This window comes from Vibrio sp. 11-4(1), from assembly GCF_013048625.1.
Lineage (GTDB): Bacteria > Pseudomonadota > Gammaproteobacteria > Enterobacterales > Vibrionaceae > Vibrio > Vibrio diabolicus.
In genome coordinates this window covers 56,134-103,193 of record NZ_VHSY01000011.1, presented here as the reverse complement: position 1 = coordinate 103,193, position 47,060 = coordinate 56,134, and the positions used below count along the sequence as shown (strand labels likewise).

The following is a 47,060-nucleotide window of genomic DNA, read 5'->3' as shown; positions in this document are numbered from 1 at the left end:
TGCTGTTGCTGTTGCTGTTGCTGTTGCTGTTGCTGTTGCTGTTGCTGTTGCTGTTGCTGTTGCTGTTGCTGTTGCTGTTGCTGTTGCTGTTGCTGTTGCTGTTGCTGTTGCTGTTGCTGTTGCTGTTTCAGCTTCTGTTCCACAACCGACAAGTTTTTCTTTGCAGCTTCAAAGTTGGGCTTTTCTTCAAGCAGTTTTTTATAAAGCTCTGCTGCTTCTTCTAATTGACCATTTTGCGCCAGAGAGTTGGCAAGGTTATAGCGGCCGTTAGGAGAGGAGTCATGAGAAAATGCTTCGATAGCGGCTTCGTAGTCACCTTTTTGGTAACTGGCGGCTCCTTTCCAGCTTGGGTTTGTAAATAGGTTTTGCGCCTGTTCATACTCACCTTGCTTGTAGAGTTCCGCTCCTCGTTGGTCGGCATTTAAGAACGGATTTGCTTCGGCGTGTTGTGTCCAAGTCATCGGTATTATTGTTGCCACAAACATCCAAATCAGGCCGCGTCGGAACAGTAAAGCTGCAGGCAGAAGTAACAGCGGCAGCAACCAAAAGCCACCGTTTAAGCGAGAGTCAGTGCTCACTTCTTCACTCTGCTTGGCCGAAAGTTGACTGCCAACGTTGTTCGTAAAGGCTGAAATGTTCTCAACATCGCGATTGGTGTGCTGAATAGGAACAAAAATTCCACCTGTTTTCTTTGCTAGTATTTGTAAATTCTTCAGATTTGTTTTCGCTACGACTGTTGTGCCTTGTGCAGTTTTTAAAAGAGAACCATCGGGTAGGGCGATGGGAGCGCCATTAGCGGTTCCTACTGCGAGAACTGAGATGCGAATGTTTTTACCTTCGACCAAATTCAACGCGCGAGACAGTTCTGACTCATCAAGGTCATCAGCTAACACGATGATGTCGCCTTGTTGCACACCTGCTTGAGAGAACTGGTTGAGCGCTAATTCAATTGCGGAAGGCAGGTTTGCCCCTTGAAAAGGCATTAGCTCTGGTGACAAATTCTCGATAATGCCGGCAAGCGTACTGGAATCAGTCGTCAGTGGACTTAAGTTATAGGCATCGCCAGCGTAAGCAATAAGACCCGTAGCCCCTTCTTTCCATTTAGGAAGTAAGTCCAGCGCCTTATAACGTGTTTGCGCGAGTCGATTAGGCTTGATGTCCGTAGCGAACATCGAGCGAGACATATCAAGTACTAAAATGCGGTTTTGGTTTAATTCAAAGCTTGGGCGAGCGTTGGATTGCCAGCTTGGTCCCGCTAGCGCAATACAGGCAATGGCCCAAGCTACGCCCCAGAGAATAAAATAGTGTTTGGACTGCGTGTTTTGTCCGAGCACTTTAGCTAGGTGAGGGGCAATCAGTGTCGATTTTTTTGCTCTAAATTTGTGATTGAGCAAGAGCGCAATAGGGATTGCGATAAGCCCCAAAAGCCAAGAAGGGTTAAGAAAAATAAACTCAGCCATGTTTTCTCCTCAGTAGGAATAACAATACCGACAGTACGAATGCAGCGCTTAATGGGTATGGGAACCATTCTGACTGCGGACGCCAAGTTTGCGTGTCGCTTGACACGGGCTCGAGCTGGTTGATCGTGTCGTAGATCTTTTCGAGCTGATCAGTATCTCGTGCTCGAAAATATTGTCCACCAGTCATCTCTGCCACTTTAGTTAGTGTTTGCTCATCCAAGTCGGCTGCGGTGTTAACCTTGCGAGTCATGAAAAACTCTTTCACCATCATTTCACCAGCACCTATGCCTACGGTGTAAATGGTCGCATTGTATTTTTTTGCGATTTCCGCTGCTTCGAGCGGTTCGAGCACACCGGCAGTATTGCTGCCGTCACTAAGCAAAATCATGACTCGTTGCGGAGCATCACTGTCTACAAAGGTTTTCGTGCCTAGACCAATGCCATCACCAATGGCGGTTCGTTGACCAACCAAGCCGATGACGGTTTGATTAATCTGCTGCATGACGGTTTTACGGTCTGCAGTGAGTGGCGTCTGCAAATACGCGTGATCGCCAAACAAAACAACCCCGAGACGGTCACCTTTTCTTTTTGCCACGAAATCCGATAGAACTTTTTTGACAGCGGTGAGGCGGTCGATGTATTCGCCGTTGAGCTCCATGTCTTCTTGCTGCATCGAGCCAGATAGGTCGACGACTAACATCAAGTCCCGATATTTGGGTTGGAACTCAACTGGATCACCAAACCAAACTGGACGCGCACAAGCAATGATAAGAAGAACCCAGATCGCCATTGATAGTGATTTTTGCAGGGCTTGCCTAGGCTTGCTGCCATTCTCATTAGTTGGTAAGTACGCCAATTTGATCTCGGCTTGTTGAGATTCTTGTGGCAGAAGCTTGTATACCAGCCAGGGGACAGGCAGCAAAAATAGTGCCCACCACCAGACAAATTCAATGTTTAGCCATTGGGCAAGATCGGTTATGAGTGTTTGCTCAGTCACGGTTATTTGCCTTTTTCTTTGGTGGCAAAGCGTGAGTTATCCAAAAGACACAATCATCGACCAAGCTTTGATGATTTTCTTGAGAGGATTTCTGATACAGCGCTTCTTGCCACTGATGTTGTTTGTCTACGAATCGAGTTTCTTTTGTATGACTATCGAGAAACTCATACCAAGCGATTCCAGTTAATGGCGCGATTTCTTCACGCGGAAAGTAACTCAATGCCGCCTGACGCAATATTTCTAGAGCTGAGGAAGGGGTATGAGGTGTGACAGATTGAGTTAAAAGTTTTAAGGCTGCCTTTTGCGCGCGTAGGCGTTTTTTACGCCATTTCGTATAAAGATAAATGCTGAAAACGAAAAGTACGGTGGCCGCAAGCACTGCCCACCATCCCCAAGCGAGCGGAAACCAATCCGGAACGTTTGGTAAAATCAGAGGTTCAAGGTCTAGGCTTTGGTTGTTTGTTGTCATTATTATTACTGCTTAATAAATGCTGCTTGTACAGTTTGTTAGCTTAATTGTGAAATCAAGGGCCAACCACTTGATAGCGTGTTAAATGGAATCGCCATCGAATGGCATTGCTGTTTAATGGTTTCTTGGTGTTGAGTAAAGTGTGTTTCGAGTTCCTTTCTTTGGCCCTTGGAGCCAAAGTTGAACCATTGACTACGTTGTCCATCCGAGGCTTTTACTTGACCTCTAAAGTTTGTTTCACCTCTTTCTAAAGGATCATAAAACTGAATAGCCCTCACACTGTTGTGCTGTTTTAGTCGACGTAACTGCGTCAACTCTGCTGCGCTTATGTGGGCAAAGTCGCTGAGCATAATCAGTTCGCTGCCCTTAGGTGTCAGTGTATGAAGTGTTTCTAACACCTGAGTATACGGCAGTGTACGAGCCTCGTTGTTGGCAGTACGAGCCACCTGCGCGTTATGTGTATCGACGATAGCATTAAGAATCCGCAGCCCCTGTTTTTGTAGAGAGGAAGGGCGAAACTCAAAACATTGATGTCCATCGTCAATCACCGCACCGATGCGATCCTTTTTAGCCAAAGTGAGCCAAATCAACACGCTGGCAAAGTGAGCCAATTGAACCGACTTAAGCATATACTTAGACCCAAAATGCAGGCTAGAACTCAGGTCAAGGTAAAGAATCACAGCTTGCTCTTTGTCTTCTGCAAATAACTTTGTGTGCGCTTTCCCTGTACGAGCAGTTACCCGCCAATCAATACTGCGGATATCATCGCCAGGTTGGTATTGGCGTACTTCCATAAAATCCATGCCTCGCCCTTTTTGGCGGCTGGTATGGTTACCGCTCATTTGCGACCAGATACTTTGTGCTGGTGGCAACCAACGTACAGATTGAGTGCGGTATTGCAGCAGCTCTTCAAGGGTTAATGTCACTCCATTCGCATGAGGTGGCAGTGGATGCGTTGTGGACATATCACTCCCTCGTCTTATGCACTGCCAACGAGGTTTAGCAGCTTATCAATGACTTGGTTTGCCGTAATGCCTTCCGCTTGAGCGTGGTAACTCAGTAATAAACGGTGGCGCAAAACCGGATAAGCCATGGTTTGAACATCTTCTGGGGACACAAAATCACGACCTGCAAGCCAAGCGTGCGCACGGGCACAACGATCCAGAGCGATGGTGGCACGTGGACTAACGCCCATTGACAACCACTTATCCAGCTCAGTGTCATATTCGCTGGCTCGACGTGTTGCCATAACTAAACGGACGATGTACTGCTCTATCGTTTCTGCCATATGAATATCCAACACTTCTTTACGCGCAGTGAAGATATCTTGTTGGCTTAACATTGGGCGCTCGACGGTAGTTTCGCCTTTTGCTTCACCGCGGTTAATACGCAAGATAGATAGCTCATGTTCCGCATCTGGGTATTCCACTTCTAAATGTAATAAAAAGCGATCTAGCTGCGCTTCAGGTAGTGGATAAGTCCCTTCTTGTTCAATCGGGTTTTGAGTCGCCATGACCAAAAACAACTCTGGCAGTGGGTAGGTATGACGACCTGCTGTGACTTGTTTTTCTGCCATTGCTTCAAGCATCGCCGCTTGTACTTTGGCTGGTGCACGGTTTATCTCATCCGCAAGGATAAGAGAATTGAAGATAGGACCAGATTGGAAAGTGAACTCTCCGGTTTCGGGGCGGAAGATATCAGTGCCGGTTAAATCGGCTGGTAGCAAGTCAGGGGTAAACTGAATTCGGTGGAAGTCGCCTTCAACACAATCTGAGAGTGATTTTACTGCACGGGTTTTTGCCAGCCCAGGAGGGCCCTCAACCAAAATATGTCCATCTGCCAAAAGGGCAACAAGCAGTTGTTTGACTAGATCTTGCTGACCAATGATCTGCGACTCTAGGTATTGCTGAAGAGTTTCGAAGTTAGATTTATGCATGCTTTGGACTCTCGATATCCATTTGATTTTTGTGTTGAGTATTGGTCATTTTCCAGATGGAAAAAGTTCCAATGCGCTTTCGCAATTTATCTTTTCAATATTGGGACGCTGCAGAGAATTGCAAGTACTTGCTATCACTGAAAGTTCTTATCTGACAGAGCGTTACATTTATTTTTCATAATATAGTGAGAAATGCCTCTAGTTTTGTATATGTGAGCCGATAAAGTTTCTGTGATGTGCGTGTCATGAGATATGCACCAGATTCCCCTTATGGGGCCAATAACAAGTGATTCTTTTAAAAGGTCCGAATATGTTGAAACTTCATTCCTTGAGCATCAAACAGAAGGTTGTACTTGGTATTACGTTTGCTGTTTTAGCATCAACAATAATCGTTGGTGTTATGGCTCAGCGTCATGCAAGAGATGTGTTGAGCCACCGTCTTATTGATATCGAACTACCTGCGATGCTGCAGCAAATCAATACAGAAATTGACCGCGAAGTTGTAGAGATGCAACAAGCCGCAAAACAGCTCGCAACAAACGAGTTTATTGTCGAAGCCCTATCTAATACAGACCGCGACCCGTCGGTAGAAGTTCAGTTAGTTCAGCAGCTCAATAACGTTAAATCCCAGTACGGACTTAATGATGCTTCGGTAGCCAATCGTCAAACGGCATATTACTGGAATCAAAACGGGTTCTTGCGTCAGCTTAATCGAACTCAAGATGCTTGGTTCTTTGGCTTTACGTCTTCTGGTCAAGAAACGTCAGTGAGCGTTTTCCAAGAGGCAAACGGCGAAGTAAAAATGTTTGCCAACTACCAAGACTTAAATGGCACATCAATGTCAGGTCTTTCAAAGTCGATGGACGACATGGTTGCGCTGCTCAATGGGTTTAAAATTGAAGATACGGGTTATGTGTTCCTCACTAACGAACAGGGTGAGATTCAAATACATCGTCAACAAGGTAAAAACCAAACTTCTATCACCAAGCTATTTGGTAGTGATGCGAGTGCACTGCTGAATAAAAACAGCTTCAATTTGATTAATGTGGACTTTGAAGGGCAGGACACGTTTGTTTCCAGTTTGTATGTTCCTTCAATGAATTGGTTTGTCATTGGTGTAGTTCCTGTCGATGAAGTCTTCGCGGACCTAAATGCTACTGCGCAAAAAATGCTGTTTACGACCATCATTGTCGCCGTTGTATTCATTCTGATGGGCGTATGGTTGGCAAATAGTATTACTAAACCAATTCGACTGATTGCCGATCGTTTTACCGACCTTGGGCAAGGTGAAGGCGACTTGGCGCAGCGCATTGAAATTCAGGGTAATGATGAAATTGCTCAGCTTTCAAAAGGCTTCAACGGATTTATTGAGAAGATCCACGCCACAATGAAAGAAGTTGCTTTGACCAGTGGCTCATTAAGTCAAGCGGCAGAAAGTGTTTCGACGAAAGCAACATCCACACATGACAACAGCCAAGAGCAACGTGATCAAACCATTCAAGTTGTTGCGGCGATTAACCAGATGGGTGCGACCATCAGCGAAATTGCATCGAACGCGGCTACTGCTGCCGATACGGCAAATCAGGCTTCTGATAATACTCAAACGGGTCGTGAAGTGGTTATGAAAGCCAAAGAGGTGATTAGCCGCCTAGCTGATGACGTAGAAACGACCAATATTGTCGTCACGCAGCTGGCATCGACAACTAAAGATATTGGCTCGATTCTGGGCGTAATTCGTGACATATCAGAACAAACCAACTTGCTTGCGTTGAACGCCGCGATTGAGGCTGCACGTGCTGGAGAGCAAGGTCGTGGTTTTGCGGTGGTTGCTGACGAGGTAAGAAACCTAGCGTCACGCACGGCTGATTCAACAGAAGAGATCCAACGGATGATCAACCAACTTCAAAGTGACGCACAAGACGCAGTAAGTGCGATGGAAGCGGGTAAAGCGGTCACTATTGAAGGGGTCGCTTCAACCGATGAAGCAGTGGAAGTGTTAGTCAATATTTCTGAGCGAATTACAGACATCTCTGATCGTAATACGCAAGTTGCGACGGCGACGGAAGAGCAATCCACTGTGGTGCATACCATTAACCAAAACATTGAAGAAATCAACGCTATCAATGAAATGACAACGGCAACGGCAGAAGAGCTGGCGGATGCAAGTCGTGATCTTCAAGCGCTCTCTTCACGTCTGGACAAGATGGTTGGTAGCTTCAAGCTATAGAGTTGGATAGAATAGCCGAAGTTTAAAAGTTCACTAACTAAATTTAGGTAAGTACTATGAATGACTTCGAAAAAGAACTAGAGCAGATTTCTCAGGAAGCCGCTCAGGAGCCAGAAGTAAAACTGCCGTCGCTAGAAGAGCAAAAAGCGATCGTCGCTGAGCTAAAAAAGCTGGAAGCAGAAGGTAAGTTGACGCCAGAAGTGTTAGAGCAACACTTTGGTAAATTTAACCAAAAAAACTCTGTTCCAGTTCACTAAGCTAGGGTGAGGTTTCGGCTCTAACGGGCGCGACAAAATCACCAACTCAAATACAAAAAAGGGAGTGTATGCTCCCTTTTTTAATGCCTGAAAAATGCTAATACCTCTTACAGACTTGCCACTTAAAAATTATTGACACTTCAATGAGTTATTAATTAGTACTAGTTATTTTCATACTTGACAATACTACTGCTCTATCTAAATCTATTGCGTATTTCAATAAAAGCGACCAAGGGAATGCGATCAGGATGGAGCAACAAAAAACAAGAAATGTCATTTTAATCACGGAGGGCAGTCTGCAGTCATCTCTGCTGAAAGATGTATTGGAGACCAAACTCGGTATTAGTGTTGCTCTAATCACACCAGACTCTCTTATTCACGGAGCGTTAGATTCGCCTTTAGCGTCAGCCATTATTGTTGATTGCAGCGTGATCACTGATGAAATCTTTCGGCGTTATTCGGAATTTAAAGAGTCGCAACAGAAAGATACGCTCGAAATCTTAATTAATTGTGATCAATCCATTTCGACTGAAGATCTTTTTGCTTGGCGTACTCTAGCAGGTATTTTCTATACCTCTGATGATATAAAAACGCTGCAAGTTGGGATTGGTAAGGTACTTCAGGGGGATATGTGGTTCAGCCGTAAGTTTTCTCAGCAATACATTACTCACCTTCGTCGCCACTGCAAACCTATAAATAAGAATGTTCCCGCTATTTTGACCAAACGAGAGCAACAAATAATTACCTTTCTCTCTATGGGGGCTTCCAATCAACAAATTGCCGAACAACTATTTGTGAGCGAGAATACGGTAAAGACTCATTTACACAATATTTTCAAGAAGATTGAAGTAAAAAATAGAGTCCAAGCACTTATTTGGGCGAAAGAAAATATTTCGGATAACTCGTTAACAGTGTAATGTTCTTGAAATATTACGTTATTTAATTTAGTGAATTCTTAATCATTGCTGTGACCTAAATGTGTTAAAAGTGTTTCTTTTATGAGAAACACTTTTTTTGATTCTCTTTTTAATAACTTTGGAATTTAAAAAAGTAGCAAATAACTTTACTCTGTGGACTAGCACTTACATATCACACTAAGTGCGGACGATTAACGACTAATTTAAGAATGTTAAGTCACTGAAAGTATGAGAAACATTATGGAACAGTATATGGAAAAGCCTGAAGTCCTAATGCTCACTCAACAAAGTTTACAGAGTGAAAACTTTAAGGAAATGCTTTCTAAAAATATAGAAACTAAAATAACGATCATAGATACTAAAAACCCTAGTTATCACGAACTCATTCCGGAACGCTACTTTTTGCTTGTTGATTTTTCAGTTGAGATTCCATCCGAAACTTTAGTTTATTTAAAAGATAGTAATAAAGTGCTAGGAACCATAATGCTTAATTTAGGTTATGACTTAGACACAGAAGAACTCGCCTCATGGCCGAATGTCAAGGGTATATTCGGTCCGGGAGACTCCATGGACAAGGTGTGTCAGGGGTTAAAAGCAATAATAAAAGGAGATAATTGGCTGTCTCGAAGATTACTGGATCAGCTGGTTAATTATTATCGAGGAAAAGAAGCGAATAGCATTATTGAGCCTGCTATCGAGGTAGAGCTTACTCGGCGTGAAATTCAAGTTTTAAAAATGTTGAAAGAAGGAGGCTCAAATATGGAAATTGCTGATTCTTTATTTATCAGTGAGCATACTATTAAATCACATCTATACAATATTTTTAGAAAGTTAGAAGTAAAGAACCGTACGCAAGCAACAAGTTGGGCTAGGCGAAATCTGTAGTACTAGTATTAACTTACTGTAATAAAAAGAAAATACTCTATAAAGTACTAAGTTTTATATTTATTATTAAAATGTCAGTCTGAAATATCATCCCATATTCAAACTTATTCCTATTCGGTTGACTATTAGACTTCTCATGTCTGTTACAAATCTACTCAGACATAGAATAAAAGGTCTATTCAATTATTAAGACAAGAGGGAATAAAAATGAGCACAAGTGACAATGACACGTATCTAGGCGATGCAGGTGTAAATAACCAATTTGCTGATTTCGATGGCGGCGATGACTTGTTTATTGGTTTTGGTGGTAATGATTCGTTTGTTGGCGGTGGCGGTAACGATTATGTGATCGGCGGCGACGGTGATGATCGCCTAACTGGTGGTGCTGGTGATGACATCTTAAGGGCTGGTACAGGAAACGATTACCTCGGCGGTGGTACAGGTAATGATTTGCTTTTGGGTTTGTTGGGTGACAACAAACTAAATGGCGGCGTCGGTGAAGATATTCTTGTAGCTGGTTCTGGTGATAATGTTCTAGTTGGCGGCAGCAATGGCGATAAGTTTGTGTTCACGGATAAGTTTGGTGGCCATGGCGAAGCAAAAGTTGTGGATTTCACCATTGGTGAAGATTCGTTGCACATTATTAGCGACTCGGTCACAGACTTCGGTGATTTAAGCTTTAGCTATGATGCTGTAGGTAATGCCGTGTTTACCGATGGTGCTGATCTAACCGTGAAACTCATTGGCGTTACCGAAACTGACATCAATACTTACGGTGCGGATTTATTTGCAATCTAAATGGCTTAAATCACTCTAAATGGGATTAGTTTGTGTGGCTCTGTCACGCTGAGGTGAACTAACTCGGTCATTCTAGAGTGTATTTGAGGCTGTCTTAAGTTAGGTGCTAGCTTTTGCTGGCGCCTACATTTCAATTTAAACGGAAATAGTCGTGCAAAAAACGGTTTTCAAAGAAGTGAGACAAAAACTATGCACGCTTGCGGGCTTGCTAATCGCTTTTAGCCTTTTTATCAACATACTAGTCCTCTCGATTCCCTTGTACATGCTTCAAGTGTACAACCGAGTGATTTCCTCCTATTCAACCGATACGCTACTCTTGCTCACTATTATCGTGATTGTCGCGTTACTAACTATGTCGATTATTGATATCGCTCGCGCGCAAATGAGTAAATCATTTGGTTATTGGATGGACACCAAACTGTCCACTTTTATGCTTAAGCGCAGCATTCAATACCAATCGCACACAGGGAAGAGTTACACCTCGCAAACGCTGCGAGACATTCAGAACATCAAAAGCTTTTTGAGCAGCCAAGCACCCTATCCACTATTGGATGCGCCTTGGACACCGCTGTTTATTTTGTTCGTATATTTATTGCACCCAGTATTGGGTCACATCGCGTTACTCGGGTCTATCGTATTGTTTAGTCTCGGGCTACTCAATGAGCTAATGACGCGTAAAACCATGCAAGAAAGTGAAGTTAGGGCGATCTCTCATATCAACAACGCCGAGTTAGCCACGCAAAATGCCAATTCAATTCTTGCTATGGGGATGATGAACGCGTTCTTAGAGAAATGGCAGTCGCGCGTGAATGAAGTCAATATGCTCGAAGAGCGAGTGGCGGGTAAGTCCATTTACATGGCTAACTTTTCTAAGTTTGTACGTGGTTCACTACAGATCTTTTTGCTGGGAGGCGGAGCATGGTTAGTGATCCAACATGAGATTACTGCGGGAGTGATGATCGCGAGTTCCATTTTAATGAGTCGGGCACTCTCACCGATGGAGCAGGCGATTGGTACATGGCGAAGTGCTATGTCTGCTAAAGGCGCGTATAAACGGCTAAAAGAAATCGACGCAATCGTGCGTCAAGATGAATCGAATATGCCACTGCCAAAGCCAAAAGGACACTATGAACTTACTGGACTTGCTTATCGCCATCCTGGCAGAACAGAGCCTGTACTCTCATCGATCAGCTTATCTATTCCTCCCGGAGTCGCTGTCGGAGTTATTGGCCCTTCTGGTACTGGTAAATCGACGTTTGCTCGGTTGTTATTAGGTACGATCAAGCCATTAGCAGGTAAGGTTACGCTTGATGGTATGGAAGTGTCTACTTGGGCATCGGAAGATCGCGGCGCCCATTTTGGTTATCTCGCTCAAGAAGTAGAGTTGTTTCCTGGCACAATTCGGGAGAACATCGCGCGCTTCAAAGAAGAAGACCCCGCTAAAGTCATCAAGGCGGCGCAACTAGCAGGATGTCATGAATTAATACTCAAGAAAAACAAAGGCTATGATTTCGTTATTGGCGAAAATGGCCGTGGTTTATCTGGAGGAGAAAGGCAGAGAATCGCACTTGCAAGAGCCGTTTATGGCGATCCATCTATTGTGATTTTCGATGAAGCTAATGCCAACCTTGATGGTGAAGGAGAGGCTGCATATCAACGTTTGATTGCCCATTTAAAGGCGCAAGGCTCAACGATTATCGTCATTGCCCATAATCCGAGTACATTACGACAAATGGATAGATTGCTGTATTTGGCTGAAGGTCGAGTCAAATTATACGGTGCTAAAGATGAAGTATTAAAACGCTTGATGGGCGAAGAAAGAACAGATATTCCAAGGGTAAGAAATGAGCAATCAACTGCCAGCCGTTAATCAGCATCCGTCTGAAACCGTTTATCGTTTTAGTCCGCAAGCGAAACTAAGCTTTCGAAAGCCAATTTTACTTGGTGTGGTGACGCTAAGTATTTTTCTTGGTGGCCTAGGCTACTGGGCTGCGACAGCGAAATTAGAGAGTGCTGCAATTGCTTATGGCGATTTGTCTGTTCTCACTAAGCGACAAGAAATTCAACATCTAGAAGGCGGCATTATTGAAAAGCTGTACGTGCAGGAGGGAGACTTGGTTGAAAAAGGTCAATTATTAATTCAACTCTCTAAGCGACAAGCTATGGCGAAGTTGGATTCATTAAGTGGTCAGTTTATTCATACTCTAGCGAAGGAAAACCGTCTAAGTGCTGAGCTAGATGAATTGCCAACGATCGTATGGTCTGATGATCTTGAAAGTATTCCTCGCGTCGATATCGTCCAAGAAGCTCAACTGGTTCAAAACAAGATCTTTGAAGCGAGAAAGCGATTCTTTGATAGTAAGCTGAGCATCATTGAGCAGAGTATTTCTGGGGCAAATTTGGAGCTGGAAAACCTCCAGCAAACCAAAGTAATTGAGAGAGAAAGACTCAATTTTATCGCCGAAGAAATAGACAGTAACCAAGCTCTAGTTCAAAAAGGCTTTTCGGGTAAATCCACCTTACTTCAACTCAAACGTCTTGCGGCGGAAGTGCGGAGTACCTTAAGTCAGTTAGACAGACAATCACTCACAGTAAGCAAAAGGTTGGATGAAAACCAAGCGCAAATTGAAGAGTTGAAGCTTGAAAGACTAAATGAGATTGTCGAGGAGCTACGAAACACCAAAAAGGAAATCGTCGCCATTCGTGAAGAGTATCGCTCAGCACAAGATATTGTAGCGAGAACAACCATCAATGCACCTATTGCAGGCCGTGTGGTCAACATGCAGGTGTTTACTGAAAAAGGTGTGATTGGTTCGGGTGAAACGCTATTGGAGTTGGTTCCTCAAGACGATAAGTTGTTAGTCGAGGCTCGCGTGAATCCCCAGGATATCGATTTAGTTAACCCAGGTCAGCAGGCGCATGTTCGTCTGACCGCTCTGAATGCTAGAACGTTGGCACCATTAGACGGCACGGTGTTAACGATTTCTGCGGATAAGCTTTCACAAGAAAACCAAGAGGATTTTTACCTCGCTAGAATTGCAATTTCGCAAGAAGATGTAGCCAAACACCGCTTAACTTCAGGAATGAACGCGGAAGTGCTTATTTTATCTGAACCGCGAACGCCTTTAAGTTATTTAATAAAGCCAATCACTGAAAGCATGAATCGCGCTTTTAGAGAGGAGTAATCTCAAAAGTACTTGAGTGAACACGGACAACTGACAAAATAATTTGTTATGGTTACCCGTTACTAGGCCGTATTTTAATTCTAAGGGAGCCGTGGAATGGAGAAAGTGCAGTTAGTCGTCGATTTTCTTCTCACTCATAAACTGATTTTTACCGCACTGATCTTTGTGATTATGTGGTTAATTCGTCGTACCATTTTATCGATGATTCGTGGTGACCATGCCTTTCTTTCTGAAGATCAGCGCAGCTGGATGTCCAGAACTAAGAACGGCACCTTTGCCGTTACATTACTGATTTTATTTATTTTATGGCAATCAGAAATAAACGAGTTTGCTCTAAGTGTCACGGCGATAGCGGTTGCCATTGTTGTGGCATCCAAAGAGATAATTTTGTGTTTTACAGGCTCGATTCAAAGAGCAAGCTCACGTTCTTTTCGTGTCGGTGACTGGATTGAGGTCGGTAAACTGTGCGGCGAAGTGATCGAGCACAATATGATGGCGACGGTGATTCAAGAGATCGACCTGCACCATGGGCAATATCACTACACCGGAAAAACCGCGACCTTACCCAATAGTATGTTTTTTACTTACCCAGTAAAGAACCTCAATTTTATGAAGCGCTACGTCTACCACAATTTTTCTATCGTGGTGAAAGACTTCGTTAATTTGTATCCTCTGTTACCAATCTTGACCGACAAGATTGAAGAGCATTGTAGCTACTTCAGTGATGTTGCGCATCGCTACAACGCGATGATTGAAAAACACGCTGGGGTCGATCTTCCCGGTGCAGAGCCACATATGCATATTTCTAGTAATATCAATGGTGAGCAGATTTTGCATGTTATGATTTTCTGCCCGACCGATAAAGCTAACCACTTGGAGCATTTGATTCGTAAAGACTTTATGGAACTTTATGAGCAGCGCTTTCCTGTGGTGAGTGAAAAATAGAGAAGTGTCGTACGCCAGTTAAAACAAACCCCGCTATCAAACATAGCGGGGTTTGTTTTTCTAACGGTATTTCCAGCTCTAACTATATTCCCTGAATACTTAGCTGAATTTACTTTTCAGCATTAAAAACAGAAAGTAAGTACTGCCTAAAATAGCGACCAATGTGCCAGCTGCGACCTGACTTGGATAAATAGCGATTTGTCCCAGCCAATCTGCCCACAACATTAGGGTTGCACCAATTAAGGCTCCGACACTTAGTTGCTCTTTCACTTTTCTTGCTCCTAACATCATCGCCATATGGGGAGCGACCAAGCCAACAAAAGATATCGGACCAACTGTAGCGGTAGAAAAGGCGCATAATAAAGCCACGATGGTGAGCATTAGCGTATTGGCTACGGTGGGGTTAAGTCCTCGTGCATTTGAGAATTGTCGTCCGATGGAAATTAATGTTAGCCAGCGAGAAATCGCGAATACAGCGGTAAGCAGAACCATTATTGCCAAACATAGCATCAGTGCGGTGTCGGCTGTGACTCGATAAATTGAACCAGTTAGCCACAATAAAATTTTGTAACTGTCACCAGAACCTTGAGCTAGCGAAAATTGAACGAGGGCTTCCAATAGTGCCGTTAGTGCGATGCCGGACAACACGAAGTTAGATGGATTAAAATGGCTTCGTTTACCGATAATCAGCAATAACATCAATACGGACATACTTCCGAAAAAAGCGATACCCCAGTTAAATGCGGAGAGAAGTGACCCAGCGATGACTCCAGTCGTAATAATGGCAAACGTGGCTCCGGAAGACACACCGAGAATATCGGGACTTGCCAGAGGGTTGTAAACAATGCGTTGCAAAATGATTCCGGCAACGGATAGAGCAATACCGACAGAAAGTGCGGTTAACATTCGCGGCCAGCGCAATTGCCATTGAAACTCCCCTGGCACGGACCATTGGATCCCGTTTATACCATGGGTAACGAATGAGTAAGCTAGAATCCCAACCAGACTGAATAGCGCAATGCTGCATACCGCGCGTTTAGAAAGCGCCGTTTTTCCTTGGCTCATTGAAAGGTTAAGTTGATCGGTTGCCGTCAGCTTTTTACGAGTAAACCAAATTAAAGCGGGAGCGCCAATAGCTGCAGCCGCTACGCCGCTAGGAATGGTTTCCTCTAACCATAAGCTTAGCGAGATGGCGGCAGAGTCGGTGATGATTAATAGCATTGCGCCCATTAGCATGCTGCTGATCAATTCGTCGCGTGGCGTTCTCGCTCCCATTGCACGGGCGATGTTTGGTGTTAACAAGCCGATAAAACTGATGATACCAACCGCAGTGATTGAGGCTGATACCAGCCAAATACCCATCACCATTAACGTGCTAAAAGCAGGTAATACCGCTAAGCCTCGGGCTGCTGCGCCTTCTTGCCCTAGTTTCATTAGAGTCAGAATACGTGGTGCGACGATCAAAATGACGATTGCGATAGCGCAGCGAGGCAATAACCACTCAAACCAATCCCAGCTGTATTGTGAAAGGTCGCCCGCTCCCCACATAAAAATATTCTGTGCAAACTGGGCGTTTAAAATAATAATGGCTGTGGCGATAGAACCGAGCAAGATATTGATCACCATCCCCGAAACGACCAACGGCAAACCTGTCATATTACGCACACCGGCAATAGATACGATCAGGCCAAACGCCACTAAGGCGCCTACCATTGCGGCTAATGCAGAGTAGTCGGCTACCCAATCAACAAACCAAATGTTTACCACGACTAATGCAAGCCAAGCCCCAGAAGAGGTGCCAAGAGTCAACGGCGAGGTGAGGTTGTTCTGCGTTAATTGCTGCATTAAGCTGCCGGTGAGACCAAGCATGGCACCAACAAGCAGGGTAACACTTAACCTAGGAAGCTGAGCTTGCGTAAAAAATACGTCACGAAATTCGCTCGCTACCTCTGGTTTTGTTAATAATTGCCACTGTTCGAAGAGTGATAAATTAGTGTCAATTTGTAGACTAAAGACGCTAAGTAACGTAATCAGCGCCAGATAACCAATATAATGTTTCGTTCTCATTGCTTTGGTGCCAACTCTATTAGACTGTCGGTAATCGCTTCAGCGGTGTATTGCAAAGACATAGCACCGCCATACGCCCACACTGCTCTGACTGAATTTACCCGCTGCTTCTTTACAAACGGCATCGCTTGCCAAAGTGGCGAATCTTTCAGTTTGCGTTCTTCTGGGAAAGGTTGTACGTAGAGAACATAGCTGTTGTGAAGGTTTTGAAGTCGATTAATCCGATCTTGCTTTACCCCCCACGCACGCGGAGCCTCTTTAATTGGAGTCTGTAATCCCAGCTTTCTGACCACGTAGTCAGTGGTGGAATTTTCGGTTGCAAGAAACACCGTATTCGGCGTTGAAAAACGCATCACCAGAACACTGAGTGGTTCAGAGTAATAGTGGCGAATTCGCTGGCGCATCTGCGCAAATGAAGCATCTAATTCTGCCAGTTTCTGTTCAGCAAGTGCCTCTTTATTGAATAGCTTGCCGAGCGTACGAAAATGACGAATGGCCGTTTCAGCTGCGGCCTCACTTTCAGAAAAATTAGGTAAATAGATTACCGGAGCAATTTGTTTGAGTAACGGAATCAAGTCTTGCTGTGGAGACGCAGTAAGGATGACATCTGGCTTCAAGCTGGCGATTTTTTCTAAGTTGGGCTCGGCTCGGGTTCCAATATCTTCGATTGACTCTGGCGCATACGGATTAACCACCCATTGGCGGTAGCCTGGTAAATTGGGGGCGGCAATTGGTTCCACGTCTAGCGCCAAAACTTGTTCTAGGATGTCCCAATTTAAGGCGATAACGCGCTGCGGCGCTTGCTCAAAACTATGCTCACCATATTCATCGGTAACGGTGATGACTGCATTTGCATTAGTCATAAAAAATGCTAACAGAAAAGCAGATTGTGTAACCACAGTAAGTAAACGAGCTATTATGCGCATACAACAGCCACCTTTTGGCTCGCCAATGTGTTGGCTGGAGTTGGATGATCAATGAGCTTAATTGGTGATTCGTAAAGTGCAGACAAACGCGCTTCATCAAGCAGCATTTCGGCGTTGCCTTCAAAGGCAATTTGACCTTTTTTGAGCGCAACTATGTGGGTTGCGTAGCGCAATGCTAAGTTCAAATCATGCAGGATCACGATAATGCCTACGTTCTCGGTTCGATTCAGCTCTGCCAGTAGCGCCATCAGCTGAAATTGATGGTGAACATCGAGCGCGGAGGTCGGTTCATCTAGGATCAAAATCGGTGATTGTTGAGCCAACAGCATCGACACCCAAGCGCGTTGGCGCTCGCCGCCCGATAAGTCATCCGCCAAAGCTTGAGCAAAAGGTGTAACTCCTGTTCGTTCCATAGCCTGCGTGATGATCTGTTTGTCTTCAGCTTTCCAACGACCAAGTGCGCCACGCCACGGAAAGCGGCCTAAGCGCACTAGCTCTTCTACCGTTAAACCAGCCGAGGAGGGCAGCTTTTGTGGCAAATAGGCTATCTGCTTTGCCAGCTCTTTGGTTTTGAGTGATGAAAGGGAAGTGTCGTTTAATGCTACTGTGCCTTTATCTGGTGACATTTGACCAGAAAGCAGGTTCACCAGTGTCGATTTGCCTGAACCGTTATGGCCTAAAACGACAGTCAGTTCATTCGTTGGGATGTTAAGTTGGTCGATGCCGAGGATCTGACGTCCACCTCGAACGATCTCAATATTAGACAGTTGAAACATGGATGGCTCTCAGGAGAAAACTCCCCTCAAGAGAGGGGAGTCGAAAGTTCAATTACCAGCGGTAGTTTGCGTTTAGCATGACAGAGCGAGACTGGCCGTAGTAACACCAGTAATCGCAACCTGATACAAATTCTTTATCCAGAATGTTGTTCACGTTTAGCTGTGCTTGCCACTGTGAAGTGATGTCGTAAGTGACCGACGCATCCCAAAGAGTCACTGAAGGAACAGTTAGGTTCGAGCTCTTAGGGTTATCTTTAGATTCGCCCACATAACGAACACCAGTACCGATGTTTAGGCCTGGAATTAGGCTGTATGCGCTGTAGTCTACCCATGCCGAAGCTTGGTGTTCAGGAATAAGCGCGGCTTGTTTTTTGCCTTTGCCAAAGCTTTCGTCTGTTTTCGCTTTGGTGTAGGTGTAGCTTGCCATCAGTTTTAGATCGTCGGTTAGCTGCGCCGTGCTTTCAAGCTCAATACCTTGAGAAGTCACTTCACCCGTTTGTGTCGCGATCCATGTTGATGGGTTGGTCACCAACGCGTTCTTTTGCGTAATGTCGAACCATGCTAGGTTGATAAAGCCATCCATAAAGCTTGGCTCATACTTCACACCCACTTCTACTTGCTCGCCTTCTAGCGGTTTGTAAAGCTCATTGGTTGCCGCATCAATGGTGCTGATCACTTCAAACGACTGAGAGTAGTTTGCGTAAGGTGACAAACCATTGTTTGCAAGGAACATCACACCCGCGCTGAGAGACAACTGACCATCATCACGAGATTCGTTTTGATCAACGCCTGCGCCTTTGCCAGAGTTTTCTGTTTTCACCCAGTCGTAACGAGCACCCACGTTACCAATCCATTGCTCATGCAGTTTCAATTGGTATTGTGAGTAGACACTTGCTTGAGATTTCTCAATCTCACGTTTCACGTTCTTTGAAGGATCAAGTGGATTGAAGTTACCGTAAACTGGGTTCCACGGGTTGATGGTGCCAAACGCGTAGTTGTCCTGTTCGTCGCCATCGGTTTTGTGGAACTGCAGATCCATACCGACGAGCACTGTGTGTTCTGCGTTGTCTGTCATCCAGTTGCCGACAGCATTGTTATCGAACGTGATGCTCTGGTTTTTGCCGTCACGGAATACGATGCCTTGCGTTAATTCTTCTTTCGCCGGATCGTTGTTTGAGAATGCGTAAGAGCTGCGCAAGTACAACTCATTCGAACCGTAGTTGAGGTTTTGCGAGAATGACCACGTGTCATTGATGTCGTGCTCTAGCAAGTAACCTAGAGAGAACTGCGTGCGTTCGTATTTATCGTAGTTTGGCTGACCAAGGTTAGTCGAAGGATCGATTTTGCCAAAGTTAGAACCAATCAGAGTGCCTGCCGCTGGGAAAAATGGGTTGGTTGGCACACCGTCATCACGAAGGTAAGTGGCCAAAACGGTCAGCATTGTGCGGTCAGAAATGTCGAACTCGACGCTTGGCGCTAGATATAAACGCTCGTTGTTGGTGCCGTCCAGTTCGCCATCTTGGCTTGTCATCAGGCCAACCAAACGGTAGCGGATTGTGCCATCGTCGTTTGCTTCATCAGCAATGTCAAAACCAACAGACTGGTGTTGGTTGTTGCCCACTTCCACTTTTACTTCGCCTTGAGGCGTAAACGTTGGTTTTTTCTGTACTGCATTCACGATACCGCCTGGTGCCGATTCACCAAACAGAATAGCTGATGGGCCTTTAACCACTTCCACACTTTCTAGACCGTAAGGTTCGACCAACCATGTGTAGTAACCGTCGCGGAATAGGCGGTTGCCGTTTAGGTAAGTCGCAGCATCAAAACCGCGCACTTTGAACCAATCGGTGTCGTTGTCGGCGCCATAAGGCTGAGCGGTTACGCCAGATGTGTAGCGTAATGCTTCGTCCAATTTTTGCGGTGCACGAACGCGAAGCTCGTCTTCAGAGATAATAGAAACGCTGCGTGGTGTTTCTGTCGCAGGGGTTTCTACTTTAAGTGCTTGCGCGGTGACCGTAATGGTCTCCATTGCAATAATGTCATCTTGTACAACGTCTTCTTGAGCTTGTGCTGTGAATGCAACCACTGCTGCTGTTGGTGCCAAAGCACAGACCAACGCGTTACGGATCGCGATGGTCAGTAAGTTATTCTTTGTCATAAATATATTCCCGACAATTATGATTAACGCTAAGCTTAATTGTAATTATTATCATTTGAGCTTTTGTTTCGGTATTTTACTGACTTTTGTATCAAAAGATAGTAAAACGTTCGCAAATTCATTCGCGGTACTTAAAGTCGTTGTTATGTTCAATTGGTTTGAAAAACTGACCCAACCCTTTCCCCAGATGGAAACCGAAAAGCCACCGAAGACACTTTTTGGCTTCTGTCGCTTTTACACTCGTGGCTTTGAAGCCCCTTTACTTGTCATGGCTGTGTTCAGTGCGCTTATTGCCATTACTGAGGTGACGCTGTTGCGTTATATGGGTGAGCTCGTCGATATTCTCTCTAATCAAGATCGCGCAACATTCTGGCAAGATCAGGGTGAACGCATGCTAATGATGCTGTTCTTAGTGGTGGTTGTGATGCCAGCTCTCGGTTTTGTCCACTCAATGGTGATGCACCAAACGTTATTGGGTAACTACCCGATGTCTATCCGTTGGTTGATTCACCGTTACTTGCTAAAACAAGCGGTTGGATTTTTCCAACGTGACTTTGCAGGCCGAGTTGCGACCAAAGTGATGCAAAGTGCGTTAGCGGTACGAGAAACGGTCATGAAGTTGGTGGATGTACTGGTTTATATCAGCGTTTATTTTCTTTCGATGCTTTGGATGATGGGCGAGGCCGATGGTTTGCTGATGTTGCCTATTGTGATTTGGATAGGAATGTACGCGGTTATCCAGTTCTACTTTATCCCTAAAATGAAACAAGTAGCGACAGAGCAAGCGGATGCTCGTTCTGTAATGACTGGGCGCATTGTCGATTCTTACACCAACATTTCTACCGTAAAACTATTCGCGCACTCGCAACGAGAGTTGGAATACGCAGAAAGCAGCATGAAGCAATTTTTGGTGACGGTTTACCGCCAAATGCGCATGGTGACTTGTTTGTTGTTTAGTGTTGATGCCATCAACTATTTACTGCTGATGTCTATCAGTGCCATTTCGGTTTATTTATGGCTAGATCACGCTGTAACAATTGGTGCTATTGCGATTGCCATCAGTATTGCGTTGCGCGTACAAGGTATGTCGAAGTGGATCATGTGGGAAGTTAGCGCACTGTTTGAAAACATCGGTACAGTAGTAGACGGTATAAATACGATTTCAAACGATGTTGAAGTGAAAGACGTACCAAATGCTAAGCCTTTGCAAATCTCTCAAGGTGAGATCTGCTTTGATCACGTAGGTTTTAACTACAGTGATGAGAAGGCAGTATTTGAGAACTTGAATCTGACTATCAAACCGGGCGAAAAAGTCGGCATTGTCGGTCGCTCTGGGGCAGGTAAATCCACGTTGGTCAACTTGTTGCTGCGCTTTTACGACGTAAATAGCGGTAAGATTTGTATTGATGGACAGGACATTTCGCAAGTCGAACAAGAGTCGCTTCGCCAACACATCGGTATGATCACGCAAGACACCTCTTTGCTGCATCGTTCAATTAAAGAGAACATTCTTTACGGTGATCCAGATGCTTCAATGGATGCCGTTATCGCAGCTGCTGAGAAAGCACATGCCCATGATTTCATTCAATCTCTACGAGACGAGCAAGGTAACGTTGGCTATGACGTTGAAGTGGGTGAACGCGGTGTGAAGCTGTCTGGTGGTCAGCGTCAACGTGTGGCGATTGCTCGCGTGCTGCTGAAAAACGCGCCAATTTTGATCATGGATGAAGCAACGTCTGCACTTGATTCAGAAGTAGAATCGGCAATTCAAGAAAACCTTGAAGTTCTGATGGAAGGAAAAACTGTGATTGCGATTGCTCACCGTTTATCAACGATTGCCGCGATGGATCGTTTGATTGTAATGGATGACGGCAAAATCATTGAGCAAGGCTCGCATTACGAGCTGCTGCAATTGGGTGGTGTTTACGCTCAGTTGTGGAAGCATCAAACCGGCGGCTTTTTGTCTGAGCAAGGTGATGCTCAACTGCAAGTCATCTAATATGACGCTACACGAAAGAGGAGCAAATGCTCCTCTTTTTTATGTCTGCCGTTTATACCGAGTGAGTAGGCGTCAATGGGTGACGTTTACTTGTGATTATTCATTAAGTTAGGCCAACTTAATGATGGTTATGTCTATAACTTACTGTCGTTCTTGCATTTTTTACGCTTTTTTTACGCGAACTCCGAATGGGCTTTTGCTAAAGTTTCTGCATCGAATTTTGGTTGATGTACTTTATGTTTGCTCATTGGCGAGATAACACATTTCTCTTTTCTGCCATCGTGATTGTTGGCGCGGTTGTGGCCTCATGGCTGTTGGACCAATTGTTTGGCTCTACCGCTGCGGTCCTGCTGATTTTGCAGTTAGCAGTTGTGGTGGTGGCGTTTCAATGCAACTCGCGATTCGCTTATGCGGCGGCGGTGATCGAAGCGTTGAGCTTCAACTTCTTTTTCACGACGCCTCGTTACTCTTTGCAGATGCTTCGTCCGGAAGACATTTTTAATCTAGTCGTGTTTATGGTGGTGGCATTTATCACCAGCACTTTTGCAGATCTTTATCGTCGCCAGCAGGGCGAGTTAAAACAAACCAAGCTGCAAAACAGCATCCTGCTATCGGTGTCCCATGACCTACGCACGCCGCTGGCAACCATTATTGGAACATTGACCACACTCAACGAGTACATGCCCAAGCTCAATGACTTAGAGCGTAAAGAATTGCTCGACAGTGCGACTTCAGAAAGCCACCGCTTGCATCAATATATCGAGAACCTCTTACAGGCGACTAAGCTCCAGCACGGTACATTAAAAATTACCAAAAAAGACGAGTCGATTGCAGATATTGTTCGGGATGCGGTTTCTCGTTTGCCGAATTACACCGAGAAAGTGTCCATGAATATAGATGATTCCGTTGGTCATTTGTCAGTAAGTCGTTCGCTCATCGAACAAGCGATTTTTAATGTGTTGGATAATGCCATGCGATTTTCACCAGAGAATGAATCTGTTGAGGTTTCACTTTCTAAGCAGGGTTCGTCGTGCGTGATTGATGTTCGGGACATGGGGATTGGCATCAAAGCTGAAGATGCGGAAAAAATATTCAACCTTTTCTATTCCGGCGTGAACAACAAATCGGCCGATTCAGGAACCGGAATGGGACTCGCGGTTGCCAAAGGCATCATCACCGCACACCAAGGAGAGATTCAATCTATGCCAGTATCAGAAGGGACGCTGATCCGCATTCGACTTCCACTCAATCAAGGAGCAGAGCAGGCGTGAGTTACAAAGTTTTAGTCGTGGACGATGAGCCTCGCATTCATACCTTTATTCGAATTTCGCTGTCTGCTGAAGGGTTTGATTACATTGGCGCGAGTACCATTGCAGAAGCCAAAGCGTGTTTCGAAGCGCATTCGCCGCACGTCATTCTGCTAGATTTAGGCTTGCCCGACGGCGATGGGACGGAGTTCCTCACTACGCTTCGTCAGACGTATAAAACGCCAGTGTTAGTGCTGACAGCTCGTGATCAAGAAGAGGAAAAAATCCGCCTTTTAGAAGCGGGCGCGAATGATTACTTGAGCAAGCCTTTTGGCGTAAAAGAGCTCATCGCGCGCATCAAAGTGCTGGTTCGAGATTTGGTGGATGAGCAAGCCGTCGCTGATGAGCTGGTGGCTGGCCGAGTCAAAATCATCAAAAGTACTCACCAATTTTGGTTGGATCAGAGGGAAATTCCACTCACCAAGAAAGAGTTTTCTTTCATTGAACAGTTGATTCTCAAGCCGGGAAAACTCATTGAGCAAACTCATTTGCTATCGGTAATTTGGGGAAAAAGTCATATCGAAGATACTCACTACTTACGCGTGTTAGTGAGTCAACTACGCAAAAAACTGAACGATAGTGCTGACGAACAGCGGCTATTAAAAACCGAGCCGGGGCTGGGTTATCGTTTAGTGCTTGAGACGTCCAAGCACCACTAAATTCCAAATTTAATCAACGTTAATGCCAAGGTTTAGTGCTGGTTATCGGCACTCGAACAGGATTCGTGTTGCCTATTTTCCGTGACGGAAAGTCAGTCTAGCCCTTAGCGCATTAGCATTTTCTATACATAAAACACAGTTAGGGATTGATATGGCTCACTTTACAGTAATTGGTTTAGGGCGATTTGGCGTTGCCGCCAGCTTAGAACTTATTCATCTTGGACACACCGTAACGGGGGTGGATAGCGACCCGAAAATCGTCGAAAAATACGTCGAAGAGTTAACGCAAGCGGTCATATGTGACGCAACAGACGAAGGTGCACTCAGAGAGTTAGCGTTAGCGAACAGTGATGTGGTGTTGGTGGCGATTGGCGAAGACATGCAGGCCAGTTTGTTGTGTACGCTGGCGCTGAAAAATCTGGGTGTGAAATCCATTTGGGTCAAAGCGAGCACCAAAGCGCACCACACCATCGTGTCTAAGCTTGGTGTACAGCGCATTATTCATCCGGAAGAGGAGATGGGCGTAAGAGTCGCGCAGGCACTCAACTATCCGATGGTGAACAACTATTTAGAAATAGGGCATGGTTTGTATGTGGTGGAAATCCACGTTAAATCCAATCTGCACGATACGCCGCTTTCTAAGTTGATCAGCCGAGGCAGTTACAACATTCAGCCTATCTTGGTGAAGCGCGAAGAAGCCGTCTACACCAATATCAATGATGAGTTTGTGCTTAATGAGTTCGACACGCTGTTGCTTTGCGGTAGCCGCGCTGAGCTGAAATACGTCGCTCCAAGGTTGGTGTAACATGGTTTTGTGGCATCCCTCTATTATCCCAATCGAGCGAAAACCCAAAGCGGGCAAAAAATTGTTGGGCGCACCGCCATTAATACTTAGCCTCAGCTTTGCATGCTTGATCATGCTCGGCACAGTTTTACTCAAACTGCCGATTGCCACCACAGAGCCCATCACTTGGATTCAAAGCCTGTTTACAGCAACATCGGCCATTACGGTGACGGGATTAGTTGTGGTGGACACGGGCACGGCGTTTACGCCTTTTGGGCAAGTGGTTATTGCTTTCCTGATTCAATGTGGTGGCCTAGGTTTAATGACGTTTGCCATCGTGACCTTGCTGGCTCTGGGCGGAAAAATTGGCTTTTTGGAGCGCGCCGTCGCGAGAGAGGCGTTCAACCAAACTGACTCGTCGACACTCATTGCCACTGCTAAATCTGTATTGATGTTCGCTCTGCTCGTTGAACTTATTGGTTTCACTATTTTGAGCGTTTATTGGAGTGAAGAGCTGGGCTGGAAAACCAGTCTGTTCCATGGTTTCTTCTACACCATCAGTGCGTTTAACAATGCAGGTTTTGCGTTGAGTGCCGATAGCTTAATGCCTTACGTGGACGACCCGGTCGTTAACTTCACCATTACCAGTTTGTTTATTATTGGTGGTTTAGGCTTCTCGGTTTGGATTGACTTAAAACGCAATCGCCGTTGGCACCGACTCACCGTTTACAGTCGAATGATGATCTTAGGCACGATGATCATTAACGTGGTGGCACTTATCGCGATTTACCTGATTGAATATGACAACCCCAACACGCTTGCCCCGTTGAGCGAAGCAGGGAAATGGTGGGCATCGTGGTTTCAAGCGGTGACGCCAAGAACGGCAGGGTTCAACACTTTAGCTATCGATCAGTTGGAAGATGCCACAACGGCGATCATTCTGGTGTTGATGTTTATCGGCGGTGGATCACTGAGCACGGCAAGTGGTATTAAAGTTGTGACATTTATGGTGTTAGTCTTGGCAACTTACAGCTATTTACGTCGTGATGAAGCAACCTATGCCTTTCAACGCGAGATTCCCAAAGAGACCATCAGCAAGGCATTGGCGCTGACTCTGATCTCGGTGGGTGTGACTTGGTTTGCCATATTCACGCTGTTACTGACAGAGAAAGCGTCTATGTTAGACATTATGTTCGAAGCGGTCTCGGCACTGGGTACGGTTGGTTTGTCGCGAGGCTTAACGGGCAGTTTGTCCGAACCGGGTGAGTTAGTGATCATCTTCATGATGTTTATGGGACGATTAGGCCCCCTTACTTTGGCGTACTTCTTAGCCAGTCCAAGAAAGAAAAAAGCGCGTTACGCGAGCACTAAATTGGCAATAGGGTAAATGGGCTAACTCGGAGAAAGTGAGCAAAAGGCTAAGCATAAGAGGAGTAACTGCTCCTCTTTTTTGTGCTCGTTGTAGCCACGAAACTGTATACGGTTGCCTCTCTCACAACAATTTATGATTCATCTCTATTTTTTATCATTTATAAATTGTCGTTTTTGAGGTGTTGTCCAGAATGACATTATCCACGTGCAACATAAGATTGCCGGGAATAAAAATAATTACAATACTGCCTTACTGGAAGATACATGAAAATCAAACCCCTCCCACCTTTAAATAGCCTCGTTGCGTTTGAAGCATCGGCGCGGCACTTGAGTTTTACGTTAGCCGCTGACGAGCTAAACGTGACCCAAGGTGCTATCAGTCGCCAAATTAGACAATTAGAAGAATACTTAGGCAAGGCTATGTTCACGCGAGCCAATCGAAGCATTAACTTAACGCCTACAGGTCTTCAATATTATCAAGCCGTCAGCCAATCTTTGCTCGATATTGCTCAAATCACGGGTGAAGTGAAGAAGTGGCAGGGCGAACAAAAGATCACGGTTGCGACGACAAATGCAATGGCCGCTTTGTGGTTGTTGCCTAAGGTTGCTCAATTTCAAAATGAACATGATGACATCGATATAAGGATATTGGCCTCAGATAATGTGTTGGACTTACGCCGATTAGATTGCGATATCGCCTTGTTTTATTGTCGCACTCCACCTGCGGAAATGGATGTGACAACGCTATTTTCAGAAGAAGTCTTCCCTGTGTGTAGCCCGCTTTATTTAGAGAAAATCGGCCAGCCTAGTGAGCCAGAAGAAATCTTCAATAAAACGTTACTCTATCTGGAAGAGTCTCAAAGAGATTGGGTGAATTGGGAGCAGTGGTTTGCGAGTGTAGGGTTGCCAAATATTTCGCCTCGTAATCGCATGAACATCAACAACTATCCAATGCTGTTACAAGCGGCAATTAATGGTCAGGGCATCGCGTTAGCTTGGGGCTCATTAGTGGACGACTATTTACAAAGCGGTGCTTTGGTTAGGCCAGTCGAACACGTTCTTTCAACTCCCTCTAATTTTTCTATGCTTGAACCTAAAAATAGAGGTTTAATCCCAGCAAGCGTCAAACGTTTTAGAGAATGGCTTTTGCATCAGTTGCCAGATGAAGTGGGTGACCGAGGCCTAGCCTAAATCAATAAGCAGAGAAAAGAACAGAGTTTGGTCATGTTAAAAAAGCGGGAATATCAGTTCCCGCTTTGTTTGAATTGATTGGATGAAATGACGCACTAAGTGAGTGCTGGTCCTTGATTGAGTGTCGAATCATCTTTCAGCGAGGATGTTGAAGTAATAGGTTCAGAAGCTACCGTTTTGCTTTCAACAAGCGGTTCAACAGGACCATCAAGTTTCTCTTGTTCTGGGTGAACATGCTCAGGAAGCATTGCCCATGGCTTAGGTTCGCGTCGAATACTATGGAACAGCGTTAAGCTCATCACCGCGATAAAAATCGCGATAGGGAAACCGGCAATAATGGAGGCCGTTTGCATTGCTTTTAACCCTCCTGCGTATAGAAGCACTCCCGCAATGGCGGCGATCATGATCCCCCATAATACGCGTATTGACGTGGGAGGTTCACTGTGTCCAGCGGCATCGAGGGTACATAGAACCAAGGTACCTGAGTCCGCGGAGGTAATGAAATAAGTACCGAGTAATAAACACGCAAGCACGCTAAGGAGTTTACCAAACATACCTGTATCTAGGTTGTCGAATAGCGTAAACAAAGCGCGTGTCGTATCGGCTTTAGTCGCTTCAAGAATCGGGCCGCCAGAAAAATCTGCAGGTGGTGTTTGTTTTGCTTCTTGTGCCGCAGTGACTTGCTCTTGATGAGCAACACGAGCGTCTTGCTCTACCTTCAACGCTGCGCCACCAAATACTGAAATCCATAAAAAAGTGATTAGCGTAGGTACAATTAATGCACCACCGATAAGTTCACGTATTGTGCGCCCTTTAGAGATACGAGCTACAAACATGCCAACGAAAGGTGCCCAAGTCATCCACCAAGGCCAGTAATAAGCCGTCCACCAGTTTTGCCAGCCAGAGTCATTCTGTGCATCGCTCCATAAGCTCATACCGACAATGTTTTGTGCATAAAGCCCCGTGCTTTCAAGTAGCGTATTTAAGATATAGCGAGTTGGACCAATGTAAAGTACGACTAGCACGAGTGCGAGTGAAAGCAGCATGTTCCATTCTGATAAACGGCGAATACCTTTTCCTACACCAGATAGCACCGACGCAACCGCACAAGTACAAAGGGAAACGATAATAAAGAGTTGAATCCCCAAACTAATGTCTAGACCAAAGGCTTGATTCAAACCAGAGTTTATTTGGATAACTCCCATCCCCAAGGTTTGAGAGATACCGAAAGCAGTCACCGCGACTGTTAGGATATCAACCGTGTGTCCGATAGGCCCATAAATACGATCGCCAATCAAAGGGTACAAGATAGAGCGTAGGGTAAAAGGCAGATCTTTACGGTAGGAAAAGTAAGCTAATGCGAGTGCAACAATGATAAAGACAGACCAAGGATGTAGACCCCAGTGAAAGAATGTCAGTTTCATTGATGTTGTTGCGGCTTCATTGGTCAGGCCTTGAGTAAATGGGTTGTCAGCGTAATGCCACATCGGTTCGGCGACCGACCAGAAAATTAAGCCTATCCCCATGCCTCCGGAAAAAAGCATGGATACCCAAGACAAATAACTAAACTCTGGTTTTTCGTCATCTTTACTCAAACGAATATGTCCATATCGACTAACCATAAGATAAAGAAGAAAACCGACAACGAGTGAAACAAGTCCGATGTAAAACCACTTCATATTCTGCAGCAAAATGCCGGAAATCGTTTCGAAGTATTGGCCCGCTTGGTTGGCGAGAATGGCGCAGAAAAGTACAAAACCGATAACGACGATCTTTGATGCGATAGTCACAGTCGGATTGAGTCCTTTCAATATCCCAGATGTTGCTCTCATAGGCATCCCTCACAGTGCTTTTGTTTTAGCGTTATTGTTTGTTGCGTTATTGTTAATTTTTGGAAGAGAGTAGAGAGAGGGCTTTTGTGTTTCAACTGATTAATACTCATCGATTAATGAGTATTAATCATGACAAGAAGAACCTTGTTAATTAAAAGGTTATTTTGTTGTTTGAGATCAATGCACGAATGACAAAAACTCATCCAAACCCGGCGAAAAAGTCGTTTGTTTGTTGCTGGATTGTTAATCAAAATCATCTCCACTAACACAACACGATGTTGTACGCACTGGATGCAACTCGACTCTCGGAGATAAGAATATGAGCAATGTCAACCAAACCATTATTCCTGTTGAACTTGTTGATAATGTACTGAACCCAATCAGTGAAGCAACAGGAATGCCGAATCAGGCCTACACCAGCGAAGAGTATTTTACTTTTGAGCGTGATCAGGTGTTTGGTAACACTTGGGTATGCATTGGTTTTGCATCAGACCTGCTTAAAAATGGTTATGTAATGCCACTTGATTTCATGAATCTTCCACTACTCATGATGAGAAATCGTCAAGGTGAAGTCCAAGTCTTCCACAACGTATGTAGTCATCGTGGTATGAAGCTGGTGCATGAGGCAGGCGAAGTTCAAGGCATGATTCGCTGTCCTTACCATTCATGGACGTACGATCTTGACGGCAATCTAAAAGGCACACCACACATCGGTGGTATCGCAAAACACAAAGATGATCGATTTAAGTGTGAAAAACACGGCCTTAAGCCACTTCGTTCAGCCGTTTGGATGGACATGGTATTTGTCAACTTATCGGGCAATGCTGAAAGCTTTGAAGATCATATCGCGCCGCTAGAGCAACGTTGGCAGCAATTCTTAGGTGAAGATGGGTTAGGGCTTCTTCGCCGCGTGAACATGGGTGGCAACTTAGAGATCGAAGTGAAAAGTAACTGGAAGCTTGCCGTAGAAAACTACTGCGAGGCTTACCACTTACCTTGGGTGCATCCGAGTTTGAACAGTTATTCTCGCCTAGAGGATCACTACAACATCATGTTTGCAGAGCGCTTTGCTGGTCAAGGTAGTCTCGCGTACAACCTTTCTGATACAGCAGGAACACACTTACCTAAATTTCCAAGCTGGCCAGAAGATAAACTGCGTCATGCAGAATACGTTGCACTCTTTCCAAACGTGTTGCTTGGTATTCAAGCCGATCATGCCTTTGCAATGATGATTGAACCAATCACTGCGAATAAGAGTGTTGAGCACCTACGTGTTTTCTATGTGGGTGATGAAGCAACGAAAGATGAGTTTGCTGCGTGTCGTACCGCTACCGTTGAGTCGTGGCGAGTCGTGTTCGGCGAAGATATTGGAGCGGTCGAAGGTATGCAGGAAGGTCGTTACTCACCTGGCTTTAGTGGTGGCGTGTTCTCTCCAGAAATGGATGTTCCGACGCATTTCTTCCAAACCTGGTTGGCAAAGCAAGTGAAAGCGGCACTGGAGCAGTAAGATGATGCATTACCTTAATTATATTGATGGTGAGTGGTGCGATTCAGAGCAAGCGCTGACCGTCATGAATCCTGGCACAGCCGAAGCGTATGCGACGATTGCAGAAGCCACTATCACCGATGCCGATCGCGCAATGACAGCGGCACGCCGAGTGGTCAATCAAGGCCTTCTTTCGGACGTTCGTCCCGCCGTCAGAACCGAGTGGATGTTAAAAGCCGCCGCAGCTATTCGTGAAATGGTTGATGAAGGTGGGTTAGTTGCCTGTCGTGAAAATGGGAAATCTTTGCAAGATGCCAAAGATGAGTTTTTAGAATCGGCACGTTACTTCGAATACTACGCTGGCATGGCCGACAAGCTGGAAGGCACGTCAATTCCGTTGGGTAAAGACTATGTCGATTTCACTCAATATGTGCCGTTTGGCGTGTCGGTGCAGATTGTGCCGTGGAATTTCCCTGTCTCTATTTGTGCACGCTCATTGGCACCTGCATTAGCTGCTGGTAACGCAGTGGTGATCAAATCGCCAGAGATTTCTCCACTTGCCATGACGTTGTTGATTAAAGCGATTGAAAAAGCGGGCTTCCCAAAAGGCACGATTAACTTGCTATGTGGCAAAGGCTCAGTCGTTGGCAGTCATTTGGTGCAGCACCAAGAGGTCGATCAAATTGTCTTTACGGGTTCCGTTCCAACTGGCCAACGCATCCTGCAAGATTCAGCGCAACGCGCTACTCCATCGGTGATGGAGCTGGGTGGTAAATCGGCTGCTATCGCGCTGAAAGATGCGAACCTCGAAACACTTTTGAAAAGCGTTCAGGTCGGTATTTTCTTTAACGCTGGTCAAGTGTGTTCGGCAATGTCTCGTTTGCTGATTCAAAAAGAGCGTTATGAAGAAGTAAAAGCGGTGGTAGTGGAAATGGCAAAAAGCCTAACTATTGGTCAAGGCGAAAGCCAGCCGGACATCACACCGTTGGTATCGGCTGATCAACAAGCACGCGTGCTTAAAATGATAGAGCAAGCAAAAGCCGACGGCGCGAATATCCTGACGGGTGGCTACGCACCTGATCTATCGGGTTACTTTGTGGCACCAACAGTGATTGAAGCCACGCCAGATATGCGCATTGCACAAGAAGAAGTGTTTGGTCCTGTATTGGTGATTACACCGTTTGAAACTGAGCAAGAAGCAATCGAGATCGCGAATGGCACCGATTTTGGCCTGGTTGCTGGTGTCTTTGGTGAAAGCCTAAACCAAACATTGCGTGTGGCGCAGCAACTGCGTGGTGGGCAAGTGTTCATCAATGAATGGTTTGCTGGTGGTATCGAAACACCATTTGGTGGCGTGGGCTTGTCCGGGTTTGGGCGAGAAAAAGGACAAGAAGCGATATATAGCTACGTCCAGACACGCAATATTGCCATTCGTTTGCAGCAAGACAGCAACGTATAGCTACCGTGTAACTGTATTTTCATCACCTCGTACCGGCTTGGATTTCAGACCACAAGCTAGGGCGAGGTTGATGGAATCACAACAAACCTGACAGCGGTTTGTAAACACGGAAATTCTGAACAAGGTAGTTGGAGTATAAGTGATGAGAAAGTGGCTCTGTATTATTTGCGGCTTAATCTATGATGAAGCACAAGGTTGGCCATCCGATGGCATTGCACCAGGAACAGCATGGGAAGATGTGCCGGATGATTGGTTATGCCCCGACTGTTTAGTGGGTAAGGCCGATTTTGAAATGATCGAAATCACCGACGATGCGCCAGTAGAAGAGGTCGCGGCAGTGTCTTCGGTATCGGTAGGATCGTCTGTTCAGCCAAATACGGCTCAGCCACTTCCATCTGAAGTCACTCAACCTATATTTTCAGCTGACCCTATCGTTATCATCGGCAGTGGCCACAGTGGTTACCAGTTGGCAGCGGCACTTAGAGCACAATCTGAAACGGTTCCGATCACTGTCTTTACCGCTGATGATGGCGCACTGTACAGCAAGCCTGCCTTGTCTAATGCACTGGTCATGAATAAAGACGGCGACGCGCTGCAAAGTGAAAGCGCGTTGGAGTGGGAAAGCCGTCTCAATATCCGCGTTTACCCGCATACCCGCGTTGAACATATCGATCGTGCCAATTCAACGCTACATACCTCCATCGGTAAATACGCCTACAGTCGCTTGGTACTTGCAACAGGTGCATCACCGATTGAAATCCCAATTGAGGGTGATCGCTCTTGTGTTATGAGTGTGAACGACTTAGTTGATTACCGGCGTTTCAGAGCGGAGCTGCAAGACAAAAAGCGCATCGCAATCCTAGGTGATGGCTTAATTGGCTGTGAGTTCGCGAATGACCTGATCGAAAGCGGTTATGAAGTAACAGTTATCGGGTTAGGTCAATGGCCAATGGAGCGTTTGATCCCGCAACAGTTGGGTGAATCATTACAAAGTGCACTTGCAGATCGAGGCGTGCAATGGGCTCTACAAGACAGTATCGCCAGAATCGAGCCAAGGTCGGAATCTAGTGCGGTTTTGCATCTAAACAGTGGCAAGCAGATTGAAGCAGACCTAGTGCTAAGCGCGGTTGGGCTCAAGCCAAATGTATCGCTGGCTGAGCAAGCAGGGCTCGAAGTGGGCCGCGGCATTAAAGTGAATCAATTCGGCCAGACGAGTGATGAGAGTATTTACTCGCTAGGCGACTGTGTTGAAACCGAGCAAGGTTGGCAGCCGTATATTGCGCCGATTAATCAAATGATTCCTTCCGTAGCGAAAAGCTTGCTAGGCGATGTCGCGTCAATCTCGTTAACGCCAACTCCTGTGATTGTAAAAACGCCGATTCTTCCACTCACTATTTTCCCGGTTGCCCCGAACGAACTGGGACAATGGTATATCGAGAGTCAGGCAGATGAATTGACCGCTGCGTTTTATTCTCCTGAGGGAACGATGCTTGGCTTTGCGTTGCTAGGAAGAAAAGTACAGTCATTACGAGGTCCTTGGCTAGATCAATTGTCATTGAAACTGTCAGCAGCGTAACGGAGAAAGAAGATGATTCATTTACCCAATGATGATGCAACATGTGGTTGGTACCATGCGTTGCCAAGTATTCCAGAAAAACCAGCGTTAAAAGGTAAACAAACTGCTGACTATGCCGTGCTAGGTGCCGGTTTCGCTGGACTAGCTATGGCAAGACGTTTAGCTGAGCTTCAGCCTAACGCACGAATTATACTGATTGATGCGCAACGTATCGGCCAAGGGGCGTCAGGGAGAAATTCGGGCTTTGTGATCGATTTGCCTCATAAGTTTTCACTTGAGCATCCCGACCCTGAGCACAAACAAAAGTTATTATCGCTCAACCGTTCTGCGATTGCTCAGCTGGACACTTTAGTGTCGAAGCACAGTATTTCTTGTCAGTGGTCAGCAAAGGGCAAATATCAAGGAGCCGTAGGGGCGCGCGGTGAAGCGTATCTCGATCACTTTGAGCACCTAATGAAAGACCTTGGCGAACCATACTTCCATGTTAATGGTAGTGAGCTGGCGAAAGTCTTAGGGACAAATTACTACAGCCGCGCAATTTACACGCCAGGTGGTTATTTAATGCAACCTGCTGCTCTGGTGCGTGGGCTAGGGGAAAGCCTTCCAGAGAACGTCGAGGTGTTAGAAAACTCGCCAATCCGCAAACTCAGTAAAGAAAACGGTTACTGGGTATTACATGGAGATAGTGGTTCTGTTGAAACCACTGAACTGTTACTTGGCACCAGCATTTTTACTCGTGAGTTTGGTTACCTTAAAAACAGATTACTGCCAGTGATGACGTTTGCAAGCTGGACGCGTCCATTGACCGACGCAGAAATGCAACGATATGGAGGTGAGCTGAATTGGGGTTTAACTCCAGCAGATCATGCGGGAACGACGTTACGTATGACCGCCGATCGACGTATTTTGATCCGAAATACTTACAAACACGTGCCGAAATATGGCTCAAGCATGAACGATAAAGTCAGAGAGCAAATCCGAGACGATCATCGTCAAGTCTTTTTGGCGCGTTACCCCGAGCTGGCCGACATACCATTTACTCACACATGGGGTGGGGTATATGCCATCTCTCGTAACTTTACTAACTTTTTTGGTCAATTAGATGAAGGTGTTTATGCCAGCGCTTGTGACAATGGTGTTGGTGCTGCGTGGGGAACCATTTCTGGAACGCTGTTAGCTGACTATGTCGTAGGTGCGACATCTAAATCATTGGATGACATACAGCAAGTGACAGGGATGCCTTGTTTGAATCCGCCAGAGCCTTTTTTAGGCATGGGAGTAAAAACGCGTATCCAATTAGCAAAATGGCAAAGCCGGAGTGAATTATGAAGCAAGTCAAACTCGTTGATAGTAAAAACCTAGATTTCAATGTTCGTGGTGATACGCCTGGAATGGCGTATGTTGCCAGGGCGTTAAGCCCAGAAATTTCACCAAACATTGGCGTAGGCTTTGCTAAATGGGAAGGCGCTCAAGTGGCTTGGACGGTGCTTTATGATGAGGTTATTTTTGTGATTGAAGGCTGTTTCGAGCTGACCGCAAATGGTGAGACACATTTTGTGCACCCAGGTCAAATGCTGTGGATCCCGGAAGGAACCGAATTGGTTTATGGTGGGCATGCTCTATTCGGCTACGTGGTTCATCCAGGAAACTGGAAAGAGCTACACGGGATTGAATGATTTGTTTTACAGACGAGACTACGACTTGAAGTTCTACTCGTGCTAAATCAAAAATCGTTCACAGTGTATCTGAGCCAAATCAACTCGCTCGTCAAGGGCGTGTCACCGAAGCCTCCTTCTTGAAGTCATTAGGGTATATACATCAGTTTTAACGATAGCCATATCGAGATGCTTGGTATGGCTTTTATCGTTAAGGATAATAATCTCATTGGATCAAGGGGTATATAATCGTTAAATTGCACTTGCGACATCTTTGCACTGTGACTGGTAATTCAAACTATTGTTTTAGCCAATAGAAACACTAAAAATTATCCACCAAATAATACGTTACTGAGTCTGGCCGTTGCATTTACGGCTGCCTATTTCGCAGCCGATGATTATTACTTAATATAAGAACTCACCATGCACACTCGTCGTGAACGCGTATTTGATCCCCTTCATCGTCTAACGGTATTTACAGATAAATGGCGACTTGGATCTAAATCTTATCTTACTGATCTCGCATCTATTGCCTTATTGCTGTTACCGCTGACGCTATCTAACGCACTTGCCATCTTTCTTGGTCACGCTTCTAGAATCCTAGGGGTGTCAGAGGTTTCTCAGTTATTGTTCCATCTTTCTGATATTTTAATCAACTTATATCCCACAGCGTTTTGCATTGTGGCTGGTTACTATTTATCGCATAAAGTGAATGTGTCGAGCGCGATTATCATCATTTATTCGTTGGTCATGTTCTATTTAATTTCAATAGAGAATGACAGCCTTTCTAGTAATTACATGTTGCCGAATAACCCGTTATTAGCACTCTTTAGTGCAACAGTGTCATACGTTTATTGTAAAAGTTTCCGAATTGAGCTGCTTGATCCTCAAGCAATGGACTTCTCTTCTCGTCTTTTTAAAGATGTCTTACATTTTTTCGTATTCGTTTTATTTGCGGTTAGCTTATCTCATGTCACCGCAGCCGTGATGGATGCTTTTACTACAACAGTGGCTGGACTTAACTTTGATCCGCTGACGTTCACAGGAGGATTATTTTATCAATCCATCTTGAGCTTATTAGGAGCGGCGGGCATTAATGGTCATAACATGTTGTTTGCCATCAAGCAGCAAATATACGCTGCGACCGAAGCCAACATGGCTGCTTGGCAAACAGGCGAAGCGTCGCTTAACGTCATTAGCCAAGGTTTTTACGACGCATTTTTATCCATGGGCGGGTCAGGGAATAGCATTAGTTTACTCCTGTGTCTGTTATTGTTCGCTAAAGAGCGCAATCATATTTTACTGGCGTTAGCGGCAGCACCATTGGTGATGTTCAACATCAATGAAGTGCTGCTATTTGGCTTGCCTATCATCTTTAACCCTATTCTGGTCGTCCCATTTGTATTAGTGCCGCTGGTCAGTTTTATCATCACCTACTGTGCGATTGCCTCCGGCTTAATTGCGCCTGTTGAAAATATTGTGAACTGGATGACACCGCCTCTGTTGAGTGGTTATGTTGCAATGGGACATCATGCACAGGGGGCGATACTTCAACTGGTGGTGATTGCGATTGGTGTACTCATTTATCGACCTTTTTATCTAGCCTATGCAGGCAAATATGTGGGGCAGCTTGGTGTAAGTAATACTTACAATGGTTTAGAACAATCCCTATTTAAATCACTACTCAGTAGTGTGAAAGATGCGAACACATCGAGTATCAGCAAGTCATCCGCGCAGAAGCGTTTAACTTCCATTCTTCGTGAAGGCGAGTTGGTGATGTTTTATCAAAAGCAGCACTCAACAAAGGATGCGGAACAGTATTCTTACGAAGCGCTTATTCGATATAAAGATGAAGATGGAAACTTACTTTCACCAACGTTTATTGAAGATTTTCACCGGTTAGATGCCATGCCACTGCTCGATAAATTAGTACTCGAAAAGGTGTTGTCGGATATGAAGGAAATGGGATTATCTGAGCAGCGAAGAGTGGCCATTAATGTTTCTGTTGCTACCATTCAACAAGTGGATTTTGTTCAGCATTTACAAGGCCGGTTGGTCTATTTTGGAATCCCGGCTGAATGGCTTGAAATTGAAATTACTGAAGAAGCCGTATTAGACAATGAAGTTTCTTTAACTAACACCATGAAAGCTCTACAGAGTATGGGAGTTCGTATCACAATGGATGATTTTGGTACGGGCTACGCATCGTTTCCTCATTTGTTCAAGTATCCATTTAACAAGATTAAGCTAGACAGATCGCTGCTATTGGACGCTAACGATCATCGTGGACGGCAACTGTATCGATTGGTTGCTAAGTTAGGACATATTGCAAATTGCGAGGTCGTAGCGGAAGGGGGGGAAACGCAGTCTGACTATGACTTTGTGCGGTCAAGTGGGGTTGATAAAGTTCAAGGGTTTTACTTAGCAAGGCCTATACCTTTGGATGAGATTATCCATCGACGTGCTTAACTAAGGTGCAATAAAAAGGGAAGCGATGGCTTCCCTATAGTGAGTCTTGTTTTGACTTAGTTAGCTCTTACTTGAACTCAAATTTACCCTGCATGATCGCCCAGTGACCAGGGAACGAGCAGAAGAATGAGTAGTCGCCGCCAGCTTTCATTTTTTCAGTGCTGAAAGTAATGCTGGTGCTTTCACCGCCGCCAATCACTTTTGTGTGAGCGTATACACGGTCGTCATTTGGCTTCACGTAATTGTTTTCTGCACCTGCTGCCATGCCGTCCGTACCTACTGCTTGTAGATTAGCGGTATCTGCGATAACGACGTTGTGACCCATTGATTGTGCAGGCATTTTACCTGTGTGGTTTAGCGTCAGTTTTACTTCTTTACAAGTGGCTGGAACGCTCAGTGTTTTAGTAGAAAACTGCATCATATCGTTAGCATCTAGGGACACTTCACACTCGGCACTGGCTTGGGCACCAAAGCTCATTCCTACTAATGCGAAGGTTGCTGCTAATAAACGTAAAGACATATAACACTCTCCATTTTATATTTTGGGCTGACTTGGATTAATCTCATCCAATAGTTCTCATTATCAGCCAATTTTCACTCGAAAAACGTGCTTCAAGCGGTATATTGACGTTTTGTTGCAAAGTTGTACTGGTTAGTTCCACTATTTGATCACTCATAGGCCCTATTTCATGCGATGGCGTGAGGTAAATCAAAAAAGAAAGGAACACGCCCCGTACAGAGATAAGGTCTATCTTATTAAGCTTTGGAGCAGTATCTTGGTGTTTATTAGAAGTAGATTAGAGAAGGTGAGAGGAGAGGCTCAAACATAAAAAAGCTCAGCCAAATTGCTGAGCTTTAACAGTTAGAGCGGCAGTTTACGTTTAGCGATTTTGCTTCAACGCATCTAACGCTTCATGTAATGACGGCACGATGAAATGACCAAATTGTTTTACCTCTTTGCAAGGTTCAACTAAATCCGGAATCTGATAAGTAACCATATTCGCTGCCACGGCTGCGCGAACACCGTTATTGGAATCTTCAAAGGCCAAACATTGGCTTGGTTCTACATCCAGACGATTCGCTGCCAGCAAATAGATTTCTGGATCGGGTTTACCGTGGTTTACCTCGCAGCCTGTGGTGAGGTTGTCGAAGTACTTACTCAAACCCGCTAATTCCAGTTTGATTTTCGCCACCTCTTTTGCCGTAGAAGTCGCTACTGCGATTGGTAAGCCTTGTGCTTTCAGCCATTCTAGCAGCTCAACAACACCATTTTTCACTGGGATGGCTTGGTGTTTGACGACAGCATTGTAACGAGTACGCCATTCATGATGCAGGCGGTCTAGGTTCTCACCGTAGGCTTTGCGGAAAATTGCTTCAATACCTGCCGCATTACGACCAATGATCGACAGGTAAACATCTTCATAAAACGGAAGGTTTTGGACTTCACATGCTTCTTGGAAAATACGCATACAGACGCGCTCAGTATCAAGGAGCAAACCATCCATATCAAAAATAGCAGCTTGGTAGTTCATTACATTACAGACTTTTCGATTGTGATGGTGCATTTTGACATAAGCGAGATAGATTTTCTTGCGGAATTCAAACCGTCCGTATCCTTTTTTACTTTATACCTAGCCGTTTGGCTAAGCGATGTAAATTACCATTATCGAGTTCTAACTGACGTGCTGTTGCAGCCCAGTTTCCTTGATTCTGCTCTAGTGCTTTTACAATCATGGCTTTTTGGAAGGTGTCAGTGGCTTGCTTTAAACCAGCGTCTGACAGTTCAAATGAAGAGCTAGGTATACCTGACTCTTCAGTGGTGGGCTGATTGTTCGACGCTTTGATATCGAAATCTTGTTCCACCAATTCGATATCCAGCGATTGAGTTCTAGCTTTGGCAAGCACGCCCGCTCGTTTGATGACGTGTTCCAGTTCACGCACGTTGCCCGGCCAAGAGTAATCTTTAAGTGCTTGAACTAGAGTGGGAGAGAGTCGAACACTGTTCAGCCCCAACTTGCTGCGTAGTTGCTCTGCAAAGAAACCAGCCAGTAGCACGACATCGTCTTCACGTTCACGAAGTGGGGGAACATGAAGAGGGAATACACTCAAACGGTGGTACAAATCTGCTCTGAAACGGCCAGCTTTTACTTCTTCATGCAGAACACGGTTCGTTGCCGCCACAATGCGTGTGTTGACTCGAATATGTCGGTCATCCCCAACACGCTGGATATCGCCATATTGCAATGCGCGAAGTAGCTTGGCTTGTAACTCCAGAGAAAGTTCGCCAACTTCATCCAAGAATAGTGTGCCGCCGTCGGCTTGCTCGAACTTACCTTTCCGATTACTGATAGCACCAGTAAAAGCACCTTTGATATGACCAAAAAGTTCACTCTCTGCGACAGATTCAGGTAACGCGGCACAGTTTAAGTACACCAAGGTATTATTGGCTCGGTGAGAGCGATGATGAATTGCGTTTGCGACGAGCTCTTTACCAACCCCTGTTTCACCCATTATCAACACTGATAGCTCGGTATCTGCCACCGCATCGATTTGCTCTTGAAGTGCTTTCATCCCAGCAGATTTGCCAATGATTTCGTTGCTCAAGGTGCGTTTCTCAGTGTAAGACTTACGTGGCAAGCTTGCTTGTGTTTCTAACTGCTCCAGTAGTAGAGCAGTGTGCAAGCCCCCCGCGGCTAACGCACTTACAAAGCGTAGTTCTTGATTGAGTAAACCATCGAACTGATTCGGGTCGAAGGCATCAATAGTGATCGCGCCAATCAATTGATCGTCGATCAACAAAGGGAGACCAATACATGAATGGACGTGCAGCTTGTCGTCGAGGTTCGGAATTAACCCGTCATAGGGATCGGGTAAGTCGCTATTCGATGGAAACCGTACGATATCGCCAGCGCGTGCAATGGCTTCCAATCTCGGGTGTTGGTTTATAGAAAAACGGCGTCCCAATACTTCCTTTGCTAAGCCATTGATAGCCAGCGGCTTAAAGTGCTGATCTTCATACAAAAGAAGAGCAGAAGCATCACATTTTAATACCTCTCGAATCGTGGTTAATAAGGTATCGAAGCGAGCCTGTTGAGTGAGCGCCGAGTTAAGGTCTTGCGTGATGTGTAGCCATTGCGCGATTAAAGAAGTCATAGCCAATACCAATTGTGTCAATATGACCATTGTAGTGTCTTAATGACAATTTTCAACTGTGTCTAAATGACAGTTTTTAAAGTTTTATTTTAATTAAATTATTGAAATATATGGTAATTAAAAGTTGGCATGCCCAGTGCAGTACAAGAAGAGATTATTTTTGTTTATCCCGTCATTCAAGGTAGTAATTATGACAATTCACGTAAAAAACAACATCCACTGGGTAGGTCAACGCGATTGGGAAGTTCAAGATTTCCATGGTACAGAATACAAAATGACAAAAGGCACCAGTTACAACAGTTATCTAATTCGTGAAGAGAAAACCATACTGATCGATACGGTCGATCATCGATTCAGCCAGCAATTTATCCAGAACCTAGAAATGGAAATCGATCTTAAGACGATCGATTTTATCGTCGTGAACCATGCAGAGGAAGATCACTCGGGCGCATTGTCTGCATTGATGGAGAAGATGCCGAACACGCCAATTTACTGTACGGAAGCGGCGATTGATTCGATTGTTGGCCATCACCATCATCCCGAATGGAACTTTAAAACGGTAAAAACGGGTGACAGCATCGATATTGGTAACGGTAAGCAATTGGTGTTTGTGGAAGCGCCAATGCTGCATTGGCCAGACAGCATGATGACATACCTAACTGGCGATGCAGTGTTATTCAGTAACGACGCATTTGGTCAGCACTACTGCGATGAACGCTTATTCAATGATGAAGTGGATCAAAATGAGCTGATGGAACAGTGTTTGCGTTACTACTCAAACATTCTAACGCCGTTCAGCAGCTTGGTAACAGCCAAAATCAAAGAAGTACTGAGCTTCAACTTGCCTGTCGACATGATTGCAACTTCACACGGTATTGTGTGGCGCGATAACCCAGTCCAAATCATCGAACAGTATCTAGAGTGGGCGGATAACTACCAAGAAGATCGTATTACCATCTTCTACGATTCTATGTCGAACAATACCCGAATGATGGCGGACGCGATTGCACAGGGCATTCACGATGTCGACCCGGGTGTCGCGGTTAAAGTCTTCAATGTGTCTAAGCACGATAAGAATGAAATTCTCGCCAATGTGTTCCGCTCAAAAGGCATCTTGGTTGGTTCGTCTACCATGAATAACGTCATGATGCCGAAGATTGCTGGCATGCTGGAGGAGATCACTGGTCTTCGTTTTAAAGCCAAGAAAGCCGCTGCCTTTGGTAGTTATGGCTGGAATGGTGGTGCGGTAGACCGTATCCACGCACGGTTGACCGACGCGGGTTTTGAAACGGCAGTCAGCCTGAAAACTAAATGGCGACCAGATGGTAAAGCGATGCGTGAGTGTCGTGAACATGGCAAGAGCATCGCGAAATTGTGGGCGAAACATTCACTAACAAGCCCTGTTGCGTCTCCGATGATGGCTGCGTCTGCACCGCAAGTTCAATCACAGCCCGTTGTACAAGTAGAAACGCAAGCCGTGGTCGAAAGGGAGCTTATTAATCCAAGCTCAGAAGTACATCCATCAGATTGCCAGTGCATGATTTGCACAGTTTGTAACTGGGTGTATGACCCTGCTCAGGGTGAGCCTAATCAAGGAATTGAAGCGGGTACCACGTGGTCAGACGTTCCGGACTACTTCCTCTGCCCTGAATGTCACTTGGGTAAAGATGTATTTGTTGAGTTCAAGGGGTAAGGAGCTGTGATGCAAGCACCAATTGTAATCATAGGCAGTGGCTTTGCTGCCTATCAACTGGTTAAAACTGTGCGTCGAATGGATGCACAGGTGTCAATTCAAGTATTCACCGCTGATGACGGTGCGGAGTATAACAAGCCCGATTTGAGCCATGTGTTCAGTAGAAAACAGACCGCGAGGGATCTGGTAGTAAAAACGGGAGAAGCTTTTGCCCAAGAGCACCATATCGAGTTATTAACCCACACTAAAATTGAGAGTGTGGATACGCAAGCCCAACAAGTGGTAGCAGATGGACAAGTTTATGCGTACTCCAAACTGGTTTTTGCAACGGGCGCGAAAGCTTTTGTTCCTCCAATGCGAGGTGATGCTTCTGGCGATGTCCTAACGCTCAATTCGTTACAAGAGTATCAGCTCGCAGAAGAGAGAATCAGTCAAGCAAAGCGCGTAATGGTTATCGGTGGTGGTTTGATTGGCGTTGAGATTGCAATGGATATTGCGAGCAGCGGTAAAGCCGTTACGGTGGTTGAATCAAACCAACGCTTGCTTGCCAATCTTATTCCTGAGTTTGTGGCGTTGCCTCTGGAAAGCCAACTTAAGCAACAAGGCATTCAACTGGCGTTGGGAAATGGGGTTGTTGAGGTGAATCGTACCGCCGATTCGTTGGTAGCGATTTTGAACAGCGGTGAAGTGAGCGAGATTGATGTAGTGATTTCTGCCGCTGGCTTGCGTTCAAACACTCAATTAGCGAATGCTTGTGGACTAGAGGTTGGGAAAGGCATTGCTGTCGACGCTAAGCTGCAGACTTCTGCGAACAATGTATTCGCTCTGGGCGATTGCGCCGAGATACAAGGGCGCATGCTTCCATACCTTCAGCCAATCGTGTTGAGCGCTAATGTTTTAGGTAAGCAGTTGCTTGGGCAGGAAGCGCAATTGAAGTTGCCGCCAATGATGGTAAAAGTCAAAACGCCGAGTTACCCAATTCAGCTTGCCGGGGACTTCAGTGCTGTCGCGAATTGGAATGTGCAGATTTCTCAATCTGGCATCGTGGCAAAAGCTGAAAATGAACAAAGCATATTGACTGGGTTTGTTGTGACGGGCGAGCAAGTGGCTCAGGCTTTTCCGTTACTGCGTGAACTGTCTCAAGTCGCGCAATCGTAACTCGCTTCAAGCAGCACAATTTTATATTCAAAGAGGGTATAACCATGTCACATCTTCGTATTCCGAAAGACTGGACGGTTCAACGTTCGACGCCATTTTTTACCAAAGGCAGTGTGCCTCCAGCTCTTCTAACTCATCACAACACAGCCGAAGGCGTGTTTGGGCAGTTATGCGTAATGGAGGGGCAAGTCACCTACTATGGTTTTGCTGATGAATTCACGACAGAGCCTGAAATGGTCGTCGTGATCAACGCAGGTCAGTTCGCGACAAGCCCGCCACAGTATTGGCATCGTATTGAAATGAGCGATGATGCACAGTTCAATATTAACTTTTGGTCGAATAAAGATAAAAGTGGACAAGCGATGTTCCACGCTAAGCAGTAAACCTTTCTAGACAATTTGATTATTGCGTGAATTTATCGGGAAAAGCGCATATTAAGTAAAAGAGCAGAGACGTTTCTCTGCTCTTTTTTGCTTATTGGCAGTAACGACATGCAAACTTAATCAGCGATATTAACTGTAAGCCCGCGCCACACGACCTTCGCAATTCAAACTGTATTGTTTGGCGTAAGCTGGGATGAAAACAGATTGGCCTTTATCTACTACACACGTTTCACCATTTGCGTGTGTAATCACGAGCGGGGAATCTAGCGGCAACAGGATTTCTGCGGTTCTTACATCAAGCGTTCGTTGGTTGGCTTGTTTTACAATCGCGAATTTGAAATCGTCGACGGGAATTGGGTATTCCAACATGTCGTCGTTTTCGATTGGTTCAAGCAGTAGGGTGTCGAATGGTTTTTCTTCGAAGCGTGTGCAAGCAACGAGTTCTTTTATATCCATATACTTCGGCGTTAAACCGGCACGTAGCACGTTGTCTGAGTTCGCCATGATCTCAAGCCCCGTACCTTTCAAGTACGCGTGTGGCGTTTCTGCATCCAAGAACATCGCTTCGCCTGGTTTCAGCGTGATGACGTTGAGTAGCAAGGGCGCAAACAAACCAATGTCGCCCGGGTATTGCGCTTCTAACTCCAAGATCAGGTTGAACAGAGGTAAGTCGGTGATGCGAGCTTGAGCCAATAGCACCGTCAACGCCATCTCTTTCTGTTCGCCTTCCAGTGATAATAGACCGGAGAAGAAGCTCGCCAATCCTTTGGAAGTTTGATTGTCGATAAGGTCATCCACCAAGCTTTGCAGCTCAGGAATCGCCAGCTCAGAGAAGAAGCTGATGATTTCACTTGTTGGGCGGAAGCCATTCATCGCTTGGTATTCGGTTAGCGCGTAAACCAATTCTGGTTTGTGGTTTGGATCTTTGTAGTTACGGTTTGCAGCGGTTAGGGGAATGCCTTGTTTTTCTTCCAGTGCAAAACCTAGTTCTGCTTGTTGCTTGTTTGGGTGCACCTGAATCGACAGCGCTTTCTCGGCGGCAAGCACTTTAAACAGGTATGGAAGTTCACCAAAACGGTTTGCGACTTCTTCACTCAGAAAAGCATTCATGTCTTGAGCAATCAGTAAAGAGAGTTTGGTCTCCTCGCCGTTTACCATCACCACTGAGCAACCGTTTGGATGCGCGCCCATCCATACTTCTGCTTGTGGTTCGCCCGTTGGGTTTTCAATGCCAAACAGTTGGTTAACAGAAGTAGTACTGCCCCAAGCGTAGTTTTGAATCACGTTGTTCATCAGGAAAAACATCGTATGCTTAGCTTGAGTTTGAATCGTTTGTGTATCGGACATCGTTAAATCAGACATAGAGTGTCACCATGCGAGAAAATCATGGCTTAGGCGACATTGCCCAAGCCATAGGAGCCATTTGGGGGAAGGGGATGATTAAGCGGCTGCTTGCATCATTTTTGCTTTACGCACTTTCTTCAACGTTACACACGTTACTGCGGTAACCGTTGCGCCAGCTGCCATACTAATCAGAGCAAGGACTGGGTGGTTCATTGCGCCAAGTAGAGCGACAACTGGACCACCGTGAGCAACGCTGTTGGTGATGCCGAATGAGAACGCCATTACTGCCGCCACCATTGAACCAAGTACGTTTGCAGGAATCACTGACATTGGATCTTGTGCTGCGAATGGAATCGCACCCTCAGAGATTCCCACCAGACCCATTGCGCCTGCGGCTTTGCCCGCTTCGGTTTCTGATTCTTCGAACAGGTCGAACTTACGGCCAAGCGCCGTTGCCATTGCCATACCTAGAGGCGCAACTGGAATTGCACACGCCATCGCACCCATAAATTGAGTTTGACCGCTCGCAATCATGCCTACAGAGAATAAGAATGCGACCTTGTTGAATGGGCCACCCATATCGAAGCCAGCCATACCACCAAGTACGATACCCAATAGAACTACGTTACCTGTGCTCATGCTAGTTAGTAGCGCAGTCAGGCCGTCCATTAGGCTTGCGATTGGCGCGCCGATAACGAAGATGAATAGACCTGCGATGAACAACGAACCTGTGATTGGCGCAATCATGATTGGCACCAAAGGTTGAATAAACTTGTGGTAGTTAATCGACGTAATCCACTTCACGAAGTAACCCACAAGCAGGCCTGCGATGATGGCACCGATAAAGCCTGTACCTGCGTCTGCGCCGTAGAAAGAACCGTTGTTTGCAATCCAACCACCGATCAAGCCAGGAGTTAGAGCAGGGCGGTCAGCAATCGCGTAAGCAATGTAACCCGCTAGAATTGGGATCATCAGCGTAAAGGCAACCACACCGACGTTGAGGATTTGGTTCCACATGCTGCCTTCAGGGATGGCCATGCCCGCTTCACTTGGCTGACCGCCGATTGCAAGAGCAAGTGCAATCAACAGACCCCCTGTTACGACGAAGGGGATCATGTGTGATACGCCGTTCATCAAGTAGCGGTAAAGGTCAGAGCGAGCCTGAGAGGCTTTGTTTGCAACAGAAGTTTGCGCATTGCTGCTTGCTTCTGCTTGGTATGTCGGAGCACTTAACGCTTCATTAATCAGTCCTTGAGCATCGCGGATTGGGGCTTTTACGTTGGTTTTAACCACGCGTTTGCCCGCGAAGCGGTTCATGTCGACTTGTTTGTCACAGGCGACGATGATGGCATCTGCACGCTCGATTTCTTCTGCGGTTGGGCTGTTTTTCACACCGATTGAACCGTTCGTTTCAACCTTGATTTCGTAACCCATCGCCGCTGCACCTTTCTCTAGCGCTTCTGCTGCTAGGTAAGTGTGGGCAACGCCAGCAGGACAACCAGTAACACCAATGATGAAACCTTGGTTTGCTGGAGCAT

38 protein-coding genes and 1 pseudogene (1 of these 39 running past the window's edge) are annotated in these 47,060 nt (G+C 45.6%); 24 read left to right on the top strand and 15 right to left on the bottom strand.

Annotated elements, in window-relative coordinates:
* The 5 genes from FKN16_RS20160 to FKN16_RS20140 form a co-directional block, all read right to left on the bottom strand.
* On the bottom strand, positions 1–1,460 hold a 1,460-nt coding region (locus tag FKN16_RS20160), incomplete at its 3' end, for a VWA domain-containing protein (protein ID WP_170903438.1).
* The gene (locus FKN16_RS20155) at positions 1,453–2,457 is read right to left on the bottom strand and encodes a VWA domain-containing protein (RefSeq protein ID WP_170903437.1); all 1,005 of its coding nucleotides are present in this window, start codon (positions 2,455–2,457) and stop codon (positions 1,453–1,455) included. The genes FKN16_RS20160 and FKN16_RS20155, both read right to left, overlap by 8 nt.
* On the bottom strand, positions 2,450–2,926 hold the full coding sequence (locus FKN16_RS20150) for a DUF4381 domain-containing protein (protein ID WP_170903436.1): 477 nt from the start codon (positions 2,924–2,926) through the stop codon (positions 2,450–2,452). The genes FKN16_RS20155 and FKN16_RS20150 overlap by 8 nt, the downstream gene beginning before the upstream one ends.
* A 38-nt stretch (positions 2,927–2,964) precedes the next feature.
* On the bottom strand, positions 2,965–3,891 hold the full coding sequence (locus FKN16_RS20145) for a DUF58 domain-containing protein (protein ID WP_053808320.1): 927 nt from the start codon (positions 3,889–3,891) through the stop codon (positions 2,965–2,967).
* A 14-nt stretch (positions 3,892–3,905) separates the two neighbouring features.
* Entirely contained in the window at positions 3,906–4,862 is a 957-nt protein-coding gene (locus FKN16_RS20140) for a MoxR family ATPase (protein ID WP_005392397.1), read from the bottom strand.
* Between the two features lie 310 nt (positions 4,863–5,172).
* On the opposite strand from FKN16_RS20140, the gene FKN16_RS20135 reads away from it, so the two are divergent.
* The 8 genes from FKN16_RS20135 (at position 5,173) to FKN16_RS20100 (ending at position 14,076) form a co-directional block, all read left to right on the top strand.
* Complete coding sequence (locus tag FKN16_RS20135; RefSeq protein ID WP_005392399.1) at positions 5,173–7,089, top strand: methyl-accepting chemotaxis protein; 1,917 nt, start codon at positions 5,173–5,175, stop codon at positions 7,087–7,089.
* A gap of 56 nt (positions 7,090–7,145) precedes the next feature.
* The gene (locus FKN16_RS20130) at positions 7,146–7,346 is read left to right on the top strand and encodes a restriction endonuclease subunit S (RefSeq protein ID WP_005392406.1); all 201 of its coding nucleotides are present in this window, start codon (positions 7,146–7,148) and stop codon (positions 7,344–7,346) included.
* 248 nt (positions 7,347–7,594) lie between these two features.
* Positions 7,595–8,263, top strand: a complete 669-nt coding sequence (locus tag FKN16_RS20125; protein ID WP_150917684.1) for a LuxR C-terminal-related transcriptional regulator — start codon at positions 7,595–7,597, stop codon at positions 8,261–8,263.
* A gap of 228 nt (positions 8,264–8,491) precedes the next feature.
* Positions 8,492–9,148 (top strand): LuxR C-terminal-related transcriptional regulator, encoded by a 657-nt coding sequence (locus FKN16_RS20120; RefSeq protein WP_109169191.1) that lies wholly within the window; start codon positions 8,492–8,494, stop codon positions 9,146–9,148.
* Positions 9,149–9,355: 207 nt separating this feature from the next.
* Positions 9,356–9,946: a calcium-binding protein gene (locus FKN16_RS20115; RefSeq protein WP_005392412.1), complete on the top strand. Its 591-nt coding sequence runs from the start codon at positions 9,356–9,358 to the stop codon at positions 9,944–9,946.
* Between the two features lie 151 nt (positions 9,947–10,097).
* The gene (locus FKN16_RS20110) at positions 10,098–11,816 is read left to right on the top strand and encodes a type I secretion system permease/ATPase (RefSeq protein WP_170903435.1); all 1,719 of its coding nucleotides are present in this window, start codon (positions 10,098–10,100) and stop codon (positions 11,814–11,816) included.
* The gene (locus tag FKN16_RS20105; RefSeq protein ID WP_005392416.1) at positions 11,791–13,131 is read left to right on the top strand and encodes an HlyD family type I secretion periplasmic adaptor subunit; all 1,341 of its coding nucleotides are present in this window, start codon (positions 11,791–11,793) and stop codon (positions 13,129–13,131) included. The genes FKN16_RS20110 and FKN16_RS20105 overlap by 26 nt, the downstream gene beginning before the upstream one ends.
* A 96-nt stretch (positions 13,132–13,227) precedes the next feature.
* Positions 13,228–14,076, top strand: a complete 849-nt coding sequence (locus tag FKN16_RS20100) for a mechanosensitive ion channel family protein (RefSeq protein ID WP_005392418.1) — start codon at positions 13,228–13,230, stop codon at positions 14,074–14,076.
* 99 nt (positions 14,077–14,175) lie between these two features.
* Here FKN16_RS20100 and fhuB read toward each other — a convergent pair whose 3' ends face one another.
* Genes fhuB through FKN16_RS20080 form a run of 4 tightly spaced genes read right to left on the bottom strand, consistent with a single transcriptional unit; the run spans position 14,176 to position 20,003 of the window.
* Positions 14,176–16,143, bottom strand: a complete 1,968-nt coding sequence (gene fhuB / locus FKN16_RS20095) for a Fe(3+)-hydroxamate ABC transporter permease FhuB (protein ID WP_170903434.1) — start codon at positions 16,141–16,143, stop codon at positions 14,176–14,178.
* Complete coding sequence (locus tag FKN16_RS20090) at positions 16,140–17,069, bottom strand: iron-siderophore ABC transporter substrate-binding protein (protein ID WP_170903433.1); 930 nt, start codon at positions 17,067–17,069, stop codon at positions 16,140–16,142. Before FKN16_RS20090 ends, fhuB begins: the two co-directional genes overlap by 4 nt.
* Positions 17,060–17,845, bottom strand: coding sequence for an ABC transporter ATP-binding protein (locus FKN16_RS20085; RefSeq protein WP_170903432.1), 786 nt, complete (start codon positions 17,843–17,845; stop codon positions 17,060–17,062). Before FKN16_RS20085 ends, FKN16_RS20090 begins: the two co-directional genes overlap by 10 nt.
* A gap of 52 nt (positions 17,846–17,897) precedes the next feature.
* A complete protein-coding gene (locus FKN16_RS20080; RefSeq protein WP_170903431.1) occupies positions 17,898–20,003 on the bottom strand; it encodes a TonB-dependent siderophore receptor in 2,106 nt (701 codons plus the stop codon).
* A gap of 145 nt (positions 20,004–20,148) precedes the next feature.
* On the opposite strand from FKN16_RS20080, the gene FKN16_RS20075 reads away from it, so the two are divergent.
* From FKN16_RS20075 to FKN16_RS20050, 6 genes are all read left to right on the top strand, one after another.
* Positions 20,149–22,002 (top strand): ABC transporter ATP-binding protein, encoded by a 1,854-nt coding sequence (locus FKN16_RS20075; protein WP_170903430.1) that lies wholly within the window; start codon positions 20,149–20,151, stop codon positions 22,000–22,002.
* 236 nt (positions 22,003–22,238) lie between these two features.
* Complete coding sequence (locus FKN16_RS20070; protein WP_167713270.1) at positions 22,239–23,273, top strand: ATP-binding protein; 1,035 nt, start codon at positions 22,239–22,241, stop codon at positions 23,271–23,273.
* Positions 23,270–23,968, top strand: coding sequence for a response regulator transcription factor (locus FKN16_RS20065; RefSeq protein ID WP_065645694.1), 699 nt, complete (start codon positions 23,270–23,272; stop codon positions 23,966–23,968). The genes FKN16_RS20070 and FKN16_RS20065 overlap by 4 nt, the downstream gene beginning before the upstream one ends.
* Before the next feature lie 151 nt (positions 23,969–24,119).
* The gene (locus tag FKN16_RS20060; protein WP_023584582.1) at positions 24,120–24,773 is read left to right on the top strand and encodes a TrkA family potassium uptake protein; all 654 of its coding nucleotides are present in this window, start codon (positions 24,120–24,122) and stop codon (positions 24,771–24,773) included.
* A gap of 1 nt (position 24,774) precedes the next feature.
* Entirely contained in the window at positions 24,775–26,139 is a 1,365-nt protein-coding gene (locus FKN16_RS20055; protein WP_021484042.1) for a TrkH family potassium uptake protein, read from the top strand.
* A gap of 248 nt (positions 26,140–26,387) precedes the next feature.
* Positions 26,388–27,314 carry a LysR substrate-binding domain-containing protein gene (locus FKN16_RS20050; RefSeq protein WP_005392445.1) on the top strand — a complete coding sequence of 309 codons (927 nt, stop codon included), beginning with the start codon at positions 26,388–26,390 and terminating at the stop codon, positions 27,312–27,314.
* Between the two features lie 95 nt (positions 27,315–27,409).
* On the opposite strand, the gene FKN16_RS20045 is transcribed toward FKN16_RS20050, so the two are convergent.
* Positions 27,410–29,146: a BCCT family transporter gene (locus FKN16_RS20045; RefSeq protein WP_114322813.1), complete on the bottom strand. Its 1,737-nt coding sequence runs from the start codon at positions 29,144–29,146 to the stop codon at positions 27,410–27,412.
* A gap of 319 nt (positions 29,147–29,465) precedes the next feature.
* On the opposite strand from FKN16_RS20045, the gene FKN16_RS20040 reads away from it, so the two are divergent.
* From FKN16_RS20040 to FKN16_RS20015, 7 genes and pseudogenes are all read left to right on the top strand, one after another.
* A complete protein-coding gene (locus FKN16_RS20040) occupies positions 29,466–30,653 on the top strand; it encodes an aromatic ring-hydroxylating dioxygenase subunit alpha (RefSeq protein WP_005392447.1) in 1,188 nt (395 codons plus the stop codon).
* 1 nt (position 30,654) lies between these two features.
* Positions 30,655–32,091, top strand: coding sequence for an aldehyde dehydrogenase family protein (locus FKN16_RS20035; protein ID WP_170903429.1), 1,437 nt, complete (start codon positions 30,655–30,657; stop codon positions 32,089–32,091).
* 142 nt (positions 32,092–32,233) lie between these two features.
* A pseudogene (locus tag FKN16_RS24615) lies at positions 32,234–32,395 on the top strand (rubredoxin); the annotation flags it as partial.
* Complete coding sequence (locus FKN16_RS20030) at positions 32,384–33,667, top strand: FAD-dependent oxidoreductase (protein WP_249370561.1); 1,284 nt, start codon at positions 32,384–32,386, stop codon at positions 33,665–33,667. The pseudogene FKN16_RS24615 and the gene FKN16_RS20030, both read left to right, overlap by 12 nt.
* A 12-nt stretch (positions 33,668–33,679) precedes the next feature.
* Entirely contained in the window at positions 33,680–34,996 is a 1,317-nt protein-coding gene (locus FKN16_RS20025) for an FAD-binding oxidoreductase (protein WP_170903427.1), read from the top strand.
* Complete coding sequence (locus FKN16_RS20020) at positions 34,993–35,343, top strand: ethanolamine utilization protein EutQ (protein WP_025768531.1); 351 nt, start codon at positions 34,993–34,995, stop codon at positions 35,341–35,343. Before FKN16_RS20025 ends, FKN16_RS20020 begins: the two co-directional genes overlap by 4 nt.
* 402 nt (positions 35,344–35,745) lie before the next feature.
* Positions 35,746–37,791 carry an EAL domain-containing protein gene (locus FKN16_RS20015; RefSeq protein ID WP_170903426.1) on the top strand — a complete coding sequence of 682 codons (2,046 nt, stop codon included), beginning with the start codon at positions 35,746–35,748 and terminating at the stop codon, positions 37,789–37,791.
* Between the two features lie 67 nt (positions 37,792–37,858).
* Here FKN16_RS20015 and azu read toward each other — a convergent pair whose 3' ends face one another.
* From azu to norR, 3 genes are all read right to left on the bottom strand, one after another.
* Positions 37,859–38,311, bottom strand: coding sequence for an azurin (gene azu / locus FKN16_RS20010; RefSeq protein WP_005392455.1), 453 nt, complete (start codon positions 38,309–38,311; stop codon positions 37,859–37,861).
* Positions 38,312–38,672: 361 nt separating this feature from the next.
* Positions 38,673–39,323, bottom strand: coding sequence for an HAD family phosphatase (locus tag FKN16_RS20005; RefSeq protein WP_048625344.1), 651 nt, complete (start codon positions 39,321–39,323; stop codon positions 38,673–38,675).
* Between the two features lie 88 nt (positions 39,324–39,411).
* Positions 39,412–40,944, bottom strand: a complete 1,533-nt coding sequence (gene norR, locus FKN16_RS20000) for a nitric oxide reductase transcriptional regulator NorR (RefSeq protein WP_170903425.1) — start codon at positions 40,942–40,944, stop codon at positions 39,412–39,414.
* 190 nt (positions 40,945–41,134) lie between these two features.
* Between norR and norV the strand changes: the two genes are divergently transcribed.
* Genes norV through FKN16_RS19985 form a run of 3 tightly spaced genes read left to right on the top strand, consistent with a single transcriptional unit; the run spans position 41,135 to position 44,178 of the window.
* Positions 41,135–42,637, top strand: a complete 1,503-nt coding sequence (gene norV, locus FKN16_RS19995) for an anaerobic nitric oxide reductase flavorubredoxin (protein WP_170903424.1) — start codon at positions 41,135–41,137, stop codon at positions 42,635–42,637.
* Between the two features lie 9 nt (positions 42,638–42,646).
* Positions 42,647–43,795 (top strand): NADH:flavorubredoxin reductase NorW, encoded by a 1,149-nt coding sequence (gene norW / locus FKN16_RS19990; protein ID WP_170903423.1) that lies wholly within the window; start codon positions 42,647–42,649, stop codon positions 43,793–43,795.
* A 44-nt stretch (positions 43,796–43,839) separates the two neighbouring features.
* Positions 43,840–44,178: a DUF1971 domain-containing protein gene (locus FKN16_RS19985; RefSeq protein ID WP_114322822.1), complete on the top strand. Its 339-nt coding sequence runs from the start codon at positions 43,840–43,842 to the stop codon at positions 44,176–44,178.
* Between the two features lie 129 nt (positions 44,179–44,307).
* On the opposite strand, the gene manA is transcribed toward FKN16_RS19985, so the two are convergent.
* Entirely contained in the window at positions 44,308–45,540 is a 1,233-nt protein-coding gene (manA, locus tag FKN16_RS19980; protein ID WP_170903422.1) for a mannose-6-phosphate isomerase, class I, read from the bottom strand.
* 78 nt (positions 45,541–45,618) lie between these two features.
* Positions 45,619–47,060: the 3' portion of a fructose-specific PTS transporter subunit EIIC gene (locus FKN16_RS19975; RefSeq protein ID WP_170903421.1), read on the bottom strand. Its footprint extends 466 nt past the window's final position; 1,442 of the gene's 1,908 nt are visible here — the last part of the coding sequence; its start codon lies beyond the right edge, outside the window; it ends in the stop codon at positions 45,619–45,621.

What these genes read in the sequence shown, in the direction of transcription:
- FKN16_RS20130 (WP_005392406.1), top strand. Translation starts at nt 7,146, where the DNA reads ATGAATGACTTCGAAAAAGAACTAGAGCAGATTTCTCAGGAAGCCGCT.
- FKN16_RS20035 (WP_170903429.1), top strand. Translation starts at nt 30,655, where the DNA reads ATGATGCATTACCTTAATTATATTGATGGTGAGTGGTGCGATTCAGAG.
- FKN16_RS20100 (WP_005392418.1), top strand. Translation starts at nt 13,228, where the DNA reads ATGGAGAAAGTGCAGTTAGTCGTCGATTTTCTTCTCACTCATAAACTG.
- FKN16_RS20125 (WP_150917684.1), top strand. Translation starts at nt 7,595, where the DNA reads ATGGAGCAACAAAAAACAAGAAATGTCATTTTAATCACGGAGGGCAGT.
- norW (WP_170903423.1), top strand. Translation starts at nt 42,647, where the DNA reads ATGCAAGCACCAATTGTAATCATAGGCAGTGGCTTTGCTGCCTATCAA.
- FKN16_RS20120 (WP_109169191.1), top strand. Translation starts at nt 8,492, where the DNA reads ATGAGAAACATTATGGAACAGTATATGGAAAAGCCTGAAGTCCTAATG.
- FKN16_RS20140 (WP_005392397.1), bottom strand. Translation starts at nt 4,862, where the DNA reads ATGCATAAATCTAACTTCGAAACTCTTCAGCAATACCTAGAGTCGCAG.
- FKN16_RS19985 (WP_114322822.1), top strand. Translation starts at nt 43,840, where the DNA reads ATGTCACATCTTCGTATTCCGAAAGACTGGACGGTTCAACGTTCGACG.
- FKN16_RS20105 (WP_005392416.1), top strand. Translation starts at nt 11,791, where the DNA reads ATGAGCAATCAACTGCCAGCCGTTAATCAGCATCCGTCTGAAACCGTT.
- norV (WP_170903424.1), top strand. Translation starts at nt 41,135, where the DNA reads ATGACAATTCACGTAAAAAACAACATCCACTGGGTAGGTCAACGCGAT.
- FKN16_RS20145 (WP_053808320.1), bottom strand. Translation starts at nt 3,891, where the DNA reads ATGTCCACAACGCATCCACTGCCACCTCATGCGAATGGAGTGACATTA.
- FKN16_RS20060 (WP_023584582.1), top strand. Translation starts at nt 24,120, where the DNA reads ATGGCTCACTTTACAGTAATTGGTTTAGGGCGATTTGGCGTTGCCGCC.
- FKN16_RS20090 (WP_170903433.1), bottom strand. Translation starts at nt 17,069, where the DNA reads ATGCGCATAATAGCTCGTTTACTTACTGTGGTTACACAATCTGCTTTT.
- fhuB (WP_170903434.1), bottom strand. Translation starts at nt 16,143, where the DNA reads ATGAGAACGAAACATTATATTGGTTATCTGGCGCTGATTACGTTACTT.
- FKN16_RS20020 (WP_025768531.1), top strand. Translation starts at nt 34,993, where the DNA reads ATGAAGCAAGTCAAACTCGTTGATAGTAAAAACCTAGATTTCAATGTT.
- FKN16_RS20055 (WP_021484042.1), top strand. Translation starts at nt 24,775, where the DNA reads ATGGTTTTGTGGCATCCCTCTATTATCCCAATCGAGCGAAAACCCAAA.
- FKN16_RS20030 (WP_249370561.1), top strand. Translation starts at nt 32,384, where the DNA reads ATGATCGAAATCACCGACGATGCGCCAGTAGAAGAGGTCGCGGCAGTG.
- norR (WP_170903425.1), bottom strand. Translation starts at nt 40,944, where the DNA reads ATGACTTCTTTAATCGCGCAATGGCTACACATCACGCAAGACCTTAAC.
- FKN16_RS20115 (WP_005392412.1), top strand. Translation starts at nt 9,356, where the DNA reads ATGAGCACAAGTGACAATGACACGTATCTAGGCGATGCAGGTGTAAAT.
- FKN16_RS20085 (WP_170903432.1), bottom strand. Translation starts at nt 17,845, where the DNA reads ATGTTTCAACTGTCTAATATTGAGATCGTTCGAGGTGGACGTCAGATC.
- FKN16_RS20150 (WP_170903436.1), bottom strand. Translation starts at nt 2,926, where the DNA reads ATGACAACAAACAACCAAAGCCTAGACCTTGAACCTCTGATTTTACCA.
- FKN16_RS20025 (WP_170903427.1), top strand. Translation starts at nt 33,680, where the DNA reads ATGATTCATTTACCCAATGATGATGCAACATGTGGTTGGTACCATGCG.
- FKN16_RS20050 (WP_005392445.1), top strand. Translation starts at nt 26,388, where the DNA reads ATGAAAATCAAACCCCTCCCACCTTTAAATAGCCTCGTTGCGTTTGAA.
- FKN16_RS20015 (WP_170903426.1), top strand. Translation starts at nt 35,746, where the DNA reads ATGCACACTCGTCGTGAACGCGTATTTGATCCCCTTCATCGTCTAACG.
- azu (WP_005392455.1), bottom strand. Translation starts at nt 38,311, where the DNA reads ATGTCTTTACGTTTATTAGCAGCAACCTTCGCATTAGTAGGAATGAGC.
- FKN16_RS20040 (WP_005392447.1), top strand. Translation starts at nt 29,466, where the DNA reads ATGAGCAATGTCAACCAAACCATTATTCCTGTTGAACTTGTTGATAAT.
- FKN16_RS20080 (WP_170903431.1), bottom strand. Translation starts at nt 20,003, where the DNA reads ATGACAAAGAATAACTTACTGACCATCGCGATCCGTAACGCGTTGGTC.
- FKN16_RS20135 (WP_005392399.1), top strand. Translation starts at nt 5,173, where the DNA reads ATGTTGAAACTTCATTCCTTGAGCATCAAACAGAAGGTTGTACTTGGT.
- FKN16_RS20045 (WP_114322813.1), bottom strand. Translation starts at nt 29,146, where the DNA reads ATGAGAGCAACATCTGGGATATTGAAAGGACTCAATCCGACTGTGACT.
- FKN16_RS20005 (WP_048625344.1), bottom strand. Translation starts at nt 39,323, where the DNA reads ATGAACTACCAAGCTGCTATTTTTGATATGGATGGTTTGCTCCTTGAT.
- FKN16_RS20075 (WP_170903430.1), top strand. Translation starts at nt 20,149, where the DNA reads ATGTTCAATTGGTTTGAAAAACTGACCCAACCCTTTCCCCAGATGGAA.
- manA (WP_170903422.1), bottom strand. Translation starts at nt 45,540, where the DNA reads ATGTCTGATTTAACGATGTCCGATACACAAACGATTCAAACTCAAGCT.
- FKN16_RS20070 (WP_167713270.1), top strand. Translation starts at nt 22,239, where the DNA reads ATGTTTGCTCATTGGCGAGATAACACATTTCTCTTTTCTGCCATCGTG.